Raw genomic sequence first — 56,393 nt, 5'->3', positions numbered from 1 at the left:
CATGCTCGACCAGGATTATGTTGACGAAGTGCTGCCGGTCGCCGGCCGCGACATGATCTATCGTCAGGTGGAAAACAGCTTCACGCAGCCCAACGCGGCCATGAACGTGCAGATGCTGGAGTGGGCGTTGGCGGTTACCGCCGGTTCCAAAGGCGATTTGCTGGAGCTGTACTGCGGCAATGGCAACTTCTCGCTGGCGCTGGCGCGCAATTTCGAGCGCGTGCTGGCGACCGAGATCGCCAAACCGTCGGTGGCGGCGGCGCAGTACAACATCGCCGCCAACCATATCGACAACGTGCAGATCATCCGCATGGCGGCGGAAGACTTCACTCAGGCGATGAATGGAGTACGCGAATTCAACCGGTTGAAAGGCATCGATCTGAGCGGCTACAACTGCGAGACGATTTTCGTCGATCCGCCGCGCAGCGGGCTGGACGATGAAACGGTGAAGATGGTGCAGGCTTACCCGCGCATTCTGTATATTTCATGCAATCCGGAAACGCTGTGCGCCAACCTGGAAACGCTGCAGGCCACCCACCGGGTCAGCCGTCTGGCGCTGTTCGATCAGTTCCCTTATACCCATCACATGGAATGCGGCGTGTTGCTGGAAAAGCACCGCTGATATGACAGGGGCGCCATGATGGCGCCCCGTTTCATTACGATTCTTGAGTCGGCGCATCCGGCGCCTTACGCGCCTTCAGTTTCATGCCGATCCACAGCACCAGCGCCACGCAGATCACCGACGGCAGGAAGTTGGAGCCGATCTGCGGATACTCGGCGCGCACGATGGCGCTGTACATTAGCAGCCCCAGCAGGAAGCAGGCCGCCGCCAGCTTCGGCATGCCGTCCGGCATGGCGCGGTTCAGGTAACGTTGATGCAGGCAGTACACCGCCAGCACCAACGCGATCAGCGGGAAGATCGAAAACGGCACTACCGAGCTGAACAACGCGGCAAACGAACCGTTGATCGAAAGGCCGGCAATCAACGCCAGCAGTAAGGTGCCATTTTCACGGCCTGGTTTTTCCATCATTTTTTTACCTTTTTTATACGTGGGACACAGAAGCTTTTTCTTGTTCGCGACGATACCAGTAATACGCCCCTTTGGAGATCATCCGCAGCTGCAGCACCAGCCGTTCTTCCAGCTGCTGCCGCTGCTCGACGTCGATATCCAGCGCTTCCGCGCCGGCGCTGAACACAATGGTGACCATCGCTTCCGCCTGCGCTTCGGTAAAGCTGCGCGGCATGTGGTTTTCCAACTCGAGGTAGTCCGCCAATTCGGCGATGAAATGCTGGATCTCGCGCGCCACCGCCGCACGGAATGCCGCCGATGTGCCGGAGCGCTCGCGCAGCAGCAGGCGGAAGGCGTTCGGGTTGTTGCCGATAAATTCCATAAAGGTGGACACCGAGGTGCGGATCACGCTGCCGCCTTTGGCGATGCGTTGGCGCGCCTGGCGCATCAACTGACGCAGCATCAGGCCGCTTTCGTCCACCATGGTCAGCCCCAGCTCATCCACATCGCGGAAATGGCGATAAAACGACGTGGGCGCGATGCCTGCCTCGCGTGAAACTTCCCGCAGACTCAGGCTGGCGAAGCTGCGTTCGGCGCTCAGCTGGCTGAAAGCAGCTTCGATCAGGGAACGACGAGTCCGTTCTTTTTGTTGTGCTCTGACGCCCATATGCATATCCGGATAGGTTCCATTCTCTCAGTCTAACGCCCTAGACTCGGCAATATAGCAAATTTTATTGCAACAGCATTTATACTAACGCGTTCTATCACACTTCCGCCCTGAGCCGATTGTGCTTTGACTCAAAAAGCCTAATGGTGATTGGGTGAGCAGCGCTATGATGTTAAGATACCGTTGTAATCTTGTATAAAAAAACAGGTCTCTCCTACATGCAACAGCACTATCAATTTGATGCCATTGTGATTGGCTCGGGCCCTGGTGGTGAAGGTGCCGCCATGGGGCTGGTGAAACAGGGCGCCCGCGTGGCCGTTATCGAACGGTACAATAACGTAGGCGGCGGATGTACCCACTGGGGCACCATCCCTTCCAAAGCCCTCCGCCACGCCGTCAGCCGCATTATCGAATTCAATCAGAACCCGCTTTACAACAACTCGCGCACGCTCAGCGCGACCTTCCCTGACATTTTACGCCACGCCGATAACGTCATCAGCCAGCAGACCCGCATGCGCCAAGGGTTCTATGAGCGGAATCAGTGCAAACTGTTCGCCGGTGACGCGCGCTTCATCGACGCCAACACCGTCAGCGTCAGCTATATGGACGGTACCCAGGACACCATCCGCGCCGACCACATCGTGATCGCCTGCGGCTCGCGTCCTTACCATCCGGCCAGCGTCGATTTCAATCACCCACGCATCTACGACAGCGACTCCATTCTCGAACTGAGCCATGAGCCGCGCCACGTCATCATTTACGGCGCCGGGGTGATCGGCTGCGAGTATGCGTCTATCTTCCGCGGTCTGAACGTCAAGGTCGATCTGATCAACACCCGCGATCGCCTGCTGGCGTTCCTCGATCAGGAAATGTCGGATTCGCTCTCTTACCACTTCTGGAACAACGGCGTGGTGATCCGCCATAACGAAGAGTTCGAGAAGATTGAGGGCACCGAAGACGGCGTAATCGTGCACCTGAAGTCCGGCAAGAAGGTGAAAGCGGACTGCTTGCTGTACGCCAACGGCCGTACCGGCAACACCGATTCGCTGGGGTTGGAAAACGTCGGCCTGGAGTCGGACAGCCGCGGGTTGCTGAAGGTGAACAGCATGTATCAAACCGCGCTGTCGCACATCTATGCGGTCGGTGACGTGATCGGCTATCCGAGCCTGGCTTCCGCCGCCTACGATCAGGGCCGCATCGCCGCGCAGGCGATCGCTTCCGGTGAAGCCAGCGGTCACTTAATCGAAGATATCCCGACCGGCATCTACACCATTCCGGAAATCAGCTCCGTCGGCAAAACCGAGCAGGAACTGACGGCGATGAAGGTGCCGTATGAAGTGGGCCGCGCCCAGTTCAAGCATCTGGCGCGCGCGCAGATCGCCGGGATGAACGTCGGCAGCCTGAAGATCCTGTTCCATCGCGACACCCTGCAGATCCTCGGGATCCACTGCTTCGGCGAACGTGCGGCGGAGATCATCCACATCGGTCAGGCGATCATGGAACAGAAAGGTGAAGGCAATACTATCGAGTATTTCGTTAATACGACCTTCAACTATCCGACCATGGCCGAAGCCTACCGGGTGGCAGCGCTTAACGGCTTAAACCGCCTGTTTTAACGCGTTGTCGATGTAGCCCTGCATGTGCTCGCGGATCGCTTCGGCCAACTGCTCATAACGGCTGCGCAGTGGGGAACCGGGGCGATACACCAACGCGATGGTGCGCTTCGGCTCCGGCTTGTAGCAATCCAGATAGCAGACGCCATCGCGCTCGCGCTGCGGCGGCACCGCCAGGGACGGCAGCAGGGTAATGCCGCTGCCGGCCGCGACCATATTGCGCAGCGTTTCCAGACTGGTGGCGCGGAAGTGGGTATCCTCGTCCGCGCCCGCCTGGAAGCAGAAGCCCATCGCCTGATCGCGCAGGCAGTGGCCATCTTCCAGCATCAGCAGCTTTTCTCCCGCCAAATCCGGCATCGCCACGCGCTCGCGCTGCGCCCACGGGTGATCGGAATACACCGCCAGCTTCATCGGTTCATCGAACAGAGGCACTTCGATAAACGCCTCGGTTTCCTTCACCAGCGCCAGAATGGCGCAGTCCAGCTTGCCGCTGTCGAGTTGCGCCAGCAGTTGGTGGGTTTGCGCTTCGTGCAGGTACATTTCCAGTTTCGGGAAGGTTTTGTGCAGCGTCGGGATGATCTGCGGCAGCAGATAAGGCCCCACGGTCGGGATCAGACCGATGTGCAGCGGCCCGGACATGGCCTCGCCCTGCTGGCTGGCCATCTCCTTCAATACTTTCACTTCTCGCAGCACGGTGCGCGCCTGCTCCACCAGCAACAGGCCCGCCTGGGTGAACAGTACCTTGCGGCTGGTGCGTTCGAGCAGCATGACGCCCAACTCGTCTTCCAGCTTGCGGATCTGCCCGCTCAGCGTGGGTTGGCTTACATGGCATGAATCGGCCGCGCGGCGGAAGTGCCGGTGCTCGGCCAAGGCGACCAGATACTCTAAATCACGAATATTCATTGTTTCCCTCCATTCCATGATAGCTCATGGCGATAGATAAGATAGCAATGAGCGATTAGATCTATCAAGCCCCAGCGACAATAATGTGTCCCAACGAAGCGATATCGCGCTAAATGCTAAAAATTACTTTTCCTAATTAAGGGGTTAATCAATGTTTACCAGTCAAGAAGGCAAGAAAGTTCCTCAGGTTACTTTCCACACCCGTCAGGGCGACCAATGGATTGATGTGACCACTGATGACCTATTCAAAAACAAAACCGTCATTGTTTTCTCGCTGCCGGGCGCGTTCACGCCGACCTGTTCTTCGAGCCACCTGCCGCGCTACAACGAACTGTCCAGCGTATTCAAGCAGCACGGCGTCGACAGCATTCTTTGCGTCTCCGTGAACGACACCTTCGTGATGAACGCCTGGAAAGCCGACCAACATGCGGAAAACATCACCTTCGTGCCGGACGGCAACGGTGAATTCACCAAAGGCATGAACATGCTGGTCGAGAAAGCGGACCTGGGCTTTGGCCCTCGTTCATGGCGCTACTCGATGCTGGTGCGCAACGGCGTGGTCGAGAAAATGTTCGTCGAGCCGAACAAGCCGGGCGACCCGTTTGAAGTGTCCGACGCCGACACCATGCTGAAATACCTGGCGCCGGAATTCAAAGTGCAGGAATCGGTCTCCCTGTTCACCAAACCGGGTTGCCCATTCTGCGCCAAAGCCAAACAGATGCTGCAAGAGCGCGGCATTCAGTATGAAGAGATCGTCCTGGGCAAAGACGCCACCACCGTTAGCCTGCGCGCCGTCAGCGGCCGCGCCACGGTGCCGCAGGTGTTCATCGGCGGCCGTCACATTGGCGGCAGCGACGATCTGGAAACTTTCCTGTCAGCTTAATAAGTAATAACAAAGCCAACGTGAACTTTGGCGGGCTACGGCCCGCCCTTTTTTTACCTTTCAGGAGCGGATATGAAACTGTTGAACGTTGATGTTGCGGTCATCGGCGGCGGCACCGCAGGGCTCGGCGCCTATCGCGCGGCCAAACTGTCTACCCCCAGCGTGGTGATGATTGAAGGCGGGCCTTACGGCACCACCTGTGCGCGCGTTGGCTGCATGCCATCCAAATTATTGATCGCCGCCGCCGAAGCGGTGCATCAAATCGAACGCGCGCCGGGCTTTGGCGTGCACCCAGCCGGTAAAACCCGCATCGACGGACGCGAGGTGATGGCGCGCGTCAAACGCGAACGCGATCGTTTCGTCGGCTTCGTGCTGGAAGGCGTGGACGAGATCCCGGCCGCCGACAAAATTCAGGGCTATGCCCGCTTTATCGACGACAACACGCTGCAGGTCGATGACCATACGCGCATCGTGGCGCAGCGCATCGTGATCGCCACCGGCTCTCGCCCCAGCTGGCCAGCGCTGTGGAACGAACTGGGCGATCGCCTGATCGTCAACGACGATCTGTTCAACTGGGATGACTTGCCGCAGTCCGTGGCGGTATTCGGCCCCGGCGTCATCGGGCTGGAGCTGGGGCAAGCGCTGCACCGCCTCGGCGTCGACACCAAGGTCTTCGGCATCGGCGGCGCCGTCGGGCCGCTGACCGACAGCGCCGTGCGCGATTACGCTGCGAAGGCGTTGGGAGAAGAGTTCTACCTCGACGCCGACGTGAAAGTGGAGATGATGCAGCGCGAAGGCGACCGCGTATTTATCCGCTATCAGGATCTGCAGGGCCAGTCGCAGGAGATCCTGGTGGACTACGTGCTGGCCGCCACCGGCCGCCGCCCCAACGTCGATCGGCTGGGTCTCGAAAACACCGACCTGCAGCTCGACGCTCGAGGCGTGCCGCTGGCCGACCGCCTGACGATGCAAACCAGCGTGCCGCATATCTTTATCGCCGGCGACGCCAGCAACCAGCTGCCGCTGTTGCACGAGGCCAGCGATCAGGCGCGCATCGCCGGCGCCAACGCCGGCAGCTTCCCTGAGATCAATCCAGGTCTGCGCCGCAGCGCGATTTCGGTGGTGTTCTCCGATCCGCAGATCGCCATGGTCGGCTCGACTTTCCGCGAGCTGAGCGAGAAGTTCAGCGCCTGCGGCTGCTTTGAAGTGGGCAAAGTCTCGTTTGAGAATCAGGGCCGCTCGCGGGTGATGCTGCGCAATAAGGGCATTTTGCACGTCTACGGCGAGCAAGGCACCGGCCGTTTCCTCGGCGCGGAAATGATCGGCCCCGACGCCGAACACATTGCGCACCTGTTAGCCTGGGCGCACCAACAGCAGATGACCGTCGATCAGATGCTGGACATGCCGTTCTATCATCCGGTGATCGAAGAAGGCTTGCGCACCGCGCTGCGCGATCTGCAGGCGAAGCTCAAACTCGGCACGGCCGAAATCGAGCGCTGCCAGCGCTGTCCGGGTGAGTAACCTCTTATTCTCCGTTTATATCCACCGGGCCTTCAGGCCCGGTTTTTTTGCGCAGCACTTTCCACAATTTCCTCCCTCCGCTTGCCTCACGGCCCGCCCGCGCTCATTTTTTATGCTTTGGCATTGAAGTGATACCAATAACGATACTAAAATGGAGGCGGCATGAACGAGATCAGGGATGACATCGCTGATTTGCAACAGCGGCAGAACAGCATCAAATTCGCCGAGTTAGCGAAAGTCTGCGTGCGATGGTTTGGGCCGCCGCGCATAAACGGTAGCAGCCATCACGTTTATCGCATGCCCTGGCCAGGCGATCCGCGCATCAATATCCAACGCGGCAACAACGGCGCGGCCAAGGCATATCAGGTTAAGCAGGTCATCGCCGCACTGGCCAGAATGGAGGAAGAACATGGAAAAGCATGAACACTATACCTATCGCATCACCTGGTCAGCGGAAGATCGTGAATATGTCGGGCTGTGCGCCGAATTCCCCTCGCTGTCCTGGCTGGCCGCCACGCGTACCGGCGCACTGGAGGGTATCGAAAAAGTCGTGAGCGAAACGATCGCCGACATGCTGGCGCAAGGTGAAACGCCGCCGCAGGCGCTGGCGGAAAAGAACTTCAGCGGAAAACTGGTGTTACGCATGACGCCGGAACAGCATCGCCGGCTGGCGATCGGCGCGATGGAGGAAGGCGTGAGCCTGAACCGTTATCTGTGCGCACGCCTCGCGGGGTAGAGGTGCAAGGGCGGCACCAGGCCGCCCTTATCGTCCTCAAGCTAAACGCTGTTTCGCTGCGGCGATTGCCGCGGCCACCTGCTGCGGCGCGACGCCGCCTTTGGCCGCACGTTTGTCCAGGCAGGATTGCAACGCCAGGATCGGATAGACGTCGTCGCCAATCGTCGCGCTGAACTGCTGCAAATCCGCCAACGGCAGCGCTTCCAGCGGTTTGCCCTGGCGAATCGCCTCTACCACCGCCTCACCGACGATATGGTGCGCTTCGCGGAACGGCACGCCCTTGGCGACCAGGTAATCCGCCAGCTCGGTGGCGTTGGCATAGCCCTGCTCCGCCGCTTCCTGACAGCGCGGGCGCTTCACCTGAATGCCGTCCAGCACCAGCGCCGCCATCTGCAGGCAGTCCATCCAGGTGTCGAGCGCGTCGAACAGCCCTTCTTTGTCTTCCTGCATGTCTTTGTTGTACGCCAGCGGCAGGCCTTTCAGCGTCATCATCATGCCGGTCAGCGCGCCCTGTACGCGGCCGCACTTGCCGCGGATCAGCTCCAGCGCGTCCGGGTTTTTCTTCTGCGGCATCAGCGAAGAGCCGGAGGTCACGCGGTCAGACAGCTCGACAAACGCCGCTTCGCCGCTGTTGAAGAAGATCAGATCTTCGGCGAAGCGAGACAGGTGCACCATGCTGATGGCGGCGTTGGACAGCAACTCCAGCACGTGATCGCGATCGGATACGCTGTCCAGGCTGTTGCGGGTCGCCGAGGCGAAGCCCAGCCAGCCGGCCAGTTGCTCGCGATCGATAGGATACGCAGTGCCGGCCAGCGCGCCGCTGCCCAGCGGGCTGACGTCCAGCCGTTTCAGGGTATCCTGCAGTCGGCTCTCATCGCGCGCCAGCATCTCGACATAGGCCAGGCACCAGTGCGCGAAAGTCACCGGCTGCGCGCGTTGCAGGTGGGTATACCCCGGCATCACCGCATCCTGATTGGCTTCGGCGGTCTCCACCAGCGCCTGCTGCAGCTGGACGATCGCCTGATGCAGATCGCCGATCTGCTGTTTGCACCACAGCTTCAGATCGGTCGCGACCTGATCGTTGCGGCTGCGGCCAGTGTGCAGCTTCTTGCCCAAATCGCCGACCTTCTCGATCAGCTTCTGCTCCACCCAGCTGTGGATGTCTTCGGCATCGCTTTGGACTATCGCCAAAGGATCGGCCTGGACTTCCGTCAGTAGTGCATTCAGCGCCTGCTCCAGCAGCTGTTGCTCCGTTGCCGTCAACACGTTAACGGTCACCAGCGCCTTCGACCAGGCCACCGAGCCCACGATATCCTGCTCCGCCAGGCGATAATCGAACCGCAGCGAATCATTGAGTTGCTTGAACCGCTGATCCGCCGCCTGAGTGAACCGTCCGCCCCAAAGTGCCATACCTTTACTCCTGAATTTTTATGCGAAAGGGCGCAGCATGCTGCGCCCTTGCAGAGTCACGCCAATCGGTTATTTATTCTTTTTCTCGTTCAACGCGCGGATGCGTGAAGACAGAGAGAACAGGCGGATAAAGCCGCCCGCGTGGCTGTGATCGTAAACTTCGTCTTCGCCGAAGGTGGCGAACTCTTCGGAGTACAGGCTGTTGGCGGATTTCTTCTGAATCGCCGTCACCTGACCTTTGTACAGCTGCAGCACGACTTCGCCGTTCACCTCTTCAGCCAATGCTTCGGCAGAGGCCTGCAGCGAGCGGCGCAGCGGCGCGAACCAACGGCCGTCGTACACCACATAGGACATCTCCAGGCCCAGCTGCTCGCGCCATTTGAAGCTGTCGCGATCCAGCACCAGCTGCTCGACGGCACGCAGCGCCGCCACCATGATGGTGCCCCCTGGGGTTTCATAACAGCCGCGGGATTTGATGCCCACCAGGCGGTTTTCCACGATGTCGATCCGGCCGACGCCGTGTTTGGCGCCTAGCGCGTTCAAGGTTTCCAGGCACTGGTACGGCGACAGCGCTTTCCCGTTAACCGCCACGACGCGGCCTTTCTCAACGGTGACGGTCACCTGCTCAGGCTGATCCGGCGCTTCCTGCGGATCGACGGTCCATACCCAACAATCTTTGTTCGGCGCATTCCACGGGCTTTCCAGCACGCCGCCTTCGGTGGAGATGTGCCAGGCGTTCTCATCGCGGCTATAGATTTTTTCCAGCGACGCGGTGGTCGGGATGTTGCGCTCTTTCAGGTAATCCAGCAGCGCTTCACGGGAACGCAGGTTCCACTCGCGCCACGGCGCCACCACTTTCAGCTGCGGCGCCAGCGCGGTGTAGGTGGTCTCGAAACGCACCTGGTCGTTGCCTTTGCCGGTCGCGCCGTGGCACAGCGCATCGGCGCCCACTTTCAACGCCAGCTCGACCTGCGCCTTGGCGATGATCGGCCGCGCCATCGAGGTACCCAGCAGGTAGCTGCCCTCGTACAGGGCGCCGGTCTGTAGCACCGGATAAACGTAATCGCGGATAAATTCTTCACGCAGATCGACCACGTGACATTCAGAGGCACCGGACTGCAGGGCTTTTTGCTCCACGCCTTCCAGATCGCTGCGCTCCTGGCCGATGTCCGCCACGAACGCCACCACTTCACAGCCGCCGTAGTTCTCTTTCAGCCATGGAATGATGGCCGAGGTATCCAGGCCGCCGGAGTACGCCAGAACGATTTTTTTGATGCCTTGGTTTTGCATGATCTATTCCTTTCTAATTCTAAAATTAAGCGAGGATCCGGGTGCCAATCGACACGCCGTTAAACAAAGCAGGAAGCTGATCGGCATGGCGCCAGCTGGCGATATCCACCGGGCGGCCGAGGGTGCGGGCGGCGTCGAGCGCCGCATTCACCTTCACCACCATACCATCGGTGATGATGCCTTGCGCGATCAGTTGTTCCGCTTTTTGCGCCGTCATTTCCGCAATGCGTTGCCCCTTGCCGTCGAGGATGCCGCTGACGTCCGACAGCAGGATCAGGTCCGCCCCCAGCGTCGCCGCCAGCGCCGTCGCCGCCTGATCGGCGTTCACGTTCATTAACTGCCCTTCGGCGGTGATGCCGATGGAGCTGATAACCGGCAGGTAGCCGGCGCCCAGCAGGGTATTGAGCAGCGCGGGCGAACCGGGCTGCGCGTTGCCGACGTGGCCCAATGCCGGATCGAGCGGGGTCACGACCGCGCTGCCGCCGTCCGCCAGGCTCAGGCCGACGGCGTTGATTTGATGTTTAATCGCCCACGCCAGCAGCGTTTTGTTGGCGGTGCCGGCCAGCGCGCCGGTGATGATGTCGATCTGATCGGCCGGCGTGACCCGCAGGCCGTTCTTTTTCACCACCGGCAAAGCGAGCTGCTTCATCAGTTCGTCCACCACGCAGCCGCCGCCGTGCACGATCACCAGCGGACGCTGATGCTGCTGGCGGTAGCTGTCCAGCGCGGTAAACAGACGCTCCAGCGCTTCTTCACTGTCTAATAACACGCCACCTAACTTGATAATTAACGGGTTCATTGCTGTTTACTCACGCTGGTTTAAAGGAGTGACTGGGTTTCCGGGAAGCCGAAACGGATATTCAGGCATTGCACCGCCTGCGCCGCCGCGCCTTTCAGCAGGTTGTCTTCCACCGCGACGGCGATCAGATGCTCGCCCTGCACCGCAAAACCGATATCGCAGAACGGCAACCCCACCACCGCTTTCAGCGCCGGCACGCCCTGGTCGTACAACCGCACCAGCGGCTTGTCGTCATAGGCGGCATGATAGGCGGCCGCGACGTCCTGCGCGGTCACGCCGGCTTTCAGGCGGCAGGTGATGGTTTCAAGGATGCCGCGCGGGAAGTTGCCCAGGTGCGGCGTAAAGATAACCGGCACGCCCAGGTGCGCGGCGATCTCCGGCTGGTGCCGGTGAGTGAAAATACCGTACGGCTGCAGGCTCACTTCGCAGAAGCTGGTGGTCATGCTGGCCTTGCGACCGGCGCCGCTAACGCCGCTGGTGGCGTTGATCACCGGCCACTGGTCGAGGTTCAGCAGCTGTTTTTCGATTAACGGTTTCAGCGCCAGCTGCGCCGCCGTCGGGTAACAGCCCGGCACGGCAATCAGCTGCGCCTGTTTGATCTTGTCGCTCTGCCACTCCGCCAGGCCGTACACCGCCTGCTCCAGCAGGGCGCCATGCTGATGCTCGAAACCGTAGTACTGGCTATAAAAACCGGCGTCCTGCACGCGAAAGGCGCCGGACAGATCGAACACCACGCAGCCCGCCGCCAGGAAGGCCGGTGCGATATCGTGGCTGACTTCATGGGCGGTGGCGAGGAACACCACGTCGATGCCCTGCGCCGCCTTGGCAACGTCGGTCAACGGTTGCAGCGGCAGATCAACGATGCCTTTCAACTGGGGATGGAGATCGGAAAGCAACTTTCCTGCATCTGCACTTTGCGCTGAAACCGCTAAAGCGGTTATGTTCATGTGTGGGTGGCGATTCAGGTAAGCCGTGAGCTCCGCTCCGGCGTAACCGCTGGCACCAACGATCAGCGTATTCAACATGTGGCCTTTCACCTTCTAAACTGACGTGCGGTCGCTTGCGACCCAGGTAACAGGGCTAGCCAGCGTTGTTGCGCCGTTCACCCACGGAGCCAGGCGTTGATGCTTTTATAAACATCCGGGTATCGGGTTCCCTTACGCTTCGGCTTACTGTATTTTTATTCAAAATAAATGCATGAATATTGATACTATCCTAACCAAAGGCTGTCAACAGTGAAGATGAAATTACCTCCATTTATTGAGCTGTACCGGGCGTTGATCGCCACTCCGTCAATCAGCGCCACCGATGCCGGCCTCGATCAGAGCAATGAGGCGTTAATCAACTTGCTGGCCGGATGGTTTGCCGACCTGGGCTTTCGCGTCGACGTACAGCCGGTGCCGGAGTCGCGCCACAAATTCAACCTGCTGGCCAGCATCGGCGAAGGCAGCGGCGGCCTGCTGCTGGCCGGCCACACCGATACGGTGCCTTACGACGAAGGCCGCTGGACGCGCGATCCCTTCACCCTGACCGAGCACGACAACAAGCTCTACGGGCTAGGCACCGCCGACATGAAAGGCTTCTTCGCCTTTATTCTGGATGCGGTGCGCGATATCGACGCGAGCAAATTGACCAAGCCGCTGTACATTTTAGCCACCGCAGATGAAGAAACGACGATGGCCGGCGCGCGTTACTTCGCCGCCTCTACCGCCATTCGTCCAGATTTCGCCATCATCGGTGAGCCGACCTCGCTGCAGCCGGTGCGCGCACACAAGGGCCACATGGCCAACGCCATTCGCATCGTCGGCCAGTCCGGCCACTCCAGCGATCCGGCACGCGGCGTCAACGCCATCGATCTGATGCACGAATCCATCGTCCGCCTGATGGAGCTGCGCAAAACCCTGCAGGAGCGCTACAACAACCCGGCGTTCGCCGTGCCTTATCCCACCATGAACTTCGGCCATATCAGCGGCGGCGACGCGGCCAACCGCATCTGCGCCTGCTGCGAGCTGCACCTGGATATCCGCCCGCTGCCCGGCATGACGCTCGACAACATCAACGAACTGATGCATCAGGCATTGGAGCCGGTGAGCCAACGCTGGCCGGGCCGCCTGACCATCGAAGAGCTGCACGCGTCGGTACCGGGCTACGAATGCCCGACCGACCACCGCATGGTGGCAGTGATCGAGGAACTGCTGGGCACCCGCACGCAGGTGGTCAACTACTGCACCGAAGCGCCGTTCGTTCAGCAGGTCTGCCCGACGTTGGTGCTCGGCCCCGGTTCCATCGATCAGGCCCACCAGCCGGACGAATACATCGACACCGCGTTTATCGAACCGACGCGCAAACTGTTGGGCCAGCTGATCAATCACTTTTGCCAGCAATAAACCCGACATTTAGCAGGGGAAATGCTTTATGCTTCCCCTAACTCAAAATAAGTAGAAGGCAGCGAAATAAGCCACGCTGATAACCCACGCGGCGTAATTAAATTTCAGAAAATGCGCCGATTTTGATGTTTTTTTGCTAAAAATAGTGTCAATTGACGATTGGACAGGAACGCGATGTGATCAGGCAGGCGGTCTGCGCCTGACGCGTGAAATTTATTTACAAGATAAAAATCATACAGAACTGGGTCAGGGGTTATATGAACGAACAATATTCGGCAATGCGCAGTAATGTCAGTATGCTCGGCAAATTGCTCGGCGATACCATCAAAGAAGCGCTGGGCGAGCATATTCTCGATCGCGTTGAGACCATCCGTAAGCTTTCCAAATCCTCACGCGCCGGCAACGAAGCGCATCGCCAGGAGCTGCTCTCCACCCTGCAGAACCTGTCCAACGACGAGCTGCTGCCGGTGGCGCGCGCCTTCAGCCAGTTCCTCAACCTGACCAACGTCGCCGAGCAGTACCACAGCATTTCGCCCAACGGCGAAGCCGCCAGCAATCCGGAAGCGCTGGCTCAATTGTTCAGCCGCCTCAAAGACAGAAAGCTCAGCGATAAAGAGCTGCAGCACGCCGTGTCGCAACTCTCCATCGAGCTGGTGCTGACGGCGCACCCGACGGAGATCACCCGCCGCACCCTGATCCACAAGCTGGTGGAGGTCAACACCTGCCTCAGCCAGCTCGATCACAACGATCTGGCCGACTACGAGCGCAACAAGATCATGCGCCGCCTGCGTCAGCTGGTAGCCCAGTCGTGGCACACCGATGAAATTCGCAAACACCGCCCTTCTCCGATCGACGAAGCCAAATGGGGTTTTGCCGTCGTGGAAAACAGCCTGTGGGAAGGCGTGCCGGCGTTCCTGCGCGAATTCAACGAACAGCTGGAAAACTCCATCGATTACAGCCTGCCGGTAGAAGCGGTGCCGGTGCGCTTCACTTCCTGGATGGGCGGCGATCGCGACGGCAACCCGAACGTCACCGCCGAAATTACCCGCCATGTGCTGCTGCTCAGCCGCTGGAAAGCCTGCGACCTGTTTACCCGCGATATTCAGGTACTGGTCTCCGAGCTGTCGATGACCGAGTGCACCCCGGAGCTGCGCGCCCGCGCCGGCGGTGACGAAGTGCAGGAACCGTACCGCGAAATCATGAAGCAGCTGCGCAGCCAGCTGATGAGCTCCCAGGCCTATCTGGAAGGTCGCCTGAAGGGCGAGCGCGTGCTGAAACCGCACGACCTGCTGGTGAACAACGAGCAGCTGTGGGAGCCGCTGTATGCCTGCTACCAGTCGCTGCAGGCCTGCGGCATGGGCATCATCGCCAATGGTCAACTGCTGGATACCCTGCGCCGCGTGCGCTGCTTCGGCGTGCCGCTGGTGCGTATCGACGTGCGCCAGGAAAGCACCCGCCATACCGAAGCCATCGCCGAGCTGACCCGCTATCTGGGGCTGGGCGATTATGAAAGCTGGTCGGAAGCCGATAAGCAGGCGTTCCTGATCCGCGAACTGAACTCCAAACGCCCGCTGGTGCCGCTGAAATGGCAACCGAGCGCCGATACGCAGGAAGTGCTGGAAACCTGCCGGGTGATCGCCGAAGCGCCGCAGGGTTCGATCGCCGCCTACGTGATTTCGATGGCGCGCACGCCTTCCGACGTGTTGGCGGTGCACCTGCTGCTGAAGGAGGCCGGCTGCCCGTTCGCGCTGCCGGTCGCCCCGCTGTTCGAAACCCTCGACGACCTGAACAACGCCGACGACGTGATGACCCAGTTGCTGAACATCGACTGGTATCGCGGCTTCATCCAGGGCAAACAGATGGTGATGATCGGCTATTCCGACTCGGCGAAAGACGCCGGCGTGATGGCCGCTTCCTGGGCGCAGTACCGCGCGCAGGACGCGCTGATCAAAACCTGTGAAAAGGCCGGCGTAGCGCTGACGCTGTTCCACGGCCGCGGCGGCTCCATCGGCCGCGGCGGCGCACCGGCGCATGCGGCGCTGCTGTCTCAGCCGCCGGGCAGCTTGAAGGGCGGCCTGCGCGTCACCGAACAGGGCGAGATGATCCGCTTCAAGTTCGGCCTGCCGGAAGTCACCATCAGCAGCCTGGCGCTGTATGCAGGCGCGATCCTCGAGGCCAACCTGCTGCCGCCGCCGGAACCGAAGAAAGAATGGCGGGCGCTGATGGACGACCTGTCCGAGACCTCCTGCCGGATGTATCGCGGCTACGTGCGTGAAAACCCGGACTTTGTGCCTTACTTCCGCGCGGCCACGCCGGAGCTGGAGCTGGGCAAACTGCCGCTGGGTTCACGCCCGGCCAAGCGCAAGCCGAACGGCGGCGTAGAGAGCCTGCGCGCCATTCCGTGGATCTTCGCCTGGACGCAGAACCGCCTGATGCTGCCGGCCTGGCTCGGCGCCGGCGCCGGATTGCAGGAAGCGGTGAAAGCCGGCAAACAGGCGGAGCTGGAAGCGATGTGTCGCGACTGGCCGTTCTTCTCCACCCGTATCGCCATGCTGGAAATGGTGTTCGCCAAAGCCGACCTGTGGCTGGCGGAATACTACGATCAGCGCCTGGTGGATAAAGCACTGTGGCCGCTGGGTCAACAGCTGCGCGATCAGCTGGAAAGCGACATCAAGGTGGTGCTGACCATCGCCAACGATGCGCACCTGATGGAAGACCTGCCGTGGATCGCTGAATCCATCGCGCTGCGCAACGTTTACACCGACCCGCTGAACGTCTTGCAGGCTGAACTGCTGCACCGTTCTCGTCAGCAGGAGCAACCGGACGCCCGCGTCGAGCAGGCGCTGATGGTCACCATCGCCGGCGTCGCCGCCGGGATGCGCAACACCGGCTAGTGAGCCTCATCGCGGCCCCGTTTATCGGGGCCGTTTTTTTATGCCTTTCCCCCACAAAAAAAGGGCGCCGCGGTAAAGCGACGCCCTTTTTCAATGGAACAAGCCTGTCAGGCGGCGGCCACCGGGCGCACGCCCAGCGTGTGGCAGATCGCGTAGCTCATCTCTGCACGGTTCAGCGTATAGAAGTGGAAATCTTTCACCCCTTCGCGGCTCAGGATCTTCACCATGTCCATGGCGATGTTGGCGCCGACCATTTTGCGGGTCTCCGCATCGTCGTCCAGCCCTTCGAACATGCTGGTCATCCAGCTTGGCACCCGCACGTTGGTCATGGTGGCAAAGCGCTGTAGCTGCTTGAAGTTGGACACCGGCAGAATGCCCGGCACGATTTCCACATCGATACCGGCGGCAACGCAGCGGTCGCGAAAGCGCAGATAGCTCTCAACGTCGAAGAAGAACTGGGTAATTGCGCGACTGGCGCCGGCATCGATCTTGCGTTTCAGGTTAATCAAATCGGCCTGGGCGCTTTTCGCCTCCGGGTGCACTTCCGGGTAGGCGGCGACGGAAATGTCGAAGTCACCCACGTCTTTCAGCAACGCCACCAGATCGGTCGCGTACATGTCCGGCTTGCCGCCGCCCGGCGGCAGATCGCCGCGCAGCGCCACGATATGGCGGATGCCGCTGTTCCAGTAATCGGTCGCAATGTCGCGCAGCTGCGCCGGGCTGGCGTCGATGCAGGTCAGGTGCGGCGCCGCCTCCAGGCCGGTGCGCTCCTTGATCCCCTTGATGATGCTGTGGGTGCGATCGCGCTCGCCGGAATTGGCGCCGTAGGTGACGGAAACGAATTTAGGTTTGAGGATGCTCAGACGATCGATCGACTGCCACAGGGTCTCTTCCATCTCGCTGGTGCGTGGCGGGAAGAACTCGAATGATACGTTAATCTGGCCGTTCAACTCCGCCAGACTCTGATTCAGCGCTTCCCGCTGGTTTGCGTGGAAAAAACTCATACCCTGCTCACCTCTTTATCGATCACTGTTTTTATTTCATCTTGATGAGCGTCTATACGTTTAGACGTCTAGATAGAAAATGCCGCATGTTGGCTAAAGAGTCAACAGGAAAATGAGGGGAATAAGATGATTAATCCTCACCCGCTCAACGAGGGAATTTCATGACAGCGGCAAAGATAAGTATGGCAGGAAAAGCAAAGGGGCGCGGTGAGCCCGCGCCCGCAGAGGATTAAAGCAGCTGCGCCAAACGGTTAAGGTCTGACTGGATAGCGCCGGCGGTCACATCGCGGCCGGCGCCCGGCCCGCGGATCACCAGCGGATTATCGCGATACCAGCGGCTTTCGATGGCAAACATGTTGTCGCACGGCAGCAGCGAGGCCAGCGGGTGCTCAGGGCGCACCGCCTCCACACCGACCCGCGCCTTGCCGTTGGCGTCGAAACGCGCCACGTGACGCAGCACCAGGCCCATTTCGCTGGCGGCCTCAAAGCGCTGCTGCATCTGCTGATTCAGCGCCTCACCGTTCTCGAAGAACTGATCGACGGAGCCCAGCTCGCAGCCCGCCGGCACCAGCGACTCGACCCGCACCTGGTTCGGCTCGATGTCGTAGCCCGCCTCGCGCGCCAGGATCACCAGCTTGCGCATCACGTCCTGGCCGGAGAGATCGACCCGCGGATCCGGTTCGGTCAGCCCCTGCTGCCAGGCCTGATCCACCAGCTCGGTGAACGGCACCGTGCCGTCATACTGCAGGAACAGCCAGGAAAGCGTGCCGGAGAAGATGCCGCTGATCGCCAGAATGCTGTCGCCGCTGTCGCGCAGATCGCGCACCGTGTGGTTGACCGGCAGGCCGGCACCGACGGTAGCGTTATACAGCCAGTGGCGGCCGGTTTTGGCGAAGGCGTCGCGTATTTGGCGATAGCTGTCGCTGCACGAGGCCCCCGCCAACTTGTTGGCGCTGATCACGTGAAAACCGTAGCTGGCGAAATCCAGATACTGCCCGGCCAGCTCTTCGCTGGCGGTCACGTCGAGCACCACCAGATCGTCGAACGGGTGCGCGCGCATCCACAGGAACAGCGATTCTTCATCCAGCTCCTGCGCTTCGTCCTCAAAGAATGCCAGCGCGCGGCTGGCGTCCAGCCCGTCATAGTTCAGCAGGCTGCGGCGGCTGTCCACCACCCCCGCCAGGATAAATTCGAAGCCGCTGCGCGCGGAGATATTGGTCTGTTCACGGGCGAACAGCTCCAGCCAGCGCGACCCGATGTTGCCCTTGCCGAACAGCACCAGACCGATGCGCTTCTCGGCGCGGAACAGGCTTTGGTGCAGCCCCTGAATCAGCAGCGCGGTCGGCCCCTGGCGCAATACCGCCACCAGGCTGATGCCATCTTCCGCCTGCCAGATAAACTCGACCGGCTGATCTTTCAGCTGCTGATAGAAACGGTGGCTGTGCAGCGGGTTCTTGCACACCCCGGCGCCGACCATCGCCACCAGCGCCAACCCTTCGCGCAGGTGCAGCTCGCCTGGCAGCGCCGAGGCCTGCAGGATCGCCAGTGCGCTGTTGACCACCTCGGAGGTGTAGCACAGCTGCACCCGATTGCGGTCAGGATGGATGCCCACCGCCAGCGGTTTGATCTGCGCGCGTTTGAGCACCAGATCCAACTCTTTCTGCGCCAGTTTGAAGTCATGCTGAGCGGCGACGTGCAGCTCAATCAGGCACACGTCATCGTGGCTGGTGACAATCTTGGCGCCGGTGCCGGACGCCAATACGCGCTCGATGCGCGTCGAGCCCTGCTCCGGCTGGTAGCTGCAGCGCAGCTGAAGATCGATATCGCTGCCGGAGACCGGCTGCAGGGTGCGGGTATGCAACACCGGTGCCGCCAGGCGTGCCAGCTCGCTGGCTTCGTCCAGGCGCAGCAGCGGCAGCAGGCAGGCGTCTTTCACCTTGCGCGGGTCGGCGCTGTATACCCCGGCCACGTCGCTCCAGATGGTGACACGCGCAGCGCCGGCCAACGCGCCGACCTGAGTGGCAGAGTAATCACTGCCGTTGCGCCCCAACAGCACGGTTTCCCCGGCGTCGTTGCGCGAAATGAAGCCGGTCACCACCAGGCGCTTGCCCGGATGTTGAGCCAACAATTGCTGCAGCAGCGGATAAGAACGGCCTTCATCCACCTGCGGCTGCGCGGCGCGTTCGGCGCGCAGGAAATCACGCGCATCCAGCCAGGCCGCCTGCATATCCAGGTGGTTGAGCACCGCCGCCATCAGGCGCGCCGACCAGATCTCGCCGTGCCCGACCACTTCGGCATAGCACACCTCGTCAGCTTTACCGTCCAGCAGCACCGCCAGACGTTCCAGATCCTGAATGAACTCGGCGATCAGCGGCTCGGCGCTTTCCGGCGGCAACAGGCCGCTGATAAGATCGCTGTGATAACGACGCAACGTCTGCTGCACCTGGTGCGCAGACAGGCGATCGCTCTGGCTGAGCTTCAGCCAGTTGATCAACTGGTTGGTGGTACTGCCGGCGGCCGATACCACCATCATGTCGCCCGGCTGGCTGTATTCCGCCATAATCCCGGCCACACGCAGATAACACTTCACATCCGCCAGACTGCTGCCGCCAAACTTGTGCAGTTGACGCCCGCTCACCGGCCCTGCTACAGCAATTGCATTCATGCTTACCTCGTTGCCGCCGCCTGGAAAGCGCGTTCCAGATCGGCAATCAAATCTTCACTGTCTTCAATACCCACGGAAATGCGCAGCAAGCTCTCGGAGATGCCGGCCGCTGCCCGCGCCTCCGCCGCCATGCCGGCGTGGGTCATGGTCGCTGCATGCGAGATCAGGCTTTCTACGCCGCCCAGCGATTCTGCCAGAGTAAACAGCTCAAGGGCAGAGAGAAAACGGCGCAGCACCGCTTCATCGCCGTCCAGTTCAAAACTCAGCATCGCGCCGAAACCACGCTGCTGCCGGCGGGCGATCTCATGCCCCGGATTTTCCGGCAGGGAGGGATGATACAGCTTTTTCACCAGCGGTTGCTGCTGTAAATAACCGACAATCGCTTCGGCGTTTTGCTGCGCCGCCTTGATGCGCGGCGACAGCGTGCGCATGCCGCGCAGCAGCAGATAGCTGTCGAACGCACCGCCGGTTACACCGATATTGTTCGCCCACCAAGCCAATTCGACCGCCAGCTCGGGATCTTTGGCAATCACCGCGCCGGCCACCACGTCCGAATGCCCATTCAGGTATTTGGTGCAAGAATGGACCACCAGATCGGCACCGAGTTCGATCGGCTGTTGCAGGGCCGGGCTGAGGAAGGTGTTGTCCACCACCGTCAACGCGCCCGCCGCGTGCGCGGCGGCGCAGATCGCCGCGATATCCACCACCCGCAGCAGCGGATTGCTGGGGCTTTCAATCAGCACCAGCTTCGGCTTTTGCGCCAGCGCCTGCTGCAGGGCGGCTTCATTACCCTGATCGACGAACAGCACGCGATAGGCGCCGCGCTTGCTCAGGCTGTCGAACAACCGATAGCTGCCGCCGTAGCAGTCGTGCGGCGCCACCAGCAGATCGCCGGGCTTCAGCAGCACAGTGGTCACCAGATGGATCGCCGACATCCCGCTGCCGGTCATCACCGCGCCGGCACCGCCTTCCAGCTCCGCCAACGCACGTTGCACCACGTCGCGCGTCGGGTTGCCGCGGCGCGAGTAGTCATGGGCTCGGGGTTGGTTGAAGTCGGTAAAGTTATAGGTGCTGGACAGATGAATCGGCGGGACGACGCAGCCGTACTGTTCGTCATCGTTCAGGCCGCTGCGTACGGCAATCGTGGCTGGTTTACGCGTCATGGTCTCGCTCGGCTCTCGGTTCGGTGAATGAGGCCTAAAGAGTAATCGCAGGATTGATAGACGTCAATACATCTGGACATCTAAACTTCTTTGCGTATAGATTGAGCAATGACACAATACCCGCTAAAATTATGCCGATATGACATGACGATAAGATGTTAAGCGGCAATGCCTGACCGAAGCGGGGCATTCAGTGACCCTGGTCGCGTAAAATTGACATTTATTTAGTGAGAACAGTGAAGATCGGGCATAATTGGCCGGTTTTTAGAATTTTGTAATTTTTCTGACAAAGTTAAGGTGTCCCATGGCTGAGTGGAACGGCGAGTATGTCAGCCCTTACGCTGAACACGGTAAAAAAAGCGAGCAAGTCAAAAAGATCACGGTATCCATTCCGCTGAAGGTCCTGAAAATCCTCACCGACGAACGGACCCGTCGCCAGGTGAACAACCTGCGCCACGCCACCAACAGCGAACTGCTGTGCGAAGCGTTTCTGCATGCCTTTACCGGCCAGCCGCTGCCGAACGATGAAGACCTGCGCAAAGAGCGCAGCGATGAAATCCCGGAAGCCGCAAAAGTGTTGATGCGCGAACTGGGTGTCGATCCCGATACCTGGGAATATTGAGAACCGCCCGGCGAACGCCGGCGGCAGAAACGAAAAAAGGCGCCCAAGGCGCCTTTTTCATCGGACGATAAGAAATCTTATTTCTTAGCGCCTGGTACGCTGAAACGCTTGTTGAAGCGGTCAACGCGGCCACCGGTAGCAACGTCACGCTGCTTGCCAGTGTAGAACGGGTGGCATGCGCCACAAACGTCCAGGTTCAGATCGTGGCCCACGGTGGAGCGGATCTTCATCACGTTACCGCAAGAGCAGTTAGCAGTAACTTCTTCGTATTTTGGGTGGATACCTTGTTTCATGGGAAACCTCAGTTAAGGCCGTGTCGCTATCCAGCCCTGTTTCGCCAGACACCACACGTGGTTGATAATAGAATTTTGGTATCGAATTATACCAAAGGCGGCAAATTATACAGCATTAGCCGAGGCGCGCAATCGGAACCGTACATTTGCCGATGCGCCGTGTAAACTGATGCCCACTTTTTTTCAATTTGGATGAGATCATGCCCGTCGTACACGTTGCCTTGCCGGTCCCCCTCGCCCGCACCTTCGACTATCTGCTGCCGCCCGGCATGCAGCCGGTGGCCGGCGCGCGCGTGGGCGTGCCCTGGGGCAGGCAGCATGCGATCGGCATCGTCACCGGCTGCAGCGACACCAGCGAACTGCCGCTGGACAAGCTCAAACCGATCGACAGCGTGATAGACGCCGAGTCGCTGTTCTCCCCCAGCCTGTGGCGCATCCTGCGCTGGGCCAGCGATTACTATCACTACCCCATCGGCGAAGTGCTGTTTCACGCGCTGCCGATCCTGCTGCGGCAAGGCAAACCGGCCGAAGCCGCGCCGCTGTGGCAGTGGTTCGCCACCGAAGAGGGGCGCGCCACCCCGCCCGAAAGCCTGAAACGCGCGCCGAAACAGCAGCAGGCGCTGGCGGCGCTGCTGCAACGCCCGGTCTATCGCCATCAGGTAAGCCAGCTGGAGCTGACGGAAAGCGCCCTGCAGGCGCTGCGCGCCAAAGGGCTGATCGATCTGCGCGCTCAGGTCGCGGATACGCACGACTGGCGCCCCAACTTCGCGGTGCTCGGCGAGCGGCTGCGGCTGAACACCGAACAGGCTACCGCCGTCGGGGCGATCAGAAGCGAGGATGAGCAGTTCGCCGCCTGGCTGCTGGCCGGGGTGACCGGCTCCGGCAAGACCGAGGTGTACCTCAGCGTGCTGGAAAACGTGCTGGCCAAAGGCCGACAGGCGCTGGTGCTGGTGCCGGAAATCGGCCTGACGCCGCAAACCATCGCCCGCTTTCGCGAGCGCTTCAACGCGCCGGTGGACGTGCTGCACTCCGGACTGAACGACAGCGAGCGGCTGGCGGTTTGGCTGCGCGCGCGCAGCGGCGAAGCCGCCATCGTCATCGGCACCCGTTCGGCGCTGTTCACGCCATTCCGGCAGCTGGGCGTGATCATCATCGACGAAGAGCACGACAGCTCTTATAAACAGCAGGAAGGCTGGCGCTACCACGCCCGCGATCTGGCGGTGTTCCGCGCCCGGGAAGAAGACATCCCGATGGTGATGGGCTCCGCCACGCCGGCACTGGAAACGCTGCACAACGTGCAACTGGGCAAATATCGCCAGTTGAAGCTCACCCAGCGCGCGGGCAACGCCAAACCGGCGGCGCAGCACCTGATCGATCTGAAAGGGCTGCCGCTGAAGGTCGGCCTGTCGCAACCGCTTTTGAAAAGCATGCAGCACCATTTAAAAGCCGGCAACCAGGTGATGCTGTTCCTCAACCGCCGCGGTTACGCCCCGGCGCTGCTGTGCCACGAGTGCGGTTGGATCGCCGAGTGCCAGCGCTGCGATCACTACTACACCTTCCACCAGCATCAGCGTCAGCTGCGCTGCCACCACTGCGACAGCCAGCGACCGGTGCCGCACCAGTGCCCACAGTGCGGATCCACCCATCTGGTGTCGGTCGGCGTCGGCACCGAACAGCTGGAGCATGAGCTGGCGCCGCTGTTCCCCGACACGCCGATCACCCGCATCGATCGTGACACCACCAGCCGCAAAGGATCGCTGGAGCAACACCTGGCGGATATTCATCGCGGCGAAGCGCGCATTCTGATCGGCACACAGATGCTCGCCAAAGGCCACCATTTTCCCGACGTCACGCTGGTGGCGTTGCTGGACGTGGACGGCGCGCTGTTCTCCGCCGACTTCCGCTCCGCCGAGCGTTTCGCTCAGCTGTATACCCAGGTCTCCGGGCGTGCCGGCCGCGCGGGCAAACAGGGTGAAGTGCTGCTGCAAACCCACCATCCGGAGCACCCGCTGCTGCAGGTGCTGCTGCAACAGGGTTACGACGCCTTCGCCAAACAGACGCTGGCGGAGCGCAACAGCGTGTTTCTGCCGCCTTACACCAGCCACATCATCGTGCGCGCCGAAGATCACGACAACCAGCAGGCCCCGTTGTTCTTGCAGCAGCTGCGCAATCTGTTGGAAGCCAGCCCGCTGAAGGACGACTCGCTGTGGGTGATGGGCCCGGTGCCGGCGCTGCAGTCGAAACGCGGCGGCCGTTTCCGCTGGCAGCTGTTGCTGCAACATCCGACGCGGCGCGTCCTGCAACAGCTGATGAAAAGCTCGCTGCCGCTGATCGGCACTCTGCCGCAAACGCGCAAGGTGAAATGGACGCTGGATGTCGATCCGATCGACAGCTGATCCCGGAAAAGTCCGATTTAGCTGCGGCAGTGCAAACGTTTACCCTTGAAATTGCGAGCGAACGCTAAAAAACCTTCTCAGGTCACATTTTTTATGCAAATTAGGTAACAAAGGCGGGGCGTATTCTGTTTAGAATGTCTGCGAGGGCAAATTTTGTCGCCACATCGCAGCGCGACGGAGTGCCCGAACGCGAGTGGCGCTCAATGACAACAATCCCGCCACCGCATGCCGGACATTGTGAGCAAACAGCAGTAGTGGCGTCGGCATGGGGCTGACGCAAGGAGAAAGGCGTTGGAACACAAGAAAGAGTTATCCATGGCGACCATGAAAGACGTCGCCGAAATGGCGGGCGTTTCAACGGCTACCGTATCGCGTGCGCTGATGAACCCGGAAAAGGTGTCGACGCCAACGCGCCAGAAAGTAGAACAGGCCGTGCTGGCCGTGGGTTATTCTCCTCATGCTCTGTCACGCAATATCAAACGCAACGAATCTCGCACTATCCTGGTGATCGTGCCCGACATCTGCGATCCGTTTTTCGCCGATGTGATCCAGGGGATCGAACAGACCGCCGCCCAACAAGGCTATCTGGTGCTGATCGGCGACTGCGCGCAGCAAAACCAGCAAGAACGCACCTTCGTCAATCTGATCATCACCAAACAGATCGATGGCATGCTGCTGCTGGGCTCTAACCTGCCGTTCGACGCCAGCAAGGAAGAGCAGCGCAACCTGCCGCCGATGGTGATGGCCAACGAGTTCGCGCCCGAGCTGGAACTGCCGACGGTGCATATCGACAACCTGACCGCCGCCTTTGAAGCCGTGCATTATTTGCATCAACTGGGCCACCGGCAGATCGCCTGCGTCGCCGGGCCGGAACAGATGCCGCTGAGCCATTATCGGCTACAGGGTTACGTTCAAGCGCTACGTCGTAATGGCATTACCGTCGAAAGCAGCTATATTACCCGGGGTGATTTTACCTACGAAGCCGGCGCGCAAGCGCTGACGGCGCTGATGGCGCAGCCGAAACCGCCGACGGCGGTGTTCTGCCACAGCGATGTCATGGCGATCGGCGTGCTGTCCCAGGCGAAGAAAATGGGGCTGCGGGTACCGCAGGATCTGTCGATCGTCGGCTTTGACGACCTCAAGCTGGCGCAGTATTGCGATCCGCCGCTGACCACGGTGGCGCAGCCGCGTTTCCAGATAGGCCAACAGGCGATGTTATTGCTGTTGGAGCAGTTGAACGGCCAGACGGTGGCCAGCGGCTCCCGGCTGTTGGACAGTGAATTGATTATCAGAGGCAGCACCGCTGCCCCGAAACGCTAGTCAAATATTTTAGGGTTCAGTAACATGACGGACTTATCCTCTCATCAGGACACAGCGGAATAATAGTGGCACAAAAAGACTATGTAAGCCGTGGGCGCGCAGCAGGAGCTAAGCGTAAAACCCCCAGCCGTAAAAAACGCAGTTCTCCGAAGGTTTCCAAAACCGTGCTGGCGTTAGCCGCCGCGTTGCTGGTTATCTTTGTCGGTGGCCTCTATTTCATTACCCACAACAAGCCGGAAGACGCGCCGTTGTTGCCTGCGCACACCACGCGCCCCGGCAACGGCCTGCCGCCGAAGCCGGAAGAGCGCTGGCGCTACATCAAAGAGCTGGAAAACCGGCAGATCGGCGTGCAAACACCGACCGAACCGACGGCCGGCGGCGAGCTCAATTCCAAAACTCAGCTGACCGCCGAACAGCGGCAGTTGCTGGAGCAGATGCAGGCCGACATGCAGCAGCGCCCGACGCAGCTGAACGAAGTGCCGTATAACGATCCGGGCCAGGTCAACGCGCGCAGTAACCGCCAGCAGCAGATGCAACAACAGCAAATGCAACAACAGCAAATGCAACAGCAGCCGGTTACCCAGGCGCCGCGCAACCCATTCAACAACGGGGCCACCACCGCGCCGGTGCAGCAGCACCAGCAGCCGAAGCCGGTCACCCCACCGCCGGTGCAGGTGAAACAGCCTGAGCCGAAGCCGCAACCGAAGCCGGAGCCCAAACCGGAAGTGAAACAGGAAACGGCCAAGCAGGAAACCAAGCCGGAATCGAAACAGAAGTGGATGGTGCAATGCGGTTCGTTCCGCGCCACCGATCAGGCTGAATCCGTGCGTGCGCGCCTGGCGTTCGAAGGCATCGAGAGCCGCATCACCGCCGGTGGCGGTTGGAATCGCGTGGTGCTCGGCCCCTACAGCAGCCGCGCAGCAGCGGATAAAACCCTTTCACGCCTGAAGGGCGTCGGCATGTCGAGTTGCATTCCCCTCTCCGTTGGGGGTTGAAAAGCGTCAATCCCCCCCCATCTATACTCTCAATATGCCTCGTAGCGTCTGCGAAAGCAGGCGCTGCGGGGACTTCTTTCCGTCTTTAACGAGGGTCTGCTCGTGACAACAATTGTAAGCGTACGCCGCAACGGCCAGGTCGTCATCGGTGGTGATGGCCAGGCAACCCTGGGTAATACGGTGATGAAGGGTAACGTCAAGAAAGTGCGTCGCCTGTATAACGACAAAGTGATCGCCGGTTTCGCCGGTGGCACCGCTGACGCCTTCACGCTGTTTGAACTGTTTGAACGCAAACTGGAAATGCATCAGGGCCACCTGGTGAAAGCCGCCGTGGAGCTGGCGAAAGATTGGCGCACCGACCGCATGTTGCGCAAGCTCGAAGCGCTGCTGGCAGTCGCTGATGAAACCGCTTCGCTGATCATCACCGGCAACGGCGATGTGGTGCAGCCGGAAAACGATCTGATCGCCATCGGTTCCGGCGGCCCGTACGCTCAGGCCGCCGCCCGCGCCATGTTGGAAAATACCGAGCTGAGCGCCCGCGATATCGTTGAGAAATCCCTCAACATCGCCGGTGACATCTGTATTTATACCAACCATTTCCACACCATTGAAGAATTGCCTTCCAAAGCGTAAGGATCGAATACCATGTCTGAAATGACCCCGCGCGAGATCGTCAGCGAACTGGACAGCTATATCATTGGCCAAAACAAGGCCAAACGCGCTGTCGCCATTGCCCTGCGCAACCGCTGGCGCCGGATGCAGCTCAACGAGATGCTGCGCCACGAAGTGACCCCGAAAAACATTCTGATGATCGGCCCGACCGGCGTCGGTAAAACCGAAATCGCCCGTCGTCTGGCGAAGCTGGCCAACGCGCCGTTCATCAAGGTTGAAGCCACCAAGTTCACCGAAGTGGGCTATGTGGGCAAAGAAGTGGATTCCATCATCCGCGATCTGACCGATGCTGCCATCAAAATGGTGCGTATGCAGTCGATCGAGAAAAACCGTACCCGTGCCGAAGAGTTGGCCGAAGAGCGCATTCTCGACGTGCTGATCCCGCCGGCCAAGAACAACTGGGGCCAGCCGGAAGAGCATCAGGAGCCGTCCGCCGCCCGCCAGGCATTCCGCAAGAAGCTGCGCGAAGGCCAGCTGGATGACAAAGAGATCGAAATCGATCTGGCCGCCGCGCCAATGGGCGTGGAAATCATGGCGCCTCCGGGCATGGAAGAGATGACCAACCAGCTGCAGTCGATGTTCCAGAACCTCGGCGGCCAGAAGCAAAAACCGCGCAAGGTGAAGATCAAAGAAGCCTTCAAGCTGCTGGTGGAAGAAGAAGCCGCCAAGCTGGTGAACCCGGAAGAGCTGAAAGAGCAGGCGATCGAAGCGGTTGAACAGCACGGCATCGTATTTATCGATGAGATCGACAAAATCTGTAAGCGCGGCGGCCAGAGCTCCGGCCCGGACGTCTCGCGCGAAGGCGTGCAACGCGATCTGCTGCCGCTGGTGGAAGGCTGCACCGTATCCACCAAGCACGGTATGGTGAAGACCGACCACATCCTGTTCATCGCTTCCGGTGCGTTCCAGACCGCCAACCCGTCGGATCTGATCCCAGAACTACAGGGCCGTCTGCCGATCCGCGTTGAGCTGCAGGCGCTGACTACCGAAGACTTCGAGCGCATCCTGACCGAGCCGAGCGCATCGCTGACCGAACAGTACAAAGCGCTGATGGGCACCGAAGGCGTCAATATCGAGTTCACCGCCGACGGCATCCGCCGCATCGCCGAAGCCGCGTGGCAGGTCAACGAAAGCACCGAGAACATCGGCGCGCGTCGTCTGCACACCGTGCTGGAGCGTCTGATGGAAGATATTTCCTACGATGCGAGTGAAATTAATGGCCAATCCATTACAATTGATGCGGATTACGTGCGCAGTCATCTGGATGAACTGGTGGCGGATGAAGATTTGAGTCGTTTTATCCTATAATCGCTCAATCATTGTCTTGTCAGTCATCTGTGTGGGAGGCATTGCCTCCCACAATTATTTCTAACGGACACCGCAACTTACTGACAGAAGCGAAACATGAGCTCATCAACCTCCACCACCCCGATTTCCGCCTGGCTGGAAAGTCTACGCCCCCGCACCCTGCCGTTGGCCTTTGCCTCCATCGTGGTCGGCTCGGCGATCGCCGCCTGGCACGGCAGCCTGAAACCTGAAGTGGCGCTGCTGGCGCTGTTGACCGCCGGTCTGCTGCAGATCCTCTCCAACCTGGCGAACGACTACGGCGATGCGGTCAAAGGCAGCGACAAAGAAGATCGCATCGGGCCATTGCGCGGCATGCAAAAAGGCATGATCACCCAGGCGCAGATGAAGCGGGCGCTGGTGGTGACGGTGGTGCTGATCGCCCTCGCCGGCTGTTCGCTGATCGCCGTCGCCTGCGAGCAACCCAGCGACGTGGTGGGCTTCCTGGTGCTGGGCGGGCTGTCTATCGTGGCGGCGATCACTTACACCGTCGGCAACAAACCCTACGGGTATTTGGGGCTGGGCGACATCTCGGTGCTGGTGTTCTTCGGCTGGCTGAGCGTGGCCGGCACCTACTATTTGCAAACGCACACCTTCGACAGCGTCGTGATGCTGCCGGCCACCGCCTGCGGCCTGCTGGCGACGGCGGTGCTTAACATCAACAATCTGCGCGATATCGAGAGCGATCGCGAAAACGGCAAGAATACGCTGGCGGTGCGTCTCGGCCCGCACAAGGCGCGCATTTACCATGCCCTGCTGCTCGGCGGCGCGGTGCTGTGTTTCGCGCTGTTTACGCTGTTCAACCTCCACAGTCCGTGGGGTTGGCTGTTCGTGCTGGCGATCCCGCTGCTGGTGCGCCACGGCCTGCGCGTGCTGCGCGATCCGACGCCGGTCGGCATGCGGCCGATGCTGGAGCACATGGTCAAGGCGGCGTTGCTGGCCAACCTGCTGTTCGCCATCGGCGTGGCGCTCAGTTAAAAACTGATGATTTTGCCAACAGGGCGAATAAAGGGATATACTGAACATTCCTGCGGCAAACAGACGTAAAATCCTATGAAATACGATACTTCCGAACTTTGCGACATCTATCATGAAGAGGTGAACGTTGTTGAACCTCTGTTCTCCAATTTTGGCGGGCGTACTTCATTTGGCGGGCAGATCACCACGGTGAAATGCTTTGAGGATAACGGCCTGTTATTCGATCTGCTTGAAGAAAACGGCCGCGGCCGCGTGCTGTTGGTCGACGGCGGCGGTTCGGTTCGCCGGGCGCTGATCAACGCCGAACTGGCGCGCCTGGCCGCCCAGAACGAATGGGAAGGCATCGTGGTGTACGGCGCGGTGCGCCAGGTGGACGATCTGGAAGAGCTCGACATCGGCATTCAGGCGATGGCGGCGATCCCGGCGGGTGCCGTAAGCGAAGGCGTGGGCGAAAGCGATATCCGCGTCAACTTCGGTGGCGTCACCTTCTTCTCCGGCGATCACCTGTATGCCGACAACACCGGCATCATCCTCTCCGAAGACCCGCTCGACATCGAGTGATTTTCGGACATGAAAAAGGGCGCCTGAGGCGCCCTTTTCGTTGCTGCATGGCGTGAGGAATCAGACCTCTTCCATTTTGCCCAGCAGCGCGCGCAGGCGATCTTGCCATACGTGCTGTTCTTCTTTCAGCTGTTGGTTTTCGCGCACCAGCGCTTCGTGGTTGCCGGAGGCAGCCTGAACTTCCTGCGACAGAGAGTTGTTTTTGTCTTTCAGCTCTTCAATTTCCATCTGCAACAAGGTGATGGTATCAATCGCCTGCTGTACTTTTGCTTCCAGTTTCTCAAATACTTCAAATGACATGCTTCAGTCCCCTCATGATAGCAAGGCGTACATCTATAGGTAGCGGCCGCAACGTCGGCTGCAGCTACTGCGAATATTGCATCGCGCTCAGTGACGCGCGCCGTTACGGAAGGCGCGCCAGTCTCGATTCGTTAAAAACGATTGTAAGTAGCCAGTCTCCGCCTGTCTAGCAACATACCGGATCATCGCGCAGTCTGTTGCAATTTTCCTGCCCTCACCATCAGTAAAAACTGAAAATCCCCACCATCATCGCCGCGAGTTGTTAACAGCCCTCACCAAACCACTGGTCAGATCACACTTTTATGGCTCAGAAAGAACACTAAACGACGCGAAATCGCTCAATTTTATGACGCGCCACACACATTTTGATTTCGCTATTTCTCGTTTATGTTCGTTAACGATAAATTTACATCACGTCCTCATTCAATAATTGGACGAGATGAAAAAAACTGTGCCCATAGGCCGGATCTCTACCCAACTGAGCCTATAAACCAACAACCGCCGTTTTGCAGGACACCAACATTATGAGCCAAACCACCAGTCCGACATTAAAAGGCCAGTGCATCGCCGAGTTCCTCGGCACGGCGCTGCTGATCTTCTTTGGCGTAGGCTGCGTTGCCGCACTGAAACTGGCGGGCGCCAGCTTCGGCCAGTGGGAAATCAGCATCATTTGGGGCCTCGGCGTCGCCATGGCCATCTATCTGACCGCCGCCATTTCCGGCGCGCATCTCAACCCGGCGGTCACCCTCGCCCTGTGGCTGTTCGCCTGCTTCGACGGGCGCAAAGTGGTGCCTTACATCATTGCGCAGATCGCCGGCGCCTTCTGCGCCGCTGCCCTGGTCTATGGGCTGTACTACAACCTGTTCTTCGACTTCGAAGCGGCTCACCACATGGTGCGCGGCAGCAACGAAAGCCTCGAACTGGCCAGCATCTTCTCGACTTACCCTAACGCGCACATCTCCGTCGGCCAGGCCTTCCTGGTAGAAATGGTGATCGCGGCAATCCTGATGTGCCTGATCCTGGCGCTGACCGACGACGGCAACGGCATCCCGCGCGGCCCGCTGGCACCGCTGCTGATCGGTATTCTGATTGCCGTGATCGGCGCCTCCATGGGACCATTGACCGGCTTTGCGTTGAACCCGGCGCGTGACTTCGGCCCGAAACTGTTCGCCTACCTGGCCGGCTGGGGCAAAGTCGCCTTCACCGGCGCACGCGACATCCCATACTTCCTGGTGCCGATCTTCGCTCCTATCGTCGGCTGTGGCCTGGGCGCTTTCGGTTACCGCGCGCTGATTGGCCGCCACCTGCCGTGCGACGTCTGCGTGACGGAAGAAGAGCCCGACGCCAAGACCCAGCAGCGCAAAGCGTGATGGGTGCAGTTTTACACGGTTAACAACAGCAGGATAATTACCATGACTGTAGAAAAAAAATACATTGTCGCACTCGACCAAGGGACCACCAGCTCACGCGCCGTCGTGCTCGATCACGACGCCAACATCGTTGCGGTATCGCAGCGCGAATTCCCGCAGATCTATCCAAAGGCCGGCTGGGTTGAGCACGACCCGATGGAAATCTGGGCGTCGCAAAGCTCGACGCTGGTAGAAGTGCTGGCGAAAGCCGACATCAATTCCGATCAGATCGCCGGCATCGGCATCACCAACCAGCGCGAAACCACCATCGTCTGGGAAAAAGAGACCGGCAAGCCGGTCTACAACGCCATCGTCTGGCAGTGCCGCCGCACCGCCGACATCTGTGAGAAGCTCAAACGCGACGGCCTGGAAGAGTACATCCGTCACAACACCGGCCTGGTGGTTGACCCGTACTTCTCCGGCACCAAGGTGAAGTGGATCCTGGACAACGTCGAAGGCGCCCGCGAGCGCGCCAAACGCGGCGAACTGCTGTTCGGCACCGTCGATACCTGGCTGGTGTGGAAGATGACCCAGGGGCGCGTACACGTCACCGATTACACCAACGCCTCACGTACCATGATGTTCAACATCCACGAGCTGGACTGGGACGAGCGCATGCTGGAAGTGCTGGATATCCCGCGCGCCATGCTGCCGAAAGTCCGTCCTTCCTCCGAGGTGTACGGCCAGACCAACATCGGCGGTAAGGGCGGCACGCGTATTCCTATCGCCGGTATCGCCGGTGACCAGCAAGCGGCATTGTACGGCCAGCTGTGCGTTCAACCGGGCATGGCGAAGAACACCTACGGCACCGGCTGCTTCCTGCTGATGAACACCGGCAAAGAAGCGGTGCGTTCGAAAAACGGCCTGCTGACCACCATCGCCTGCGGCCCACGCGGCGAAGTGAACTATGCGCTGGAAGGCGCGGTGTTCATCGGCGGTGCGTCTATCCAGTGGCTGCGCGACGAGCTGAAACTGATCAGCGACGCCGCCGACTCCGAATATTTCGCCACCAAAGTGAAAGACAGCAACGGCGTCTACGTGGTGCCGGCCTTCACCGGCCTGGGCGCGCCCTACTGGGATCCGTATGCCCGCGGCGCCATCTTTGGCCTGACCCGCGGCGCCAACAGCAACCACATCATCCGCGCCACGCTGGAATCCATCGCCTTCCAGACTCGCGACGTGCTGGACGCCATGCAGGCCGACGCCAACACCCGCCTGCAATCGCTGCGCGTGGACGGCGGCGCGGTCGCCAACAACTTCCTGATGCAGTTCCAGTCCGATATCCTCGGCACCCGCGTAGAGCGCCCTGAAGTGCGTGAATCGACGGCGTTGGGCGCCGCGTTCCTGGCGGGCCTGGCCATCGGCTACTGGAACGATCTGGATGAGGTGAAGAGCAAAGCGGTGATTGAGCGTGAATTCCGCCCAAGCATCGAAACCACCGAACGCAACTACCGCTACAGCGGCTGGAAAAAAGCGGTGGCACGCGCGCAGGCGTGGGAAGATCACGACTAAACCCAGCCTTGCCGTTACCCCCCAAATTGCGCTGCCTGCGGGCGGCGCTTTTTTTTGCCCCGCCCCGCCGGCGCCGCGCTGTGATAGACTTTGCCGATATTTTCTTCCCTTTCTCACAGACAGGTTTGCCATGAAACGTGAATTAGCCATCGAATTTTCCCGCGTTACCGAAGCCGCTGCGCTGGCGGGCTACAAATGGCTGGGACGCGGCGACAAGAACGCCGCCGACGGTGCGGCGGTCCACGCCATGCGCATCATGCTCAACAAAGTGGACATCGATGGGCGCATCGTGATCGGCGAAGGCGAGATCGACGAAGCGCCGATGCTGTATATCGGCGAACAGGTCGGCAGCGGCCAGGGCGACGCGGTCGACATCGCTGTTGATCCGATCGAAGGCACCCGCATGACCGCCATGGGCCAGTCCAATGCGCTGGCGGTCTTGGCGGTGGGCGATCGCGGCACCTTCCTGCACGCGCCGGACATGTACATGGAGAAGCTGGTGGTCGGCCCGGCGGCGCGCGGCGCCATCGATCTCAATCTGCCGCTGGCGGAGAACCTGCGGAACGTCGCCGCGCGGCTGAGCAAACCGCTGTCACAGCTGACGGTCATCGTGTTGGCCAAACCGCGCCACGACGGCGTCATCGCGCAGATGCAGCAGCTGGGCGTGCGGGTATTCGCCATTCCTGACGGCGACGTGGCGGCCTCCATTCTCACCTGCATGCCGGAAAGCGAGGTCGATGTGATGTACGGCATCGGCGGCGCGCCGGAAGGGGTGATCTCAGCCGCAGTGATCCGCGCGCTGGACGGCGACATGCAGGCGCGTTTGCTGCCGCGCCATAAGGTGAAAGGCGACAGCGCCGAAAACCGCCGCATCGGCGAACAGGAGCTGGCGCGCTGCCGGGAAATGGGTATCGAAGCCGGTCAGGCGCTGCGTCTGGATCAGATGGCGCGCAACGACAACGTGATCTTCTCCGCCACCGGCATCACCAAGGGCGATCTGCTGGAGGGCATCAGCCGCCAGGGCAACATGGCCACAACCGAAACCCTGCTGATCCGCGGCAAGTCGCGCACCATCCGCCGCATCCGTTCAACCCACTATCTGGATCGCAAAGACCCGGCGCTGCACGAGTTTTTGCTGTAAGCCGGTAAGAGACCGCCCCCAGCCGCCGCTGAGGGCGGGTTCATCCCGCCACCGGCGTTTTGGCGGGCAGCAGTTTTCCGCGCAACAACAGCCACAGCGTCTTCGCCATCAGACCGATGAGCAGCAGGTTGGCCAACGCGAACAGCCCCCAGGCCAGCACTTGCATCTCCTCCCCGCGCTGGCTCTGCAGCAACCGCAGCGACGCGTTTGCCATCGCCGATAAGCCGAACGAGAAAGCCCACATGCCCGGGCTGAAGCCACCGGCAAAAAACCAACGCACCAACCGGGACATAAAAAACAGCTGCAGCAGGCCGTAGCCCAACAGGATTAAGGCGAACGTATCGAAGTCGTTGCCATTGACGCATAACCACGCGTAGCAGGCGACAAAGGCCGGAGCCAGCTGGATGCCGATAACGCCGCGGCCGGCGGCCGGCAGCGCGGCCTTTGTGCGTAGACGGTGGATGATGGCGGGTTCGAGGGTCAGCCATGAAATCAAACCGGCGCCAAGAAACATCATGCCGATATCAGGGTGGCCGGAGGTGCCAAACGCCATCGCGCAGATAAAGTTAGCGGCCACCGTCGGCAAGTAAAATCCCGGCGTCGTGGCCTCCGACGCGAACTCGCCGCGCCACAATGGCGCGCAGCGCCAAGCCGAGAAGATGAGCTGGCCGACGGAGCCCGCGACCATCAGCCCATTCGCCAGCGGCAGGCTGTAGGGATGCAGGCCGATGGACACCAGCACGCCGCCCGCCGGAAGCAGGCTGATAAAGCTGAACTGAGTATTGCTGCGAAACTCGTCACGCACCGCGCGTGAGTCTATCAGGCAACGGCAGAGATAGATCAGCGCCAGCGTCAGCCAGATGGCGCTGCCGAGAAAGATGAGCGACTCGCCCAGCCAGCCGGGGCCATAGCCGAGCGTGGCGGCGTATCGCCAGGCGCTGCCGAGGCCGAAAACCCCCAGAACCATCCCAAAGAAGCCGACGGGAACACGTTGAATGAACTGCAGTGATGACATAGCGAATAACCCGGAAAAACACTGTCGGTAAAGTGTATACCGATCGCCACAGCGCAGTAATAACCTGGGTCAAAACCGGCGGCATGACCTTAGCCGTCTTGCAGGACTAAGGTCAGCGCCGGCTCGGGAAGGGCGTTATGCGGTATGCCCCTGATGTTGCATCCGGTTGGACAGCGGCCACCAGCACAGCAGGATCAGCAGCGCCATCGCGAACATCAGCAATCCTAGGCTAAACTGCCCGGTTTGCGGCAGCATGGCGGAAAGCCAGGTCGCGAGCCCCGATCCCATATTCTGCATGCCGCCCACCAGCGCGCCCGCTGCGCCGGCCAGGTAAGGGAACGGCTCCATCGCCCCGGTGGTCGCCAGCGGGAACAGCATGCCGGCGCCGAAGAAGAACAGCGCGGCCGGCACGATCAGCGTCCAGATGTTCATCACGCCGAACCAGCCCGGGATCCACATCATCGCCCCCGCCAGCAGGCAGCTAATCACCGAATGCCACATCAGCGTGTGGAAGGTCTTGCCGTCACGCCCGGCGTACCAGGCGCCGAAAAACGCCGCCGGGATCGGCAGAATGAACAGGATGCTGACGGTCAGGCCGCTCAGCCCCAACACGCCACCCATCAACACGCCGCAGCTGGCTTCAAATACCGCAATCCCCGCCAGCGCGCCGATCAGCATCACCAGATAGCAACTGAAGGTGCTGTCGCTCAGCAGCTGGCGGAAACTGGCCAGCATGCGGCGTTTTTCAGTTTGCACCGGGCGGGTTTCCGGCAACCAACGGAACATCGCGAAGGCGACGCAGGCGCACAGCGCCAGCAGGAAGGCGTAACAGGCGCGCCAGCCGAACACCATCGCCAGCGCGCCGCCGATCACCGGCGCCAGCAGCGGGCTGACCAAAATCCCCATGTTCAGCAGGCTGTTGGCATAGCGCAGCGCGGTGCCGGCATACAGATCGCGCGGCATGGTGCGCGCCATCACGCCCGCCACACCGGTGCCCATCCCCTGGATGGCGCTGGCGGCGACCAGCATCGTCAGGTTGGTGGACAGCAACGCGCCCAGCGCGCCAACCAGGAAGATCATCATACCCGTCAGGATCACCGGACGACGCCCAATACGATCCGATATTGGCCCGTAAATCAGCTGGGAGAAACCGTAGGTTAGCAGATACGCCGCCATCACCCGTTGCACGGCGCCGGTACGAACCGACAGATCGTGGGCGATATCAGCAATCACGGGAACATAAATGGTTTGCGCCATCTGGCCGACGGCAACCAACAGGATAAGCATCACCAGCAGGTGAAAATTCTCTAGTTTTCTCATTATCTTCGTTAACGTTTCAACTCGTCACAGCGTCCCGGTATGGCCGTTGCAGCAGCCAGAACGGCGAGCAGCCCTCTATGGCGGCATAAACTAATCAAATCTGATTTTTTTAGCGAGTTTCAGGCAGATATTGATCCAGGTCACACTGGCAGCAAACCCGACCAGGCTCGTAAATTAAACTGTACGTCTAACGCTTTGGAGTTAAAAATAGCGCCCTTGCAGTAGCCGGGCTTTAGCATTTAATCGATAATTATTTTCATCAACTTGAAATAAAATAACACCATAGGGATTTGGTTCATGAAAACACCTGAGCTGATTTTATTGCAGTTAAAGGCTCTCGGCCCGCACTCGGCCAAAATGCTGGCGGAGCGTCTGGACATCACGCCGATGGGCATCCGACAACATCTGCAATCCCTGGAAAAACGTGAGTTGGTTTGTTACGAAGAAGCGCGCAGCAAGGTCGGCCGCCCGACGCGCTACTGGTCGCTGACCGAACGGGGGCACGCCTATGTGGCCGCCGATCAGGAGCGGCTGCGGGCATCCGCGCTGCAGCTGTTTGGCGGCGCCGGCGTGGAACCGTTGCTCAGCGCGCGCGAAGAGCAGCTTTATCTGCGTTACACCGAAGAGCTGTCCGCCGAACGCAGCCATCAGGACCGGTTAACCCGCCTGGTGCGTCTGCGGCAACACGACGGTTACATGGCAGAATTGCTCGACCATCCGCACGGTGCGCTACTGGTGGAAAACCACTGTCCGATCGGCGTGGCCGGTTCCAACTGCAGCAGCCTGTGCAATTCCGAACTGCAGCTGTTTCATCGCCTGTTCGGCAACGACTACCGGGTAGAGCGCACCGCGCACGCCATTTCCGGCTCACGACATTGTGCTTATTTGATTCGACCACGGGAGCTTTAGAGTATGGCTGAATGGGTAAACGGCAAAGTTACGCAGGTAAAACAATGGACCGACGGGCTGTTCAGCCTGGTGGTCAATGCCCCTATCGATCCTTTCACCGCCGGGCAATTCGCCAAACTGGCGCTGGAGATCGACGGCGAACGGGTGCAGCGCGCCTACTCCTACGTCAATGCTCCCGATGACGCCAACCTGGAGTTCTATCTGGTCACCGTGCCGGAAGGCAAACTGAGCCCGCGCCTCAATCAGCTGCGGCCAGGCTCGGACGTGATGGTGACCAAAGAAGCGGCCGGCTTCTTCGTGCTGGACGAGGTGCCCGACTGCGACACGCTGTGGATGCTGGCGACCGGCACCGCCATCGGCCCCTATTTATCGATTCTGCAGCAGGGCGTCGGCCTGGAACGCTTTAACAACCTGGTGCTGGTGCACGCCGCGCGTTTCGCGCGCGATCTGAGCTACCTGCCGCTGATGCAACAACTGCAGCAACGCTACAACGGCAAGCTGCGTATCCAGACCGTCGTCAGCCGCGAAGAAACACCCGGTTCACTGACCGGCCGCGTGCCGGCGCTGATCGAGGACGGCCGGCTGGAAGCGGCGATCGGCTTGACCATCGACGCCGAAACCAGCCACGTGATGCTGTGCGGCAACCCGCAGATGGTGCGGGACACCCAGCAAACGCTGAAAGACCACCGCCAGATGCGCAAACACCTGCGCCGTAAACCGGGCCACATCACCAGCGAACACTACTGGTAACCCAAAGGGGATCAGCGAAACTTCACCGGTTCGGCTTCCGGGCCGAACCGATTGTCTCCCGGCGTGCCGACGAAGGCGCCCAGATCGATCATCATCATCACGATAATCAGCGTCGGGATGAAACGCCCGACGCCCCATTGCCAGATCGGCGCCAGCATCTGCCAGTTCCCTGCCGCCAGCATCCACGCCAGGATCAGCAGCAGCGCCCACCAGCCGGCCTTGTTGCGATCGTGCAGGCGTTTGACCAGCACCGCCGCCGTCGGCCACAGCAGCGCCACGATAAAGAAGGCGATGGATTGGATGGCGATCAGCTGATAATTGGCCAGCGTAAACGCCGCCGCCATCAGCACCAACCACAGCCCCATCCAGATCCAGAAGTCGCGCCGCCCAATGCGACCCTTAAAAGAAAAACACCACTGTTGTAACGTCATCGATTCCTGCGCTCTAAGCCTGCCCATATTCTGCGCCGCAGTGTAACATAGGCGCTGCCGGGCCGAGTTTTCCGCCTCGCATAACGCGGTGCGCCGCACAGCTTTCTCGTCAGCGAACCGATAATGGCGTGGGATCTTTGACAAGCCCCGCGGGTTATCGCTTTAATCGGAGCCATCTTTGTCCTTGATGCCATACGCCATGCTGAGAAAAACCCTCGTTATCGCCTGCCTGCTGCAGGTGGCCGCCAGCGCCTGGGCCGATCCACCGGCCGCCGATGCGACGCCTGCCGCACCTTACCTGCTGGCCGGGGCGCCGACGTTCGATCTGACGGTGGTCAAATTCCGCGAAAAATACAATCGCGACAACCCGAAGCTGCCGATTGGCGAATTCCGCGCCATTCCCGCCACCGAAGACGATTCGCCGCTGCTGACGCGCGCCGCCAGCAAACTCAACGAAAACCTGTATGCCTCCACCGCGCTGGAGAAAGGCACCGGTAAAATCAAAACGTTGCAGATCACTCACCTGCCGCTGCAGCAGGCCAATGAAGAAAAAGCCGCGCGCGCCATCGCCATCAGCTACATGGCGGCGCTGATGCGCCAGTTCGAACCGGCGTTGACGGTGGAGCAGAGCCAGAACAAGGTGAACAGCCTGCTGGAAAAAGGCAAAGGATCGCGCTTTTACCAACAGCAGGTCGGCGCCATTCGCTATGTCGTCTCGGACAACGGCGATAAAGGCGTAACCTTCGCGGTTGAACCGATTAAGCTAGCGCTTTCCGAGCCGTAACGGCGCGGCATTTAATGACGAAAAGCAAAGCCTTCGCGCTTAATGATCTCTATACTGTTGGGCAGGTAAACTGCCGGTCCGGCAGTTGTCATTTCGACTCTCGCGTTCCCTAGTTGGAGGAAAAAACATGCGTCATCCATTAGTTATGGGTAACTGGAAGCTTAACGGCAGCACTCACATGGTCAACGAACTGATCGCCGGTCTGCGCAATGAGCTGAGCAGCGTTGACGGCTGTGGCGTCGCCATCGCCCCGCCGGTGATGTATCTGGATCAGGCCAAGCACGCGCTGGCCGGCAGCCGCATCGCGCTGGGCGCGCAGAACGTGGACGTTAACCTGTCCGGCGCCTTCACCGGTGAAGTTTCCGCCAACATGCTGAAAGACGTCGGCGCCCAGTACATCATCATCGGCCACTCCGAGCGTCGCACCTACCACAAAGAAAGCGACGAAGTGATCGCCGAGAAATTCGCCGTGCTGAAAGAAGCCGGCCTGATCCCGGTACTGTGCATCGGTGAAACCGAAGCGGAAAACGCCGCGGGCAAAACTGAAGAAGTGTGCGCGCGCCAGATCGACGCCGTGCTGAAAACCCTGGGCGCACCGGCGATGAAAGGCACCGTGATCGCCTATGAGCCGGTCTGGGCCATCGGTACCGGCAAATCCGCGACCCCTGCACAGGCACAGGCCGTGCACAAATTTATCCGCGATCACATCGCCAAACACGATGCCGCGGTTGCCGCTGAAATCATCATCCAGTACGGCGGTTCGGTGAACGACAAGAACGCCGCAGAGCTGTTCTCCCAGCCGGACATCGACGGTGCGCTGGTGGGCGGCGCCTCGCTGAAAGCCGACGCTTTCGCCGTGATCGTCAAAGCCGCTGCCGCAGCAAAAAAAGCCTGATTGCCCTAGGCTTGCCATAAAAAAACCCCGGCTTGCCGGGGTTTTTTATTGCCGCTCAAACGGCCTCAGCGTTTGCTTATTTCGTCGAACACGCCGCCGGTAGCGAAGTGCACCTTCTGCGCTTCGGTCCAGCCGCCGAAAGTGTCATCCACGGTGAACAACTTCAGCTGCGGGAACTGCCCGGCGAACTTGGCCGCCACCGCCGCATCGCGCGGGCGATAATAGTTCTGCGCCGCAATAGTCTGCCCTTCCGGTGAATACAGATACTTCAGGTAGGCGGTCGCCACGTCGCGGGTACCACGTTTATCGACGACCTTATCCACCACCGACACCGTCGGTTCGGCCAGGATCGATTCGCTCGGCGTAATAATCTCGAACTTGTCTTTGCCCAGCTCTTTCTCCGCCAGCAACGCTTCGTTTTCCCAAGCGATCAGCACGTCGCCGATGCCGCGCTCAACGAAGGTGTTGGTCGAGCCGCGCGCGCCGGAATCCAGCACTTCGACGTTCTTGTACAGGTTTTTGACGAAGTCCTGCGCCTTGGCCTTATCGTTGTTGTTGTGGTGCAACGCGTAGCCCCAGGCGGCCAGGTAGTTCCAGCGGGCGCCACCGGAGGTTTTCGGATTCGGGGTGATCACCGACACGCCCGGCTTAATCAAGTCAGGCCAGTCATGAATTTGCTTCGGGTTGCCTTTGCGCACCAGGAAGACGATGGTCGACGTGTAAGGCGCCGAGTTGTCCGGCAAGCGTTTTATCCAGTCTTTCTCAATGCGCCCGCGTTCGGCGATGGCGTCAACGTCATAGGCCAGCGCCAGCGTCACCACGTCGGCCTCGATGCCGTTGATCACCGAGGTCGCCTGTTTGCCGGAACCGCCGTGCGACTGTCGCACCGTCACCTTGTCGCCGGTTTCCGCCTGATAGTGCTTGCTGAATGCCGTGTTGTAAGCCTGATAGAACTCACGCGTCGGATCGTATGACACGTTCAGCAACTGAATATCCTTCGCCATGGCGCCGGACGCCAACAGCACCAATGTCAGACCTACACCCCATTTACGCATCGACAAGCTCTCCCAGAAAATTAACGCAACCTCAATCGGTTGATTTAGCATCAGAGCCTGCCAGAAACTTTCCCGGCAATTAAAGAATAAAAAATTTTGGGATAGATGATTCTGGAATATGTCGCCGACAAGCATAAAAAAGCCCCCGCAAGCGGAGGCTTTCGGCGCGCGGAGAGCGGCGAATCAGTACAGCTTTTTCGCCGTTTCCAGCCAGTCGCCCTTGAACGGACGCTTCATGTTTTCGATCGCGTCGATGATGTCGTGATGCACCATTTTTTCGTTCTGGATACCGACGCAGCGGCCGCCGTAACCCTGCAGCAGCAGTTCGATGGCGTAGGCGCCCATGCGCGAGGCCAGGATGCGGTCGTAGGCGACCGGTGAACCACCGCGTTGAATGTGGCCCAGCACGGTGGCGCGGGTTTCACGCTTGGTTTCCTGCTCAATGTGGCGCGCCAGCTCATCGATGTCGCAGATGTGCTCGGTGATCGCCACGATGGCGTGTTTTTTACCCTTGGCGATACCGGCTTTGATTTCGCACACCAGATCTTCGCGATTGAATTCGATTTCAGGCAACACGATGAATTCGCAACCGCCGGCAATCGCCGCCGCCAGCGTCAGATCGCCGCAGTAACGGCCCATCACTTCCACGATGGAGATACGCTGGTGCGACGAGGAGGTATCGCGCAGGCGGTCGATCGCTTCCACCACGGTTTCCAGCGCGGTGAAGTAACCGATAGTGTAGTCGGTACCGGCGACATCGTTATCGATGGTGCCCGGCAGACCGATGCACGGGAAGCCTTCTTCCGTCAGGCGTTTGGCGCCCATGTAGGAACCGTCGCCGCCGATCACCACCAGCGCGTCGATACCGCGATTCTTCAGGTTTTCAATCGCCTTGGCGCGCACGTTTTCATCCCTGAACTCCGGGAAGCGGGCCGAGCCGAGGAAGGTGCCGCCGCGGTTGATCATGTCGGACACGCTATAGCGGTCCAGCTGCTCCATGCGATCTTCGTACAAGCCAAGGTAGCCATCGTAAATACCAAAAACTTCCAGACCTTCTGAAAGCGCAGAACGCACAACGCCGCGGATTGCAGCGTTCATACCCGGCGAATCACCGCCGCTCGTCAGTACACCGATTTTCTTGATCATGACTACCTCTGAACTGTGTAGATGCAATTTCTTAAGAATTCTGTCTCCGCCGATCGTCTTGAAACCTCTCCGGCTGCAGAAAACCAGCTTTACGGCTTATTGCTGGATATTATATCAAAAACACCCAGCTGAATTGATTCAAGTCACGCAATATAACGGTAAAAACACCGCATGGCACGCTGAGCTAACTCAGATATTCATGATAATACTTCGCGCTATGCCTCTATCTGATTATAGCTCCCAATGCCCCTGCCTACCCGGCGGCACCACGGAGCACGGATCCAGGTGAATGATGACGTCCGCCCCCGCAAAACGGTGTCGCAACGCCTGTTCCACCTGATCGGCCAACCGATGCGCCTCACGCAGCGGCAGCGTATCTTCCATCTCCAGATGCAGCTGGATGAAACGCGTCGGCCCCGACTGACGCGTGCGCAGATCGTGCGCGCCTTTCACCCCGGGCCAGGAGGAAACCACCTCGATAATCGCCTGGCGTTCGTCATCCGGCAACGCCCGATCCAGTAGCGACTGCACCGCTTCGTAGCCCATGCGCAGCGCGCTATAGAGGATGTATACGCCGATGCCCAGCGCGAACAGCGCATCTGCCCGGTGGAAGCCGTACCAGCTTAGCCCAAGAGCGATAAGAATAGCACCATTCATCATGACATCTGACTGATAATGCAGCATATCTGCGCGCACCGCCTGGCTACGGGTTTTTCTGACCACCCAACGTTGATAGGTGACCAGAATCAGGGTACTGATTAACGCGATCACCGTCACGACGACCCCAACGCCGGGATCGCGCAGCGTTTGCGGCGCATACAGATGCTGGAAGCCGGTGAGGAACAGAAACAGGGCGGAGCCGGAAATAAACATGCTTTGCGCCAGCGCCGCCAGCGACTCCGCTTTGCCGTGGCCGAAGGTGTGCTCGGCATCGGCCGGCTGCAGCGAATAGCGCACCACCAGAAGGTTGGTCAGCGAGGCGGCGATATCGACCAACGAATCCACCAGCGCCGCCAACAGGCTGACCGAACCGGTGTGGTACCAGGCGACGATTTTGATCAACAGCAGCGACGACGCCAACGCAGTTGCGGCCAACGCAGCGGACTTTACCAGGCGAGCATAACGCTGTTCCATTAAGGGATCCCGGTCAAAAGGTGTGGCGCTCAATATAGCGAAATGTCGGATAAAAAAAACCCCGCCATCATGGCGGGGAAGACAGGGATGGTGTCTATGGCAAGGAAAAACAGGGGACTACTCAGTCGTACTTCACTTCTGGGCAGAAGCTTGCTGCAAACCAGAAATTTGTTGCTCCATCTGCTGCATACGCTGCTGATGTTTCTGGTCTAAAACACTTTTTTGCTCTGGCGTCAGCAGGTTATACATTTGGTTGCGCACCCGGGCCATTTCGACCTGGCGCTTGACCTGCTGTTGGGCCATCTTCTCCGCCTGGGCGTACACGGCGGCTTCGTCAAATTTCTCTGCGGTCACCAGTTTATGCATGGCTTCCATTTCAGCTACATTGACACCAGGCAGATCGTGCCGGGCCTGGCGCATCAAATCGCGCATTTGCTGGCGCTGCTGTTCGCTGAGGCTGACACCGTCGAACATATGGTGCTGGCCGGGTATTCGGGTCATCGCGTCGTTGCCGGGAGGTTGGGCTGTGTCCGGTATAGTGTCGGCAGCGAAGGCAGCGGTCGAACCAATTGCCAGCAGTGATGCCATAACTAATGCGGTCACCTTACGCATTTCAACTCCTCAAGCTTTCTCACTTTGCGAATCAACGAGGAGCAGTGTACCGCTACACCTGAAAACCTGCGTCAGTGCATGTAAAACTACGTAAAGTCATGGAATGGCAACAGTTGATGACGTATTTTGCGTCTGGAGGTAAATCATAATGAACAAGATTCTGTTAGTTGACGACGACCGCGAGTTGACCTCGCTGTTAAAAGAACTGCTTGAAATGGAAGGTTTTAATATCGTCGTCGCGCACGATGGCGAGCAGGCGTTGTCGCTGCTGGACAGCTCCATCGATCTGCTGCTGCTCGACATCATGATGCCGAAGAAAAACGGCATCGATACGCTGAAAGAACTGCGCCAACATCACCAGACACCGGTCATCATGCTGACCGCGCGCGGCAGCGAACTGGACCGCGTGCTGGGCCTGGAGCTGGGCGCCGATGATTACCTGCCGAAACCCTTCAACGATCGCGAGCTAGTCGCGCGTATTCGCGCCATTCTGCGCCGTTCCAACTGGAGCGAACAGCAGCAGCAGGTCGACAGCGGCGCCCCGACGCTGGATGTCGATGGCCTGCAGCTGAATCCCGGCCGCCAGGAGGCCAGCTTCGACGGCCAGGTGCTGGATCTGACCGGCACCGAGTTCACCCTGCTTTACCTGCTGGCGCAGCACCTCGGGCAGGTGGTATCGCGCGAACTGCTGAGCCAGGAAGTGCTGGGCAAACGCCTGACTCCGTTCGATCGCGCTATCGACATGCACATCTCCAACCTGCGGCGTAAGCTGCCGGATCGCAAAGACGGGCATCCGTGGTTCAAAACCCTGCGCGGGCGTGGTTATTTGATGGTATCTGCAACATGATCAACAGTTTGACGGCACGCATCTTCGCCATTTTCTGGTTTACGTTAGCCCTGGTGCTAATGCTGGTGCTGATGGTGCCCAAGCTCGACTCCCGCCAAATGACCTCGCTGCTCGACAGCGAGCAGCGGCAGGGGTTGATGCTGGAACAGCACGTCGAGGCCGAGTTGCAAAACGATCCGGCCAACGATCTGATGTGGTGGCGCCGCCTGTTCCGCGCCATCGACAAATGGGCGCCGCCGGGCCAACGCCTGTTGCTGGTCACCAGCGAAGGCCGGGTGATCGGCGCGCAGCGCAACGAAATGCAGATCGTCCGCAACTTCATCGGCCAATCCGATAATTCGGATCATCCCAAGAAGAAAAAGTACGGCCGCGTCGAGCTGGTCGGGCCGTTCGCGGTGCGCGACGGCGAAGACAACTACCAGCTGTACCTGATCCGTCCCGCCAACAGCCCGCAATCCGATTTCATCAACCTGATGTTCGACCGGCCGCTGCTGCTGCTGATCGTCACCATGCTAATCAGCGCCCCGCTGCTGCTGTGGCTGGCCTGGAGCCTGGCGAAACCGGCACGCAAGCTGAAGAACGCCGCCGATGACGTGGCGCGCGGCAACCTGAAGCAGCATCCGGAACTGGAGGCCGGCCCGCAGGAGTTCCTGGCCACCGGCGCCAGCTTCAACCAGATGGTCAGCGCGCTGGAACGCATGATGAACGCCCAGCAACGGCTGATCTCGGACATCTCGCACGAGCTGCGCACGCCGCTGACGCGCCTGCAGTTGGCCACCGCGCTGATGCGCCGCCGCCACGGCGAAGGGCACGAACTGGCGCGCATCGAAACCGAAGCGCAGCGGCTGGATTCGATGATCAACGATCTGCTGGCGCTGTCGCGCGGGCAGCAAAAGGGCGAGCTGGCGCGCGAGCAGTTGAAGGCCAACGAACTGTGGGCCGACGTGCTGGACAACGCCCGTTTCGAAGCGGAACAGATGGGCAAACAGCTGGAGATCGCTGCGCCGCCAGGTCCGTGGACGCTGTTCGGCAACGCGAGCGCGCTGGACAGCGCGTTGGAAAACATCGTGCGCAACGCCCTGCGGTATTCACACACCCGCATTGCCGTGGCGTTCAGCGCCGACAATCAGGGCGTGACCATCCAGGTTGACGACGACGGCCCCGGCGTCAGCGCCGAAGACCGCGAGCAGATCTTCCGTCCGTTCTACCGCACCGATGAAGCGCGCGACCGTGAGTCCGGCGGCACCGGCCTCGGCCTGGCGATCGTCGAGGCGGCGGTCAACCAGCATCGCGGCTGGGTGAAGGCCGAAGACAGCCCGCTTGGCGGCCTGCGGCTGGTGCTGTGGCTGCCGCTGCATCATCAACGCCTATCGTCTAAGACAGAACAGTAAGAGTTTGCTATCCTGCGCCCCTCGTTCACGAGGGGCCTGCAACATGCTGAACATCGTTTTATTTGAACCCGAAATTCCACCCAATACCGGCAATATCATCCGCCTGTGCGCCAATACCGGCTTTAATCTGCATCTGATCGAACCGCTGGGTTTTCCGTGGGACGACAAACGCCTGCGCCGCGCCGGGCTGGATTACCATGAGTTCACCCGCGTCCACCGTCATGCCGACTACGCCGCTTTTCTCGCCGCCGAAAATCCGCAGCGGCTGTTTGCCCTCACCACCAAGGGCACGCCGGCGCACAGCGCCGTCAGCTACCAGGCCGGCGACTACCTGCTGTTCGGTCCGGAAACGCGTGGATTGCCTGCCGACATCCTCGATGCGCTGCCCGCGCAGCAAAAAATCCGCATCCCAATGCAGGCGCAAAGCCGCAGCATGAACCTGTCGAATGCCGTATCGGTGGTGGTGTATGAAGCCTGGCGGCAGTTGGACTATGCCGGCGCGCTGATCAAAGCGTAATCCGCGACGACGCGCCATACTGGAAGGGTTAACCTCTCCAGATACGGCACATGGCTTTCATCGCAGATATTGTTACCCAGCTTCGCCGGCTCGAATCGGCGCTGAACGAGGCGCTGTTGCGGCTGCAACAGGCGCAAGACACCGAGGCGCTACACGACTTGCGCGTCTGCCTGCGCCGCATTCGCAGCCTGCTGCGTCCGTTGCGCGGCTGCCCCGGCGCAACGCGGCTCGATCGGGCCGCCGCCGAGTTGGGCAAGCTCACGACGCCTCTGCGCGATCTCGAGGTGCTGATCGTCGAATTGGCGCACCATCGCCTCGATTGGCAGGCCAACGTGCGCCAAAGCGATTTTCAGGCCCGCTGCCGCCAACTGCTCGCCAACCCGCTGCTCATCAGCTTCCCTTCGCTATTGCACGCCTGGCCGCACCGCTTTCGCCGCATCGCGCAGCGCCCCGCCAAACACCGTGTGAACCGACGCCTGCAGCGCCAGCAGCGGCAATTGCGCAGGGCGTTGGCTGATACCGGCTACGATCGCCACCGTCTGCGGCTGCTGGTCAAACGCCTGCGCTACGCGGCCGAAGCCTACCCGCAACGCCTCCCCCTCTCTCCCGCCGCAATGGCGGGCCTGAAAGCGGTGCAAAACGCCCTCGGCGATTGGCACGACCGGGAGGTCTGGTGCCTGCAGGCAGAACATCAGGCGGATCTCTGGCCCTTGTTGCCCCGATGGCAAGCAGAGCAACACCAGGCGCTGGCCAGAGCGGGCATCTTGCTCGTTGCCTTATCACCCGCACTGGTGGTGAAAACCGGCGGCGCATCACGATCCTGAAAAAAGGCCGCAGCAGGGCACGCCCGGCCCCGAAAATGCCCGATGAGGCGCAGATAATGCGCTATGTTTTGTAAGGGTAATCACCACTCATCATAGGAAACCACATGAAAAAACAACGCTTGAGCGTTGCCATGGCCGTTCTGGCAGCGGGCCTGTTGCTGGCGGGCTGTTCGTCCAAAGTCACCCAAACGTCGCAATATTCGGGCTTCTTGTCCGATTACAGCAAACTGCAGGAAACCACCTCGCCAAGCGGTCATAAAACGCTGCGCTGGGTAGATCCGAGCTACAAGGAATCCAACTATCGCGGTATCTATTTCCAACCGGTGGTCTATTTCCCGGCGGAGAAACCCACGGCGCGCGTCAGCCAGGACACGCTGAACAAGATTAAGGCCTACGCGACCCAGCGAATCAAAACCGCGCTGCAGAACCGCTTTACCATTCTGCCAAGCCCGACGGGCTCGCGCGTTCTGGTGGCCAAACTCGCCATCACCGCCGTTTCGGCCGAAAACGAAGACATGAAGTTCTATGAAGTGGTGCCGGTCGCTGCAGTGGTTGCCAGCACCATGGCGGCTACCGGGCACCGGACGCAAAATACCGCGCTGTATATTGAAGGCGAGTTGATCGACCAGGATACCGGTAAAACGGTGATGGAAGTGGTACGCAAGGCCTACGGTAAAACCGTCAACAACGACAGCACGCCGGTCACGGCGGATGACGTCAAGGCGGCGATCGACGACATCGTTACCGATATCACCCAGTTCCCGAAACAGGGCTGACCGCCGCCTGAAAAACACAGGGGGAGCCAAAGCTCCCCCTGAATGGATACGCAAACGGCGTTCAAATGCCGTCGCCGTACTCGAAACCGTGGTTGGTACCGTTGAAGTATTGGTCCATATCCATCGACGGCGTATCGCTCTCCGGCCGCCCGACGATGCGCGCCGGCACCCCGGCGGCGGTGGTATGCGGCGGCACCGCCTGCAAAACCACCGAACCCGCGCCGATCTTCGCGCCCTTGCCCACTTCGATATTGCCGAGAATTTTGGCGCCGGCGCCAATCATCACCCCTTCGCGGATTTTCGGGTGACGGTCGCCGCTGGTTTTACCGGTACCGCCGAGCGTGACCGACTGCAGGATAGAAACGTTGTTCTCCACCACCGCCGTTTCACCGATCACGATGCCGGTAGCGTGGTCAAGCATGATGCCGCAGCCGATGGTCGCCGCCGGGTGGATGTCCACGCCGAAGGCGACGGAAATTTGATTTTGCAGGTAGATAGCCAGCGCTTGCCGCCCTTGCTGCCACAGCCAATGGCCGATGCGGTAAGCCTGCAGCGCATGGAACCCTTTGAGGTAAAGCAGCGGCGTGGAGTATTTATCGACCGCCGGGTCGCGCAGCCGCACCGCGAGGATATCGCGCGCCGCCGAAACGATCATCTGATTGTCGGACTTGTAGGCCTCTTCCACCACCTCGCGCACCGCGATGGCGGGCATGATCGGCGTCGCCAGCTTGTTGGCCAGCATATAGCTGAGCGCGCTGCCCAGATTCTCGTGCTTGAGCAACGTCGCATGGAAAAAGCTGGCCAGCATCGGTTCACAATCAGCCAGTGCTCGCGCTTCTGATTTAATGCTGTTCCAGACCTGTTCCAACTCTTCTGACGACATCACATACCCCTTTGCCTTGCCAAACGGGCCGTTTCACACGGTAGCGCGGAGCGGCCCAGGTCATTTGCGGGGTCAGCATTCCGCTGCCCCGACATATCGTTTTATGTCACGCGCTGGGTTTTTCGTCCTTTCGGGCTCGCCCCAGCAGGCTCAGCGCCGCTTCGCGGGCGTCTTTATGGCAGTAAAGCACCTGATAAATCTGTTCGGTGATCGGCATTTCCACGCCGTGCCGCTGCGCCAGCGCCAACACCTCTTTGGTATTGCGATAGCCCTCGACCACCTGACCGATGCTGTCCTGCGCTTCCTGCACGCCTTTACCTTGCCCCAGCATAATGCCGAAGCGGCGGTTGCGCGATTGGTTGTCCGTGCAGGTTAGCACCAGATCCCCCAGCCCCGCCATGCCCATGAACGTCGAAGGATCGGCGCCCAGCGCAGAACCCAGACGGCTCATTTCCGCCAGCCCGCGCGTAATCAACGCGGTGCGGGCGTTGGCGCCGAAACCGATGCCGTCGGACATGCCAGCGCCGATGGCGATCACATTCTTCACCGCGCCGCCAAGCTGCACGCCGATAAAGTCGGGATTGCTGTAGACGCGGAAGCTCTTGCCGCAGTGCAACAGCTGTTGCAGATCGTCGGCGAACTGCGCATCGGTCGCCGCCAGCGCGATCGCCGTCGGCAGACCGGCGGCCAGCTCTTTGGCGAACGTCGGCCCGGAGAGCACCGCCAGCGGGATCGCCTCGCCCAACGCCTCACGCGCCACGTCCTGCAGCAATCGCCCGGTTTCCGCTTCCAACCCCTTGGTGGCCCACACGATGCGGGCGTCCGGGCGCAGATGCGGCTTCAGTTGACGCAGCACGTCGCCAAACACGTGGCTTGGCACCACCACCAGCACGTCGCGGCTGGCCGCCAGCGCACGCGCCAAATCGGCCTCAAGCAGCAGGGTATCGGGGAAAGGAACGTCGGGCAGAAACGCCTGATTGCAGCGATCTTGCTGCAACGTTTGAATTTGCGCGGGGTTGTGCCCCCACAGCACCACGGCATGGCCGTTACGCGCCAGCGTAATGGCCAATGCGGTGCCGTACGAGCCGGCACCGATAACAGTCATTGAAGCATTGACGGTGTTCATCAGGCATCCTGATGTGGTGCGGCACCTTCGCCTTCCGCCTGCTGCTGCAGATAGTTCATGAACAGCGCGTCAAAGTTGACCGGTGCCAGGTTCAGCTGCGGGAATGTACCGCGGGAAACCAGGCTGGTGATGCACTCGCGCGCATACGGGAACAGGATGTTCGGGCAGTATGCACCCAGGCAATGCGCCAGCTGCGTGCCTTCGATACCTGCTACCGAGAAGATGCCCGCCTGTTGCACTTCGCACAGGAACGCGGTCTCTTCGCCCAGGCTCGCCGTCACGGTTACGCGCAGTACCACTTCATACACTTCGTCAGCCAGCTGGCTGGACGCGGTATCCAGATCAAGTTTAACTTCCGGCTGCCATTCCTGCTGGAAAACCTGCGGCGCGTTCGGCGCTTCGAAGGAGATATCCTTGGTATAGATACGTTGGATCTGGAAAGCCATTTCGGTGCTGTTTTGTTCTGACATGTGAGTAATACCCTTGGTTAAACGTCCTTATTGACACTCGGTGAGCCGGCAAGCTGCTTAAAGCAGCGGATCCAGGCCGCCGCGAGCATCGAGTTCATATAAATCATCACAGCCGCCGATATGCCGGCCATCGATGAAAATCTGCGGCACGGTGGTGCGCCCACTGCGCTCGATCATCACTTCGCGCTTGGCGCTATCGCCGTCGATGGCGATCTCGTTAAACGCCGCGCCCTTGCTGTTCAACAGCGCCTTGGCGCGATGGCAGAACGGACAGGTCGCTTTGGTGTAGATATCAATGTTAGCCATGGATTGCCACCTCAAATAGGTTAAACGGTTACTTACCGCGCACCAGCGGCAGGTTTTCTCCGCTCCAGCCGGCGATGCCGTCTTTCAGCATCGTCACCTTTTCAAAACCGGCCTTGCTCAGGTTCTCCGCCGGCTCGCGGGAGGCGGTGCCGTTGGCGCACACGACGATGATCGGCTGCGCTTTGTGTTTTTCCAGCTCGCCCAGGCTGCCGCTTTTGATTTCGCTGGCGGTCAGGTTGATGGCGCTGGCCAGGTGACCACGGCGGAAATCGTCGCGGCTGCGGGTGTCGACCACCACGGCTTCTTCTTTGTTGATCAGGCGGATAGCTTCACCGCGAGCGATCTCTTTGACCTTGGAGAAACGGCTTTTGAAGGTCATGACGATCACGGCGACCAGCAGAGCGATCCAAGCCAGGCTCAGAATCGGGTGTCTGCTTACGAATGGCATAATTTCTTGCAGCATGGGGTGTAACAACTCCCGTCAGTTAAGGGATAAATAAGTCAAGGTTCCAGAGTATACCTGCCGAGTGCGGCAAATACAGCCAATAAGCAAGCGCGATTGTAGAAACTGCGGGCTGCGCTGAGAAATTCCCGAGGTCAGAGCATAAAAGCCCGCGCGATTCGCCGCAACCTTGATCTCTTTGGGCTATTTCTCGCCGGCGGCGATGTAAAATCAGCCGGTTTTTCGAGGGCGAACAGCCATGCTTGCGGCGGGCGCATGGCTATTCGCAGCTTAAAAAGTTCATAAGAGGTCAATGCAATGTCGAGCAACAAAAAACCGATGGTACTGGTGATCCTGGACGGTTACGGCCACCGTGAGGAGCGGCAGGACAACGCGATCCTGAACGCCGGCACCCCGGTGATGGACCGTCTGTGGCGGGAGCAGCCGCATACGCTGATCGCCGCCTCCGGGCTGGATGTCGGCCTGCCCGACGGCCAAATGGGCAACTCCGAAGTCGGCCACGTCAACCTGGGCGCCGGGCGCATCGTCTACCAGGATCTGACCCGGCTGGACAAAGCGATCGCCGACGGCGAATTCTTCGCCAACCCGGTGCTGACCGCCGCGGTCGATAAAGCCGTAGCGGCCGGCAAGGCGGTGCATATCATGGGCCTGCTGTCGCCGGGCGGCGTGCACAGCCACGAAGAGCACATTCTGGCCATGATCAAGCTGGCCGCCCAACGCGGCGCCAAAGCCGTTTATCTGCATGCCTTCCTCGACGGGCGCGACACGCCGCCGCGCAGCGCCGAAGCCCCGCTGCAACGCTGCCGCGACGCCTTCGCCGCGCTGGGCGTCGGGCGCATCGCCTCGCTGATCGGCCGCTACTACGCGATGGACCGCGACAACCGCTGGGATCGCGTGCAGCTGGCCTATGACCTGCTGACCGCGGCCAAGGGCGACTACGTGGCCGACGATGCGATCGCCGGCCTGCAGGCCGCCTACCAGCGCGGTGAAAACGACGAGTTCGTCAAACCGACCGTCATTCGCGCCGCCGGTGAGGCCGATGCCGCGATGCAGGACGGCGATGCGTTGATCTTCATGAACTTCCGCGCTGACCGCGCGCGCCAGATCACCCGCGCTTTCGTGAACGCGGATTTCGACGGTTTCCCGCGCGCCAAGCGGGTGCAGTTCGGCGATTTCGTGATGCTGACCGAGTACGCCGCCGACATCGCGACCGCCTGCGCCTACCCGCCGGCGTCGCTGGCCAACACCTTCGGCGAATGGCTGATGAAGCACGACAAAACCCAGCTGCGCATCTCGGAAACCGAAAAATACGCCCACGTCACCTTCTTCTATAACGGCGGCGTGGAAGCGCCGTTCAAAGGGGAAGACCGCGTGCTGGTCAATTCGCCGAAGGTCGCCACCTACGATCTGCAGCCGGAGATGAGCGCCGCCGAGCTGACCGACAAACTGCTGAGCGCCATCCGCAGCGGCAAATACGACGCCATTATCTGCAACTACCCGAACGGCGACATGGTGGGGCATACCGGCGTGTATGAAGCAGCGGTCAAAGCGGTGGAGACGCTGGATGCCTGCATCGCCCAGGTGGTTGACGCGGTGCGCGACGTCGACGGCCAACTGCTGATCACCGCCGATCACGGCAACGCCGAGCAGATGCGCGATCCGGCCACCGGCCAAGCGCATACCGCCCACACCAGCCTGCCGGTACCGCTGATTTACGTCGGCAAACCGGCACGGGCGGTCGAAGGCGGCAAGCTTTCGGACATCGCGCCAACCCTGTTAACGCTGATGGGAATGGAAATCCCGCAAGAGATGACTGGTAAGCCGCTGTTCATCGTGGAATAATCCTTCTCCATGAGGGAGAAGGCGTTTTTTGCACTATCAAGGGTAACCCGAAGCGCAAACGCAGGCAGCCGGCCGCTGCCTGAACGCACCGCGCCAAGGACGTTCACCGCCATGTGCGCCAGCGTATTTTGCGCTGGCGTCTTGCTGTTGCCGCTCGCCGGCCAGGCGGCGGAAGACAATAAATCCCAGCTGAAAGACATCCAGCAGAGCATCGCCGAGAAAGAAAAAGCGGTGAAGCAGCAGCAGCAGCAGCGCAGCTCGCTGCAGGATCAGCTGCGTCAGCAGGAAAAAACCATCGCCCAGGCCAGCCGCCAGTTGCGCGACACCCAGGGCACGCTCACCCAGTTGAGCAAGGATATTTCCGGCCTGAACGCCTCGATAACCAAACTGCAAAAGCAGCAATCGACCCAACAAAACCTCCTCGCCAAACAGCTCGACGCCGCCTTCCGGCAAGGGCAGCACAGCGCCGTGCAGCTGATCCTCAGCGGTGAAGAAAGCCAGCGCAGCGAACGTATTCTGGCCTATTTCGGCTATCTGAACGAAGCGCGCCAGAAAACCATCGAAGAGCTGAAACAGACCCGCGCCGAGCTGGCGAAGCAAAAAACCACGCTGGTGGCCAAACAGGGCCAGCAAAAATCCTTACTGAGCGAACAACAAACACAGCAGCAGAAGCTGGAGCAGGCGCGCGGCGCCCGCAAGAAAACGCTGACCGCGCTGGAAGCCTCGCTGGAAAAAGACCAACAACGCCTGGTGGAACTGCGCCAAAACGAAGCCCGCATGCGCGACAAGATCGCCCGGGCGGAGCGCGAAGCCCGTGCGCGCGCCGAACGCGAAGCGCGTGAAGCGGCCAAAGTGCGCGAACAGGTGCGCATCAAGGAACAGCAGGCGAAGAAAACCGGCACCACCTACAAACCTAGCGAAGCCGATCGCTCGCTGATGGCGCGCACCGGCGGTCTCGGTCGTCCGGCCGGCCAGCTGATGTGGCCGGTACGCGGCCGCACGCTGCACGGCTTTGGCGAACAGCAGCAGGGCGAACTACGCTGGAAAGGCATGGTGATTGAGGCCCGCGAAGGTAGCGAAGTGAAAGCCGTCGCCGATGGCCGCGTGCTGCTGGCCGACTGGCTGCAAGGCTATGGCCTGATGGTGGTGGTCGAACACGGTAAAGGCGACATGAGCGTGTACGGCTACAACCAAAGCGCGTTGGTCAACGTCGGGGCGCAAGTGCGCGCCGGCCAGCCGATCGCTCTGGTCGGCACCAGCGGCGGCCAGGGAACGCCGTCGCTCTATTTCGAAATCCGTCGTCAGGGACAGGCGGTTAACCCACTGCCGTGGTTGGGAAGATAGATTTGCACTATGTCAAAACCCGTACAGCTCTGTTAATAGGCTGTCTGCTGCAGGTTTACGCTGCGCAGGCAGGAAAACTCTCCATCGTCATCGATGACGTGGGCTACCGCCCTCACGAAGAAAACGCAGTGCTGCAAATGCCGACGGCGATCTCGGTTGCGGTATTGCCCAACGCGCCGCATGCCCGCCTGATGGCCACTCGCGCCCACAGCCAGGGCCGCGAAGTCTTGATCCACATGCCAATGGCGCCGCTCAGCAAGCAGCCGCTGGAGCGCGATACCCTGCAGCCTGCCATGAGCGGCGACGAGATCCAGCGCATCATCCGCAACGCGGTGAACAATGTGCCTTACGCGGTCGGCATGAACAACCACATGGGCAGCGCCATGACCTCCAGCCTGCCGGGCATGCAGAAAGTGATGCAGGCGCTCGAAAGCTACCGCCTGTACTTCCTCGACAGCATGACCATCGGCAACAGCCAGGCGACCCGCGCCGCGGCCGGCACCGGCGTGAAAGTGATCAAACGCAAGGTGTTCCTCGACGATACCGCGAACGAAGCCGACATCCGCCGCCAGTTCAATCGCGCGGTTGAATTGGCGCGGCGCAACGGTTCCGCCATCGCCATCGGGCATCCACGTCCGGCGACGGTGAAGGTGCTGCAGCAGATGCTGCCGTCGCTGCCCGCCGATATCGTGCTGGTCAAACCGAGCGCGCTGCTGAACGAACCGCAGGGCAACGGCGGCGGCAGCTACGTCCCGCCGCCGGTCAAACCGCAAAAACCGCAGCCGAAAAATCCGTTCAGCGGTGGCATCAAACAGTGCAAGGTCAAACCGCCGAAGGAAAAAGCCAACGCCGGCACCGCGCTGGGCGTCATCGCCGACAGCATAGCCACCTCGCCGCCGGTGACCTTCATCAAGCGTCATTGGCAACACTGGACGCAAGCCAAACCGCAAGCATAAAAAAGGCCGGAATTCCGGCCTTTTTCACGTCTGTGACCCGTCCTGAATAGCGTTGACACATTTTACTCACGCACAGAGGAAAATGTGATGAACCAGTATATTAAACGCA

The 56,393-nt window shown here is 60.3% G+C and carries 55 protein-coding genes (1 of these 55 running past the window's edge); 31 read left to right on the top strand and 24 right to left on the bottom strand.

The genetic code is table 11. The features are described 5' to 3' along the window. Positions 1–622: the 3' portion of a tRNA (uridine(54)-C5)-methyltransferase TrmA gene (gene trmA / locus FOT55_RS13505; RefSeq protein WP_147823565.1), read on the top strand. It extends 482 nt beyond the left edge of the window; only the last 622 of its 1,104 coding nucleotides appear in the window; its start codon lies beyond the left edge, outside the window; its stop codon occupies positions 620–622. Between the two features lie 34 nt (positions 623–656). Here the strand turns inward: trmA and FOT55_RS13500 are convergent, their stop codons facing one another. Both FOT55_RS13500 and fabR read right to left on the bottom strand, forming a co-directional pair. Beyond that, entirely contained in the window at positions 657–1,028 is a 372-nt protein-coding gene (locus FOT55_RS13500; protein WP_033649905.1) for a YijD family membrane protein, read from the bottom strand. 16 nt (positions 1,029–1,044) lie between these two features. Continuing rightward, positions 1,045–1,677, bottom strand: coding sequence for an HTH-type transcriptional repressor FabR (gene fabR, locus FOT55_RS13495; protein WP_004931044.1), 633 nt, complete (start codon positions 1,675–1,677; stop codon positions 1,045–1,047). 218 nt (positions 1,678–1,895) lie between these two features. On the opposite strand from fabR, the gene sthA reads away from it, so the two are divergent. Next, on the top strand, positions 1,896–3,293 hold the full coding sequence (gene sthA, locus FOT55_RS13490) for a Si-specific NAD(P)(+) transhydrogenase (protein WP_004931047.1): 1,398 nt from the start codon (positions 1,896–1,898) through the stop codon (positions 3,291–3,293). On the opposite strand, the gene oxyR is transcribed toward sthA, so the two are convergent. After that, positions 3,276–4,193: a DNA-binding transcriptional regulator OxyR gene (gene oxyR / locus FOT55_RS13485; protein WP_025304651.1), complete on the bottom strand. Its 918-nt coding sequence runs from the start codon at positions 4,191–4,193 to the stop codon at positions 3,276–3,278. The genes sthA and oxyR overlap by 18 nt on opposite strands. A 151-nt stretch (positions 4,194–4,344) precedes the next feature. Here oxyR and FOT55_RS13480 point away from each other — a divergent pair, with 151 nt between their 5' ends. The 4 genes from FOT55_RS13480 to FOT55_RS13465 all read left to right on the top strand — a co-directional run bounded on the left by FOT55_RS13480 (position 4,345) and on the right by FOT55_RS13465 (position 7,333). Beyond that, positions 4,345–5,076 carry a glutathione peroxidase gene (locus FOT55_RS13480; RefSeq protein ID WP_015379403.1) on the top strand — a complete coding sequence of 244 codons (732 nt, stop codon included), beginning with the start codon at positions 4,345–4,347 and terminating at the stop codon, positions 5,074–5,076. 72 nt (positions 5,077–5,148) lie between these two features. Beyond that, positions 5,149–6,597, top strand: a complete 1,449-nt coding sequence (locus FOT55_RS13475) for a dihydrolipoyl dehydrogenase (protein WP_147823564.1) — start codon at positions 5,149–5,151, stop codon at positions 6,595–6,597. 162 nt (positions 6,598–6,759) lie between these two features. Next, entirely contained in the window at positions 6,760–7,020 is a 261-nt protein-coding gene (locus FOT55_RS13470; RefSeq protein WP_025304653.1) for a hypothetical protein, read from the top strand. Further along, positions 7,007–7,333 (top strand): type II toxin-antitoxin system HicB family antitoxin, encoded by a 327-nt coding sequence (locus tag FOT55_RS13465; protein ID WP_019452249.1) that lies wholly within the window; start codon positions 7,007–7,009, stop codon positions 7,331–7,333. The genes FOT55_RS13470 and FOT55_RS13465 overlap by 14 nt, the downstream gene beginning before the upstream one ends. Before the next feature lie 36 nt (positions 7,334–7,369). Here the strand turns inward: FOT55_RS13465 and argH are convergent, their stop codons facing one another. The 4 genes from argH to argC form a co-directional block, all read right to left on the bottom strand. Beyond that, positions 7,370–8,743, bottom strand: coding sequence for an argininosuccinate lyase (argH, locus tag FOT55_RS13460; RefSeq protein WP_147823563.1), 1,374 nt, complete (start codon positions 8,741–8,743; stop codon positions 7,370–7,372). A gap of 69 nt (positions 8,744–8,812) precedes the next feature. Further along, entirely contained in the window at positions 8,813–10,033 is a 1,221-nt protein-coding gene (locus FOT55_RS13455) for an argininosuccinate synthase (RefSeq protein WP_033649897.1), read from the bottom strand. A 25-nt stretch (positions 10,034–10,058) separates the two neighbouring features. Next, a complete protein-coding gene (argB, locus tag FOT55_RS13450; RefSeq protein ID WP_016929723.1) occupies positions 10,059–10,832 on the bottom strand; it encodes an acetylglutamate kinase in 774 nt (257 codons plus the stop codon). Between the two features lie 20 nt (positions 10,833–10,852). Beyond that, positions 10,853–11,857 carry an N-acetyl-gamma-glutamyl-phosphate reductase gene (gene argC / locus FOT55_RS13445; RefSeq protein WP_025304655.1) on the bottom strand — a complete coding sequence of 335 codons (1,005 nt, stop codon included), beginning with the start codon at positions 11,855–11,857 and terminating at the stop codon, positions 10,853–10,855. Positions 11,858–12,073: 216 nt separating this feature from the next. Between argC and argE the strand changes: the two genes are divergently transcribed. Both argE and ppc read left to right on the top strand, forming a co-directional pair. Continuing rightward, entirely contained in the window at positions 12,074–13,219 is a 1,146-nt protein-coding gene (gene argE, locus FOT55_RS13440) for an acetylornithine deacetylase (RefSeq protein ID WP_187181943.1), read from the top strand. A gap of 257 nt (positions 13,220–13,476) precedes the next feature. Continuing rightward, on the top strand, positions 13,477–16,113 hold the full coding sequence (gene ppc, locus FOT55_RS13435; RefSeq protein WP_049205361.1) for a phosphoenolpyruvate carboxylase: 2,637 nt from the start codon (positions 13,477–13,479) through the stop codon (positions 16,111–16,113). 107 nt (positions 16,114–16,220) lie between these two features. On the opposite strand, the gene metF is transcribed toward ppc, so the two are convergent. The 3 genes from metF to metB form a co-directional block, all read right to left on the bottom strand. Further along, positions 16,221–17,117 carry a methylenetetrahydrofolate reductase gene (gene metF, locus FOT55_RS13430; protein WP_004931071.1) on the bottom strand — a complete coding sequence of 299 codons (897 nt, stop codon included), beginning with the start codon at positions 17,115–17,117 and terminating at the stop codon, positions 16,221–16,223. Positions 17,118–17,346: 229 nt separating this feature from the next. Then, a complete protein-coding gene (locus tag FOT55_RS13425; RefSeq protein ID WP_147823561.1) occupies positions 17,347–19,782 on the bottom strand; it encodes a bifunctional aspartate kinase/homoserine dehydrogenase II in 2,436 nt (811 codons plus the stop codon). Between the two features lie 2 nt (positions 19,783–19,784). Further along, positions 19,785–20,945 (bottom strand): cystathionine gamma-synthase, encoded by a 1,161-nt coding sequence (metB, locus tag FOT55_RS13420; protein WP_025304659.1) that lies wholly within the window; start codon positions 20,943–20,945, stop codon positions 19,785–19,787. Positions 20,946–21,249: 304 nt separating this feature from the next. Here metB and metJ point away from each other — a divergent pair, with 304 nt between their 5' ends. Further along, positions 21,250–21,567, top strand: coding sequence for a met regulon transcriptional regulator MetJ (gene metJ, locus FOT55_RS13415; protein WP_006317756.1), 318 nt, complete (start codon positions 21,250–21,252; stop codon positions 21,565–21,567). Positions 21,568–21,644: 77 nt separating this feature from the next. Here the strand turns inward: metJ and rpmE are convergent, their stop codons facing one another. Continuing rightward, positions 21,645–21,860 (bottom strand): 50S ribosomal protein L31, encoded by a 216-nt coding sequence (rpmE, locus tag FOT55_RS13410; RefSeq protein WP_004931078.1) that lies wholly within the window; start codon positions 21,858–21,860, stop codon positions 21,645–21,647. A 200-nt stretch (positions 21,861–22,060) separates the two neighbouring features. Here rpmE and priA point away from each other — a divergent pair, with 200 nt between their 5' ends. The 7 genes from priA (at position 22,061) to rraA (ending at position 30,126) form a co-directional block, all read left to right on the top strand. After that, a complete protein-coding gene (priA, locus tag FOT55_RS13405; protein ID WP_049205326.1) occupies positions 22,061–24,256 on the top strand; it encodes a primosomal protein N' in 2,196 nt (731 codons plus the stop codon). Positions 24,257–24,547: 291 nt separating this feature from the next. Further along, positions 24,548–25,576 carry a DNA-binding transcriptional regulator CytR gene (cytR, locus tag FOT55_RS13400; protein ID WP_004931082.1) on the top strand — a complete coding sequence of 343 codons (1,029 nt, stop codon included), beginning with the start codon at positions 24,548–24,550 and terminating at the stop codon, positions 25,574–25,576. A 65-nt stretch (positions 25,577–25,641) separates the two neighbouring features. After that, positions 25,642–26,571, top strand: coding sequence for a cell division protein FtsN (ftsN, locus tag FOT55_RS13395; RefSeq protein ID WP_147823560.1), 930 nt, complete (start codon positions 25,642–25,644; stop codon positions 26,569–26,571). A 102-nt stretch (positions 26,572–26,673) separates the two neighbouring features. Next, complete coding sequence (gene hslV, locus FOT55_RS13390; RefSeq protein ID WP_004931085.1) at positions 26,674–27,204, top strand: ATP-dependent protease subunit HslV; 531 nt, start codon at positions 26,674–26,676, stop codon at positions 27,202–27,204. Positions 27,205–27,216: 12 nt separating this feature from the next. Further along, positions 27,217–28,551 carry an HslU--HslV peptidase ATPase subunit gene (gene hslU, locus FOT55_RS13385; protein ID WP_025304663.1) on the top strand — a complete coding sequence of 445 codons (1,335 nt, stop codon included), beginning with the start codon at positions 27,217–27,219 and terminating at the stop codon, positions 28,549–28,551. A gap of 96 nt (positions 28,552–28,647) precedes the next feature. Continuing rightward, positions 28,648–29,565, top strand: a complete 918-nt coding sequence (locus FOT55_RS13380) for a 1,4-dihydroxy-2-naphthoate polyprenyltransferase (RefSeq protein ID WP_015379416.1) — start codon at positions 28,648–28,650, stop codon at positions 29,563–29,565. 75 nt (positions 29,566–29,640) lie between these two features. Next, positions 29,641–30,126 (top strand): ribonuclease E activity regulator RraA, encoded by a 486-nt coding sequence (rraA, locus tag FOT55_RS13375; RefSeq protein WP_004931090.1) that lies wholly within the window; start codon positions 29,641–29,643, stop codon positions 30,124–30,126. A 60-nt stretch (positions 30,127–30,186) separates the two neighbouring features. Here the strand turns inward: rraA and zapB are convergent, their stop codons facing one another. Beyond that, positions 30,187–30,426, bottom strand: a complete 240-nt coding sequence (gene zapB / locus FOT55_RS13370) for a septal ring assembly protein ZapB (RefSeq protein WP_004931092.1) — start codon at positions 30,424–30,426, stop codon at positions 30,187–30,189. Positions 30,427–30,950: 524 nt separating this feature from the next. Here zapB and FOT55_RS13365 point away from each other — a divergent pair. From FOT55_RS13365 to glpX, 3 genes are all read left to right on the top strand, one after another. Next, positions 30,951–31,796: an MIP/aquaporin family protein gene (locus FOT55_RS13365; protein ID WP_049195738.1), complete on the top strand. Its 846-nt coding sequence runs from the start codon at positions 30,951–30,953 to the stop codon at positions 31,794–31,796. 42 nt (positions 31,797–31,838) lie between these two features. Further along, a complete protein-coding gene (gene glpK / locus FOT55_RS13360) occupies positions 31,839–33,347 on the top strand; it encodes a glycerol kinase GlpK (RefSeq protein WP_025304664.1) in 1,509 nt (502 codons plus the stop codon). A gap of 130 nt (positions 33,348–33,477) precedes the next feature. Then, positions 33,478–34,488 (top strand): class II fructose-bisphosphatase, encoded by a 1,011-nt coding sequence (gene glpX, locus FOT55_RS13355; protein WP_025304665.1) that lies wholly within the window; start codon positions 33,478–33,480, stop codon positions 34,486–34,488. Positions 34,489–34,528: 40 nt separating this feature from the next. Here glpX and tehA read toward each other — a convergent pair whose 3' ends face one another. Continuing rightward, complete coding sequence (tehA, locus tag FOT55_RS13350) at positions 34,529–35,503, bottom strand: dicarboxylate transporter/tellurite-resistance protein TehA (RefSeq protein ID WP_147823559.1); 975 nt, start codon at positions 35,501–35,503, stop codon at positions 34,529–34,531. Between the two features lie 135 nt (positions 35,504–35,638). Next, entirely contained in the window at positions 35,639–36,823 is a 1,185-nt protein-coding gene (emrD, locus tag FOT55_RS13345) for a multidrug efflux MFS transporter EmrD (protein ID WP_096242678.1), read from the bottom strand. A 297-nt stretch (positions 36,824–37,120) separates the two neighbouring features. Here emrD and FOT55_RS13340 point away from each other — a divergent pair, with 297 nt between their 5' ends. After that, positions 37,121–37,732 carry a helix-turn-helix transcriptional regulator gene (locus FOT55_RS13340; RefSeq protein WP_127146966.1) on the top strand — a complete coding sequence of 204 codons (612 nt, stop codon included), beginning with the start codon at positions 37,121–37,123 and terminating at the stop codon, positions 37,730–37,732. 3 nt (positions 37,733–37,735) lie between these two features. Next, positions 37,736–38,482, top strand: coding sequence for a ferredoxin--NADP(+) reductase (fpr, locus tag FOT55_RS13335; protein WP_004931107.1), 747 nt, complete (start codon positions 37,736–37,738; stop codon positions 38,480–38,482). An 11-nt stretch (positions 38,483–38,493) separates the two neighbouring features. On the opposite strand, the gene FOT55_RS13330 is transcribed toward fpr, so the two are convergent. Continuing rightward, the gene (locus FOT55_RS13330; protein WP_016929710.1) at positions 38,494–38,913 is read right to left on the bottom strand and encodes a DUF805 domain-containing protein; all 420 of its coding nucleotides are present in this window, start codon (positions 38,911–38,913) and stop codon (positions 38,494–38,496) included. Positions 38,914–39,112: 199 nt separating this feature from the next. Between FOT55_RS13330 and FOT55_RS13325 the strand changes: the two genes are divergently transcribed. Further along, complete coding sequence (locus FOT55_RS13325) at positions 39,113–39,697, top strand: DUF1454 family protein (protein WP_025304668.1); 585 nt, start codon at positions 39,113–39,115, stop codon at positions 39,695–39,697. A 127-nt stretch (positions 39,698–39,824) separates the two neighbouring features. After that, positions 39,825–40,592 (top strand): triose-phosphate isomerase, encoded by a 768-nt coding sequence (gene tpiA / locus FOT55_RS13320; RefSeq protein WP_004931113.1) that lies wholly within the window; start codon positions 39,825–39,827, stop codon positions 40,590–40,592. 65 nt (positions 40,593–40,657) lie between these two features. Here tpiA and FOT55_RS13315 read toward each other — a convergent pair whose 3' ends face one another. The 4 genes from FOT55_RS13315 to cpxP form a co-directional block, all read right to left on the bottom strand. Continuing rightward, positions 40,658–41,647 carry a sulfate ABC transporter substrate-binding protein gene (locus FOT55_RS13315; RefSeq protein ID WP_043140999.1) on the bottom strand — a complete coding sequence of 330 codons (990 nt, stop codon included), beginning with the start codon at positions 41,645–41,647 and terminating at the stop codon, positions 40,658–40,660. A 183-nt stretch (positions 41,648–41,830) separates the two neighbouring features. Then, the gene (pfkA, locus tag FOT55_RS13310) at positions 41,831–42,793 is read right to left on the bottom strand and encodes a 6-phosphofructokinase (protein WP_004931116.1); all 963 of its coding nucleotides are present in this window, start codon (positions 42,791–42,793) and stop codon (positions 41,831–41,833) included. Positions 42,794–43,024: 231 nt separating this feature from the next. Then, positions 43,025–43,927, bottom strand: coding sequence for a CDF family cation-efflux transporter FieF (gene fieF, locus FOT55_RS13305; RefSeq protein ID WP_025304670.1), 903 nt, complete (start codon positions 43,925–43,927; stop codon positions 43,025–43,027). A 132-nt stretch (positions 43,928–44,059) separates the two neighbouring features. Beyond that, positions 44,060–44,539: a cell-envelope stress modulator CpxP gene (cpxP, locus tag FOT55_RS13300; RefSeq protein WP_004931122.1), complete on the bottom strand. Its 480-nt coding sequence runs from the start codon at positions 44,537–44,539 to the stop codon at positions 44,060–44,062. Between the two features lie 148 nt (positions 44,540–44,687). On the opposite strand from cpxP, the gene cpxR reads away from it, so the two are divergent. The 5 genes from cpxR to FOT55_RS13275 all read left to right on the top strand — a co-directional run bounded on the left by cpxR (position 44,688) and on the right by FOT55_RS13275 (position 48,894). After that, on the top strand, positions 44,688–45,386 hold the full coding sequence (cpxR, locus tag FOT55_RS13295) for an envelope stress response regulator transcription factor CpxR (RefSeq protein WP_025304671.1): 699 nt from the start codon (positions 44,688–44,690) through the stop codon (positions 45,384–45,386). Next, on the top strand, positions 45,383–46,777 hold the full coding sequence (gene cpxA, locus FOT55_RS13290) for an envelope stress sensor histidine kinase CpxA (RefSeq protein WP_015379421.1): 1,395 nt from the start codon (positions 45,383–45,385) through the stop codon (positions 46,775–46,777). Before cpxR ends, cpxA begins: the two co-directional genes overlap by 4 nt. A 43-nt stretch (positions 46,778–46,820) precedes the next feature. Continuing rightward, complete coding sequence (gene trmL, locus FOT55_RS13285) at positions 46,821–47,294, top strand: tRNA (uridine(34)/cytosine(34)/5-carboxymethylaminomethyluridine(34)-2'-O)-methyltransferase TrmL (protein WP_025304673.1); 474 nt, start codon at positions 46,821–46,823, stop codon at positions 47,292–47,294. A 50-nt stretch (positions 47,295–47,344) separates the two neighbouring features. Further along, positions 47,345–48,118: a CHAD domain-containing protein gene (locus FOT55_RS13280; RefSeq protein ID WP_060435276.1), complete on the top strand. Its 774-nt coding sequence runs from the start codon at positions 47,345–47,347 to the stop codon at positions 48,116–48,118. 104 nt (positions 48,119–48,222) lie between these two features. Further along, positions 48,223–48,894 (top strand): DUF3313 domain-containing protein, encoded by a 672-nt coding sequence (locus FOT55_RS13275; RefSeq protein ID WP_025304675.1) that lies wholly within the window; start codon positions 48,223–48,225, stop codon positions 48,892–48,894. Positions 48,895–48,955: 61 nt separating this feature from the next. Here FOT55_RS13275 and cysE read toward each other — a convergent pair whose 3' ends face one another. The 5 genes from cysE to FOT55_RS13250 form a co-directional block, all read right to left on the bottom strand. Next, the gene (gene cysE / locus FOT55_RS13270; protein WP_025304676.1) at positions 48,956–49,777 is read right to left on the bottom strand and encodes a serine O-acetyltransferase; all 822 of its coding nucleotides are present in this window, start codon (positions 49,775–49,777) and stop codon (positions 48,956–48,958) included. Between the two features lie 106 nt (positions 49,778–49,883). Beyond that, entirely contained in the window at positions 49,884–50,903 is a 1,020-nt protein-coding gene (gene gpsA / locus FOT55_RS13265; protein ID WP_060448503.1) for an NAD(P)H-dependent glycerol-3-phosphate dehydrogenase, read from the bottom strand. After that, complete coding sequence (gene secB, locus FOT55_RS13260; protein ID WP_025304678.1) at positions 50,903–51,373, bottom strand: protein-export chaperone SecB; 471 nt, start codon at positions 51,371–51,373, stop codon at positions 50,903–50,905. Before secB ends, gpsA begins: the two co-directional genes overlap by 1 nt. A 57-nt stretch (positions 51,374–51,430) precedes the next feature. Continuing rightward, positions 51,431–51,679 carry a glutaredoxin 3 gene (grxC, locus tag FOT55_RS13255; RefSeq protein ID WP_019452217.1) on the bottom strand — a complete coding sequence of 83 codons (249 nt, stop codon included), beginning with the start codon at positions 51,677–51,679 and terminating at the stop codon, positions 51,431–51,433. Between the two features lie 28 nt (positions 51,680–51,707). Next, entirely contained in the window at positions 51,708–52,142 is a 435-nt protein-coding gene (locus FOT55_RS13250; RefSeq protein WP_016929700.1) for a rhodanese-like domain-containing protein, read from the bottom strand. 297 nt (positions 52,143–52,439) lie between these two features. On the opposite strand from FOT55_RS13250, the gene gpmM reads away from it, so the two are divergent. From gpmM to FOT55_RS13235, 3 genes are read left to right on the top strand one after another with little or no spacing between them, the layout of a single operon-like run. Further along, positions 52,440–53,984, top strand: coding sequence for a 2,3-bisphosphoglycerate-independent phosphoglycerate mutase (gene gpmM, locus FOT55_RS13245; RefSeq protein ID WP_147823558.1), 1,545 nt, complete (start codon positions 52,440–52,442; stop codon positions 53,982–53,984). A gap of 9 nt (positions 53,985–53,993) precedes the next feature. Then, a complete protein-coding gene (envC, locus tag FOT55_RS13240; RefSeq protein WP_147823557.1) occupies positions 53,994–55,328 on the top strand; it encodes a murein hydrolase activator EnvC in 1,335 nt (444 codons plus the stop codon). A 2-nt stretch (positions 55,329–55,330) separates the two neighbouring features. Beyond that, on the top strand, positions 55,331–56,284 hold the full coding sequence (locus tag FOT55_RS13235) for a divergent polysaccharide deacetylase family protein (protein ID WP_025304681.1): 954 nt from the start codon (positions 55,331–55,333) through the stop codon (positions 56,282–56,284). The last annotated feature ends 109 nt before the right edge of the window (positions 56,285–56,393 follow it).

This window comes from Serratia bockelmannii, from assembly GCF_008011855.1.
GTDB classification, from domain to species: Bacteria; Pseudomonadota; Gammaproteobacteria; order Enterobacterales; family Enterobacteriaceae; genus Serratia; species Serratia bockelmannii.
Note: the sequence above shows the minus strand (reverse complement) of the source record. Positions and strands in the feature narration are given on the sequence as shown.

Bases quoted from the DNA above. Each gene is read 5' to 3' on its own strand.
- cpxP (WP_004931122.1), bottom strand. From the start codon at position 44,539: ATGCGTAAGGTGACCGCATTAGTTATGGCATCACTGCTGGCAATTGGT.
- argE (WP_187181943.1), top strand. From the start codon at position 12,074: ATGAAATTACCTCCATTTATTGAGCTGTACCGGGCGTTGATCGCCACT.
- FOT55_RS13275 (WP_025304675.1), top strand. From the start codon at position 48,223: ATGAAAAAACAACGCTTGAGCGTTGCCATGGCCGTTCTGGCAGCGGGC.
- ppc (WP_049205361.1), top strand. From the start codon at position 13,477: ATGAACGAACAATATTCGGCAATGCGCAGTAATGTCAGTATGCTCGGC.
- cpxR (WP_025304671.1), top strand. From the start codon at position 44,688: ATGAACAAGATTCTGTTAGTTGACGACGACCGCGAGTTGACCTCGCTG.
- FOT55_RS13250 (WP_016929700.1), bottom strand. From the start codon at position 52,142: ATGCTGCAAGAAATTATGCCATTCGTAAGCAGACACCCGATTCTGAGC.
- emrD (WP_096242678.1), bottom strand. From the start codon at position 36,823: ATGAGAAAACTAGAGAATTTTCACCTGCTGGTGATGCTTATCCTGTTG.
- argH (WP_147823563.1), bottom strand. From the start codon at position 8,743: ATGGCACTTTGGGGCGGACGGTTCACTCAGGCGGCGGATCAGCGGTTC.
- metF (WP_004931071.1), bottom strand. From the start codon at position 17,117: ATGAGTTTTTTCCACGCAAACCAGCGGGAAGCGCTGAATCAGAGTCTG.
- oxyR (WP_025304651.1), bottom strand. From the start codon at position 4,193: ATGAATATTCGTGATTTAGAGTATCTGGTCGCCTTGGCCGAGCACCGG.
- FOT55_RS13465 (WP_019452249.1), top strand. From the start codon at position 7,007: ATGGAAAAGCATGAACACTATACCTATCGCATCACCTGGTCAGCGGAA.
- metB (WP_025304659.1), bottom strand. From the start codon at position 20,945: ATGACGCGTAAACCAGCCACGATTGCCGTACGCAGCGGCCTGAACGAT.
- cpxA (WP_015379421.1), top strand. From the start codon at position 45,383: ATGATCAACAGTTTGACGGCACGCATCTTCGCCATTTTCTGGTTTACG.
- glpK (WP_025304664.1), top strand. From the start codon at position 31,839: ATGACTGTAGAAAAAAAATACATTGTCGCACTCGACCAAGGGACCACC.
- FOT55_RS13500 (WP_033649905.1), bottom strand. From the start codon at position 1,028: ATGGAAAAACCAGGCCGTGAAAATGGCACCTTACTGCTGGCGTTGATT.
- argC (WP_025304655.1), bottom strand. From the start codon at position 11,857: ATGTTGAATACGCTGATCGTTGGTGCCAGCGGTTACGCCGGAGCGGAG.
- FOT55_RS13340 (WP_127146966.1), top strand. From the start codon at position 37,121: ATGAAAACACCTGAGCTGATTTTATTGCAGTTAAAGGCTCTCGGCCCG.
- FOT55_RS13280 (WP_060435276.1), top strand. From the start codon at position 47,345: ATGGCTTTCATCGCAGATATTGTTACCCAGCTTCGCCGGCTCGAATCG.
- envC (WP_147823557.1), top strand. From the start codon at position 53,994: ATGAGGGAGAAGGCGTTTTTTGCACTATCAAGGGTAACCCGAAGCGCA.
- rpmE (WP_004931078.1), bottom strand. From the start codon at position 21,860: ATGAAACAAGGTATCCACCCAAAATACGAAGAAGTTACTGCTAACTGC.
- pfkA (WP_004931116.1), bottom strand. From the start codon at position 42,793: ATGATCAAGAAAATCGGTGTACTGACGAGCGGCGGTGATTCGCCGGGT.
- FOT55_RS13315 (WP_043140999.1), bottom strand. From the start codon at position 41,647: ATGCGTAAATGGGGTGTAGGTCTGACATTGGTGCTGTTGGCGTCCGGC.
- FOT55_RS13380 (WP_015379416.1), top strand. From the start codon at position 28,648: ATGAGCTCATCAACCTCCACCACCCCGATTTCCGCCTGGCTGGAAAGT.
- gpsA (WP_060448503.1), bottom strand. From the start codon at position 50,903: ATGAACACCGTCAATGCTTCAATGACTGTTATCGGTGCCGGCTCGTAC.
- FOT55_RS13455 (WP_033649897.1), bottom strand. From the start codon at position 10,033: ATGCAAAACCAAGGCATCAAAAAAATCGTTCTGGCGTACTCCGGCGGC.
- FOT55_RS13425 (WP_147823561.1), bottom strand. From the start codon at position 19,782: ATGAATGCAATTGCTGTAGCAGGGCCGGTGAGCGGGCGTCAACTGCAC.
- FOT55_RS13475 (WP_147823564.1), top strand. From the start codon at position 5,149: ATGAAACTGTTGAACGTTGATGTTGCGGTCATCGGCGGCGGCACCGCA.
- zapB (WP_004931092.1), bottom strand. From the start codon at position 30,426: ATGTCATTTGAAGTATTTGAGAAACTGGAAGCAAAAGTACAGCAGGCG.
- FOT55_RS13325 (WP_025304668.1), top strand. From the start codon at position 39,113: ATGCTGAGAAAAACCCTCGTTATCGCCTGCCTGCTGCAGGTGGCCGCC.
- fabR (WP_004931044.1), bottom strand. From the start codon at position 1,677: ATGGGCGTCAGAGCACAACAAAAAGAACGGACTCGTCGTTCCCTGATC.
- trmL (WP_025304673.1), top strand. From the start codon at position 46,821: ATGCTGAACATCGTTTTATTTGAACCCGAAATTCCACCCAATACCGGC.
- FOT55_RS13365 (WP_049195738.1), top strand. From the start codon at position 30,951: ATGAGCCAAACCACCAGTCCGACATTAAAAGGCCAGTGCATCGCCGAG.
- FOT55_RS13330 (WP_016929710.1), bottom strand. From the start codon at position 38,913: ATGACGTTACAACAGTGGTGTTTTTCTTTTAAGGGTCGCATTGGGCGG.
- fpr (WP_004931107.1), top strand. From the start codon at position 37,736: ATGGCTGAATGGGTAAACGGCAAAGTTACGCAGGTAAAACAATGGACC.
- cysE (WP_025304676.1), bottom strand. From the start codon at position 49,777: ATGTCGTCAGAAGAGTTGGAACAGGTCTGGAACAGCATTAAATCAGAA.
- hslU (WP_025304663.1), top strand. From the start codon at position 27,217: ATGTCTGAAATGACCCCGCGCGAGATCGTCAGCGAACTGGACAGCTAT.
- priA (WP_049205326.1), top strand. From the start codon at position 22,061: ATGCCCGTCGTACACGTTGCCTTGCCGGTCCCCCTCGCCCGCACCTTC.
- grxC (WP_019452217.1), bottom strand. From the start codon at position 51,679: ATGGCTAACATTGATATCTACACCAAAGCGACCTGTCCGTTCTGCCAT.
- gpmM (WP_147823558.1), top strand. From the start codon at position 52,440: ATGTCGAGCAACAAAAAACCGATGGTACTGGTGATCCTGGACGGTTAC.
- FOT55_RS13480 (WP_015379403.1), top strand. From the start codon at position 4,345: ATGTTTACCAGTCAAGAAGGCAAGAAAGTTCCTCAGGTTACTTTCCAC.
- tpiA (WP_004931113.1), top strand. From the start codon at position 39,825: ATGCGTCATCCATTAGTTATGGGTAACTGGAAGCTTAACGGCAGCACT.
- FOT55_RS13470 (WP_025304653.1), top strand. From the start codon at position 6,760: ATGAACGAGATCAGGGATGACATCGCTGATTTGCAACAGCGGCAGAAC.
- rraA (WP_004931090.1), top strand. From the start codon at position 29,641: ATGAAATACGATACTTCCGAACTTTGCGACATCTATCATGAAGAGGTG.
- sthA (WP_004931047.1), top strand. From the start codon at position 1,896: ATGCAACAGCACTATCAATTTGATGCCATTGTGATTGGCTCGGGCCCT.
- fieF (WP_025304670.1), bottom strand. From the start codon at position 43,927: ATGGAACAGCGTTATGCTCGCCTGGTAAAGTCCGCTGCGTTGGCCGCA.
- secB (WP_025304678.1), bottom strand. From the start codon at position 51,373: ATGTCAGAACAAAACAGCACCGAAATGGCTTTCCAGATCCAACGTATC.
- metJ (WP_006317756.1), top strand. From the start codon at position 21,250: ATGGCTGAGTGGAACGGCGAGTATGTCAGCCCTTACGCTGAACACGGT.
- argB (WP_016929723.1), bottom strand. From the start codon at position 10,832: ATGAACCCGTTAATTATCAAGTTAGGTGGCGTGTTATTAGACAGTGAA.
- tehA (WP_147823559.1), bottom strand. From the start codon at position 35,503: ATGTCATCACTGCAGTTCATTCAACGTGTTCCCGTCGGCTTCTTTGGG.
- glpX (WP_025304665.1), top strand. From the start codon at position 33,478: ATGAAACGTGAATTAGCCATCGAATTTTCCCGCGTTACCGAAGCCGCT.